Genomic DNA, 56,961 nt, shown 5'->3' with positions numbered 1-56,961 from the left:
CCGGGCATCGCGAGCGGGCGGAAGCGCGGAGTGGCCGGCGGCGCGACTGCGACACCTCGCCCGCTCGCGGGTGACGGGGCGGTGGCGCGGGTGACGAGGAGCGGGCGGACGGGTGCTGAGCGGGCGGAACGGCGGAGTGCGAGAGCGCGACACCGTGCAGAAACGCCCGCTCGGCGTGGGATGCGCACCGCCAGGCAGTCCGCCAGCGTCGGGGGAGCGAGTGGGACTACAGGCGCGCGGCAGCCATGGACGCGGCGATGCCGAGGATGATCATCGCGAGGATCGACCAGCCGTGCACCCTGTGGACGATCGGCAGCGCGGCCACGGTCGCCGGAGGCGGGCCGTCCTGCGCGGCCGCCACGGGGACCCGGGCGAGCACCTCAGCAGCCGCGGTGTCGACGGTTGCCGGCACCGAGCCTCCCGGCCGGTCGATCCGCAGCCGCGCCGTCGGACGCGGCGCGATCCAGGTGCGGCGGTCGGGTTCGGTGGACTGGACCTCGAGGCCGTACTTCGTCCGGACGCCGGCGACCCGCGGCCAGGCGTAGGACGAGGTCCGGCGGACGTCGACCACGACGAGGGCGTCGTGCGTGAGCTCGAGGCGCGGACGCCAGAGCACGGCCCAGGCGACGAACGCGATGCACGCACTCGGGACCGGGACGAGCCACGCGGACGTCTGACCGCGCACGACGAAGCCGAGCACCAGGAGTACGACGGCGACGACCCACAGTGCGACGGCGAGGGTCCGCATCCCGGGGGCGACGATCCGTGTGGTGTCGGGTCCGGGGGAGGCGCTCATCCTGCAATCGTAGGAGTACGGCAACCGGAGGAGCGCAGCACGGGCGAGTCCGGTTCGGGCGAGTGCCTCCCCGGGGACGCCTGCCGAGCGGACGTGAAACGCCTTGCGCGTACCAGCTGGCGACCCGATTCCCCGGGGAGACAAGCCCTTTCGGGACCTCTCGTACCCACGATGGTCCTGGACCCCAGTTCGGGTGTCAATACCTCAGATCGAGAAACTTGCCGGTACGACACGCCGAAGGGTCACGCGACCAGCTGCTCGATCTGTGCGCGGATCGCGGCGGCCTTCGGGAAGCGCAGACCCACGAGTCCGACGTGGCGCCAGCGGAGGATCCCGTCCGGCCCGATCACGAAGACGGATCGACGCAGACCGAGCCCTGGCACGTGGACGCCGTAGTCACGGACGACCGCGCTGGCGATGTCGCTGAGCAGCGGGAACGTGAGCGACGCGCCGCGGGCGAAGGTCTCGTGCGAGTCCAACGCCTGCGGGCTGATGCCCCACACGACGGCGCCCAGATCGTCGAAGTCGTCGAGCTCCTGCTGGTAGCTGCAGAGCTGGGCCGTGCACACCGGAGTCGCATCGCCGGGGTAGAACGCCAGCACGACGGTGCGGCCGTACTCGGACGCCAGGTCGTACTCGGCGTCCGAACGCACGCCGTCACGGATGATCATGCCCGGGAGGGTGAACGTCGGTGCCGGGTCACCGACCGCGGGGATGCTCATGGGCACACGGTAGGACCCGGGCATGTGCCCCGACCGACGGCGCGCTGCACGGCACCCGGGAACCGGGAGCCCGCACCGAGCACGACGGGGCCGGACGCGCGGTGCGTCCGACCCCGTGGTGTGCTGCTGGTGCTACTTGGTGAAGCCGACCTTGGTCCAGTCGATGTTCTGTGCTCCCGCGAAGGCGCCGTAGTTGGCGAGCTTCGGGTTCTGCGCGACGAGCGCGGGCTTGGCGGTGATCGGCATGGAGTGCCCGATCGCCCAGACCTGCTTGTCGATCTTGTTCCAGATGACGTTGGCCTTGTCCGAGTCGGGCTCGGAGAGGGCCTGCTTCGTCAGCGTGTCGATCGTGCTCGAGCTGACGCGGCCGTAGTTCTGGCCGACGTCACCCGACGTGTAGATCGTCGCGCTGCTGGAGTGGAAGCCGGTGCCACCCCAGACGAAGATCGTCATGTCGTAGTTGCCCGGCGTGACGTACTGGGTGAAGAAGTCGTCGGTGGCGACGGACTTCAGCGTGAGCTTCACGCCGATCTCCTTCAGCTGCTGCTGCATGACCTGCGCCAACTGCTGCGAGGTCGGGGCACCGGACGGGATCGTGATGGCGATCGCGAGCTGTTTGCCGTCCTTGGTGCGGTAGGTGCCGTCGGTCTTCCACCCGTCGTCGTCGAGGATCTTCTTCGCCTTCTCGACGTCGAAGGTGGCGTTCGGGTCGATGTTCGACTTGTAGCCCTTGTCCGTGGACAGGAACAGGTGGTTGTCGAGCGTGCCGAGCTTGTAGGGGAGTGTCCCGCCGATGACCTGCGCCAGGGCGTCGCGGTTCACCGCGTGCTGGATCGCCAGACGGAGTTCCTTGTCCTTGAGCAGACCGTTCGTCGAGAAGTCGACGTGGGTGTACTGCGCGGACGTCGAGGCGAGGATCTTCGTGTTCTTCGCGTTCTTGACGCGGTCGAAGCGCTCCGACGTCGTCGTGAGGACGGAGTCGATCTCCTTGTTCAGGTACGCGTCCACGTCGGCGTTGCCGTCGAGCGAGCGGAAGATGACCTGGTCGAGCTTGGGCTTGTCACCCCACCAGTTCTCGTCCGGCTTCATCGTGACGGTGCCGGCGGTCTCGTTGAGGTCCGTGATCTTGTACGGACCGGAGGAGACCGGGACCTTGCCCTTGTAGTTGTTGTTGAACTGGTCGGGCGTGCTGGTCTGGCTGGCCGGGTAGAGCGGGCTGAACAGCGACTTCCAGTCGGAGAACGGGGTGGCGAACTTCACCACGACGTCCTGCTCGGTGGCACCCTGGGTGACGGAGTCGATGTCCTCGTACCCGGTGGACCCTGCGATCAGGTAGTCCTTGTCGGTGCCGTTGGTGGTCTTCCACTCGTTCTCGAAGTCACGCCACGTGATCGGCGAACCGTCGTTCCACTTCGCCTTGTCGTTGATCGTGTACTCGATCGTGAGCGGGTCCTGGCTGGTGACCTCGGCTTTGGACACGTAGTCCGTGTCCAGCGTCGGGGCGCCCTTGCCGTCGATCGTGTAGATGAACGGCATCGTCGCCTGTTCGATCGTCGAGGCGTCGACCAGCGGTCCGTCGACCTGGTTGTAGTTCCACTGCGAGACCCACTGCGAGATCGGCAGACGGAGCGTGCCGCCGTCCTGCAGGTCCGAGACCGGCTGCGCGTTGATCTGCGCCGAGGTCGGCAGGGTCTTCTTGCCGGAGTCGCTCGAGCTGGAGCCACCGGAGCCGCCGGATCCGCCGGAGCAGCCCGTGACGGCGAGTGCGATCCCGGCGAGGGCCGCCGTCACCGCGAGGAATTTCCCGTGCTTCATTGTGTTCCCCTCGTGAAGTTGGGACTCACCTTATGACCCTCCCGCGGGGGTGAGAGAACATTTCGCGTTCGAACCATCAATCGTTACCCGGCCGGACGGTCCGCGTGATCTGCCGGAAACAATCGGGGTCGTAAGGTGTCGGAATGATCCGCTTCCTGGCGCGTCGATTCGTGTACTACGTCGTGCTCGTCTTCATCGCGACCTCGCTGACCTACTTCCTGGCGTCAGCCACGTTCAGTCCCCGCTCCGTGTACGCGCAGCGCAACCCGGCGCCCTCGGCACAGGTCATCGACGCCAAGCTCGACGACATCGGCGTCAACGACAAGACGCCGGTCGTCATCCGGTACACGCACTGGCTCGGGGACGTCGTGCACGGCGACCTCGGCCAGACGATCCAGGACCGTTCGGTGAACGAGCAGTTCTTCCCGCGGCTGGGGGTGAGTCTCCGGCTGCTCCTGGTGGGGTCGGTCGCCGGCATCCTGCTCGGGGTGCTGCTCGGCGTCTGGAACGCGATCCGGCAGTACAAGATCTCCGACCGGGTGAGTGCGGCGATCTCGATCATCCTGTTCTCCACACCCGTGTTCCTGACGGCGGTCTTCCTGAAGATCGGGGCGACGAAGCTCAACCAGGACGCGGGCAGCCAGATCATCAACTTCACGGGTGAGGCCACCCCGGGGCTCGACGGGTCGGCATGGACGCTCCTGCTCGACCGCGGCGCGCACCTGCTGTTGCCGACGATCTCGATCGCGGTGGGGTTGATCGCGATCTACAGCCGGTACCAACGCGCGACGATGCTCGACGTGCTCGGCTCGGACTTCCTGCGGACGGCACGGGCGAAGGGGCTCACCCGCGGTCGGGCCACCTTCAAGCACGGGCTCCGAACGGCGCTCATCCCGATGACGACACTGTTCGCCTACGGGTTCCTCGGGATCCTGACCGGCGCGACCCTGACCGAGAAGATCTTCGCGTGGAACGGGTTGGGGTCCTGGTTCATCGACGCGGTGAACAACAACGACGTCAACGTCGTGACGGCGTACACGCTGTTCGCGGCCGTGGTGGTGCTGATCGCCGGGTTCCTGGCCGACGTCGCCACCGCCGCACTCGACCCGCGCGTCCGGAGGGCCTGACATGACCGACACCCGCATCGAGCCCGTCGACCCGACGCTCGTCGCCCGGAGCGACACCCCGGCCCGCGCCGTCCGGCAGGGCAACCGCTTCACGCAGACCGCCCGACGCCTGTTCATGAACCGGGGCGCCGGCGTCGGCACGATCGTGGTGCTGCTGCTGTTCGCCTTCGCCTTCATCGGCCCGCTGGTCAGCCCGTGGCAGTACTCGCAGATCGACTACACGTCCTTCACCCGACCGCCGAGCGCCGCGCACTGGTTCGGGACGAACAACATCGGGCAGGACGTCTTCGCGCAGACCGCCCGCGGGATGCAGAAGAGCCTGCTCATCGGCCTGCTCGTCGCCGTGTTCTCGACCGCCATCGCCGCGATCACCGGCGCTGCCGCCGGGTACTTCGGCGGCTGGGTCGACCGGATCGTGATGTTCTTCGTCGACATGCTGCTCGTGCTGCCGTCGTTCCTCATCATCGCGATCATCAGCCCGCGCATCCAGAACGCCGGCTGGATCGTCCTCGTGGTGCTCATCACCGTGTTCGGCTGGATGATCACCGCGCGGGTGGTCCGGTCGATGACGCTGTCCGTCAAGGAGCGCGAGTTCGTCCGAGCCGCCCGCTACATGGGGATCGGCCCGTTCCGGATCATCTTCCGGCACGTGCTGCCGAACGTGGCCTCGTTCCTCATCATCGACGGCACGATCCAGGTCGCGACCGCGGTGCTCGGTGAGACCACCCTGAGCTACTTCGGCTTCGGCGTGCAGGCGCCCGACGTCTCGCTCGGCACCCTGATCGCCCAGAACCAGGACAACGCGCTGACCAGCCCGTGGCTGTTCTACTTCGCAGCGGGTGCCCTGGTGGTCTTCGCGATCGCCGCGAACCTGATCGGTGACGGTCTGCGGGACGCCCTCGACCCGACGTCCACGACCGGCAAGCGTCAGAAGCGGAACCGTCGTCGCGACCAGAACCAGGCGGCCGTCGACGTGGCCGCGTTGAACACCCAGGCCGGAGCGGGCGCATGACCGCCGCACCGGGAACCGGAGCGGGCGCATGAGCACCGAAGCAACGACACCGACCCGCTCGACGGGCACCGACACCGACACGATCCTGCGCGTCCGCGACCTGCACGTCCGCTTCCCGACGCCGCGGGGCGAGGTGCACGCCGTCCGCGGCGTCGACCTCGAACTGCGGCGCGGCGAGGTCCTCGGCATCGTGGGGGAGTCCGGCTCGGGCAAGTCCGTCACGAGCCTGGCCGTCCTCGGGCTGCTGCCGGACACCACGCGGGTGGACGGCTCGATCGAGCTCGACGGCGAGCAGCTGGTCGGCCGGAGCGACAAGCAGATGAGCCGACTGCGCGGCGCGAAGGTCGCGATGGTCTTCCAGGACCCGCTGTCCGCGTTCACGCCGGTGTACACGATCGGCGAGCAGATCGCCGAGACCGTCCGCATCCACCGCGGTGGCACGAAGCAGCAGGCCCGGGCCCGGGCGATCGAGCTGCTCCAGCTCGTCGGCATCCCCCAGGCCGACACCCGGGTCGACGCCTTCCCGCACGAGTTCTCCGGTGGCATGCGGCAGCGCGCGATGATCGCGATGGCGATGGCCAACGACCCCGAGGTCATCCTGGCCGACGAGCCGACGACGGCGCTCGACGTGACGATCCAGGCGCAGATCATCGACGTGCTGCGGACCGCGCAACGCGAGACCGGTGCCGCGCTCGTGTTCGTCAGCCACGACCTCGGCGTGATCGCCGGGATCGCGGACCGGATCGCGGTGATGTACGCCGGCCGGATCGTCGAGACCGCCAGCGCCGTGGATCTGTTCGCCCGTCCCCGCATGCCCTACACGATCGGTCTGATCGGGGCGCTGCCCCGGCTGGACGAGTCGACCGGAGGGCCGCTCGTGCCGATCCCGGGATCACCGCCGTCGCTGATCGGCCTGCCTGACGCCTGCCCGTTCGCCGACCGGTGCCCGCTGGTTGCCGACGTCTGCCGCGGGACCGAGCCAGCCCTCCGCGTGCTCGACGTCGCGACCGGCCGACCGGCCGAAACCACGAGCACCGGCACGAACGCAGCAACCGGGACGTCCCCAACAACCAGCACGAACGCAACAACCGGCACGAACGCAGCCACCGGTACCGGCACCGGCACGAACCCGAGCAACAGCGCCGGCACCGCGACCCCGCACGCCGCCGCCTGCCACCGCACCGACGAGGTCGCAGCGGCCCACGCCGACGCCGGCGCGATCTTCCACCTCCCGGAGATCGACGCCGTCCCGACCGCGCACGTCCCGCGCGCGGACCGGACCCCCGTCGTGCAGGTCGAGGGCCTGACGAAGACCTTCCCGCTCGTCAAGGGCGCCGTGTTCCGCCGCAAGGTCGGCGAGGTCTTCGCCGTCGACGGGGTCGACCTGGACATCCGGCAGGGCGAGACGCTCGGCCTGGTGGGGGAGTCCGGATCGGGCAAGTCCACGACGCTGCACCAGCTCATGGACCTCGAGGCGCCGGAGCACGGCTCGGTCGAGCTCTTCGGCGCCCCGGTGGACACGAGCAAGAGCGGGGCGCGGGCGCTGCGCAAGCGGATCTCGATGGTGTTCCAGGACCCGGCCGCCAGCCTCGACCCGCGCATGAGCATCCACGACGTGGTCGCCGAACCGCTCCGCGCGGTGGGCGCCAGTGCCGACCGGATCCAGGATCGCGTGCCCGAGCTGCTCGAACTCGTCGGACTGCGGCCGTCCGAGGCGGACCGCTACCCGCACGAGTTCTCCGGCGGCCAGCGGCAGCGCATCTCGATCGCCCGGGCGCTCGCGACCGAGCCCGAGCTCGTCGTCCTCGACGAACCGGTCTCGGCGCTCGACGTCTCGATCCAGGCCGGCGTGCTCAACCTGCTCGCCGACCTCAAGGCCCGACTGGGACTGTCGTACCTGTTCGTCTCGCACGACCTGTCCGTGATCCGGCACGTCGCGGACCGGGTCAGCGTGATGTACCTCGGCCGCACCGTCGAGGAAGGGGCGGTCGACGAGGTCTTCGAACGCCCGATGCACCCCTACACGGCAGCGCTCATGTCGGCCGTCCCGGTGCCGGACCCGGTCCTCGAGCGGAGCCGGACGACGATCCTGCTGCCCGGCGACCCGCCCAGCCCGACCGAGCGGCAGACCGGATGCCGCTTCCGGTCGCGGTGCCCGCTCTACGCGATGCTGCCGGACGCCGACAAACGCCGCTGCCAGCAGGAGGTCCCGGAGAAGGCCGCACACCGCGGCGGATCGGTGGACCACCGGGCCGCGTGCCACTACCCGGAGCGGGTCGCGACGCTCGTCGCGTAGCCGACGACAGACGGACGGGAGGCCCGGTGCCAGCTGGCACCGGGCCTCCCGTCCGTCATGTGGTCTCGGCAGACCGCGCACCGCGGCCTACGAGAACAGCTGCGGGAACGCGTGTGCCACGAACGGGTACCCGACGAACACGGCCGCGTCGAGCAGGCAGTGCGTGACGATGAGCGGCATCAGCCGTCCCCACTTCGTGTAGATCCAGCCGAACACGATGCCCATCACCGCGTTGCCGACGAACGCTCCGAAGCCCTGGTACAGGTGGTAGCTGCCGCGCAGCAGCGCCGTCGACAGGATGACCTGCCACCGCCCCCACCCGAGCTCGCCGAGCCGCCGGTACAGGTAGCCGATGACGATGACCTCCTCCTGCAGGCCGGACCGGATCGCCGACAGCAGCAGCACGGGGACGGTCCACCAGTACGAGCCGAGCGCCGCGGGGTCCACGTCCACCGTGAAGCCCATCGCCCGCCCGGTGAAGTAGAGGGCGAGCCCGGGGATCCCGATGCCGAGCGCGATGAGCACCGGCAGGCCCAGGTCGGTCCGCACCCGGAACCGGTCGATGCCGAGCGCGCCGAGGTGCGGGCGAGTCGTCCGCCAGAGGAGGTAGCAGACCAGCGCGACCGGAGCCAGGTCGACCGCGATGCCCACGAGCTGCCGCGCGAGGTCGACGTACTGCACGGTCGTGGTCGACGTGTTGAGCGCGGTGGACTGCTGCCCGAGCGGGGTCGTCTGCGACAGGTCGTCGATGATCTGCAGCACCGAGTACAGGGCGCTGCCACCGAGCGAGAGCAGCAGGACGATGGTGATCTCGACCCACGTTCGCCGTCGGCTCATCTGGTGGACTCCTGAGGGTTGCGGACTACCGGTAGACTGGTGTGTCGGGCGTTCTGCCCACGGGTGCGGTGCGGTCGAACCACTGTTCGACCACTGGCCCGACACTCTCCCAGAATCTGAAGGATGTCCTGTATGGCGCTCGCCACCCGGTCCGACCTGCGCAACGTCGCCATCGTGGCACACGTCGACCACGGCAAGACCACCCTCGTCGACGCGATGCTCACGCAGACCAACTCGTTCGACGCCCACTTCGAGGGCGAAGACCGCATGATGGACTCGAACGACCTCGAGCGCGAGAAGGGCATCACGATCCTCGCGAAGAACACGTCGGTGCTCTACAACGGCAAGCACGCGACCGAGTTCGGCGCGGACGGCCCCATCACGATCAACGTCATCGACACCCCCGGCCACGCCGACTTCGGTGGGGAAGTCGAGCGCGGCCTGTCCATGGTCGACGGTGTCGTCCTGCTCGTCGACGCGTCCGAGGGCCCGTTGCCCCAGACCCGCTTCGTGCTCCGCAAGGCGCTCGCCGCCAAGCTCCCGGTGATCCTGCTCGTCAACAAGACGGACCGCCCGGACTCCCGCATCGACGAGGTCGTCTCCGAGTCGCAGGACCTGCTGCTCGGCCTGGCCTCCGACCTGTCGGACGAGGTCGACGACCTCGACCTCGACGCGATCCTCGACGTGCCGGTGGTCTACGCCTCCGGCCGTGCCGGTGCCGCGTCGCGCAACAAGCCGGCCGACGGCTCACTGCCCGACAACGACGACCTCGAGCCGCTGTTCGAGGCGATCCTGCAGCACGTCCCGGCCCCGAAGTACGACGACGAGCACCCCCTGCAGGCGCACGTCACGAACCTCGACGCGTCGCCGTTCCTCGGTCGTCTGGCGCTCCTGCGCATCTTCCACGGCACCATGAAGAAGGGCCAGACGGTCGCGTGGGTCAAGCACGACGGCACCGTCGTCAACGCCCGCATCACCGAGCTCCTCATCACGAAGGCGCTCGACCGCTACCCGGCCGAGTCCGCGGGCCCCGGTGACATCGTCGCCGTCGCCGGCTTCGACACGATCACCATCGGTGAGACCCTGACCGACCCCGAGGACGTCCGGCCGCTGCCGACCATCACGGTCGACGACCCCGCGATCTCGATGACGATCGGCACGAACACCAGCCCGCTCGTGGGCAAGGTCAAGGGCCACAAGCTGACCGCCCGCATGGTCAAGGAGCGCCTCGACCGCGAGCTCGTCGGCAACGTCTCGCTCAAGGTCCTCGACATCGGCCGCCCCGACGCGTGGGAGGTCCAGGGCCGTGGTGAGCTCGCGCTCGCCATCCTGGTCGAGCAGATGCGTCGCGAGGGCTTCGAGCTCACCGTCGGCAAGCCGCAGGTCGTCACCAAGCGTGACGAGAACGGCAAGCTGCAGGAGCCGTACGAGCACATGACGATCGACACGCCAGAGGAGTACCTCGGCGCGATCACGCAGCTCATGGCCGCGCGCAAGGGCCGCATGGAGAACATGACGAACCACGGCACCGGCTGGGTGCGCATGGAGTTCATCGTCCCGTCGCGTGGCCTGATCGGCTTCCGCACCTCGTTCCTCACGGAGACCCGCGGCACCGGCATCGCCAACGCGATCTTCCACGGGTACGACGAGTGGGCCGGCGCGATCCAGACCCGCATCAACGGCTCGATCGTCTCCGACCGCTCGGGTGTGGTGACGCCCTTCGCGATCACCAACCTGCAGGAGCGCATGTCGTTCTTCGTCAACCCGACCGAAGAGGTCTACGAGGGCATGGTCATCGGCGAGAACTCGCGCGCCGACGACATGGACGTGAACATCACCAAGGAGAAGAAGCTCACCAACATGCGGTCGGCCAACGCCGACACCTTCGAGTCGATGACGCCGTCGCGTCAGCTCTCGTTGGAGGAGTGCCTCGAGTTCGCCCGCGAGGACGAGTGCGTCGAGGTCACCCCCGCCGCGGTGCGCATCCGCAAGGTCGAGCTCGACGCGTCGGCTCGCCAGCGCTCGTACGCCCGCCTGAAGCGCCAGGACGCGTAACACCCGCGCGGAGTTCGCGCTGAGGAGGTCGAGGGATACGGTGGATGCCGTGACTCTCGACCTCCTTGCGCTGTACCAGGACCTCCACGCCCACCCCGAGCTCGGCTTCCAGGAGCACCGGACCGCCGGGATCGTCGCCACCGAGCTCGAAGGGCTCGGGCTGGACGTCACGACGGGCATCGGCGGCACCGGTGTCGTCGGGGTCCTGACGAACGGCGCGGGGCCGGTCGTGTGGCTGCGCGCCGACATGGACGGTCTGCCGGTCGAGGAACAGACCGGACTGTCCTACGCCAGCACCCACCACGGCACCGACGAGACCGGCCACGAGGTCCCGACGATGCACGCCTGCGGGCACGACATCCACGTCACCTGGCTGCTCGGCACGCTCGAGCGCCTGGTCGCCACCCAGTCGGAGTGGCACGGCACCGTCGTCGCGGTGTTCCAGCCCGCCGAAGAGGTCATCTCCGGCGCCCGCGCGATGATCGACGACGGCCTGGTCGACCGCTTCCCGAAGCCCGACGTGGTCCTCGGCCAGCACTCGGCGCCCGCACCCGTCGGCATGGTCGCTGTGGGCTCCGGCCCCGTGATGGCGTCGAGCGACCGGCTGACGGTCACGTTCAACGGTCGCGGCGCGCACGGCTCCGCCCCGCAGGCCTCGCTCGACCCGGTCGTCACGGCAGCCTCGGCGGTCGTGCGGCTGCAGACGGTCGTCGCACGCGAGGTCGCCCCCAGCGACGCCGGGGTCGTCACGGTCGGCAGCTTCCACGCGGGCACCCGGGCGAACATCATCCCGGACAAGGCCGTCATCGAGATCTCCACGCGCGCCCGGAACGAGGACACGCGGGCCCGGATCATCGCGTCGATCGAGCGCATCGTGCACGCCGAGAGCGCCGCCGGCGGCCTGGACGCCCCGACCATCGAGCGTGCCCCGGGCGCGGACGTGCTCGTCAACGACTCGGCGAACGCGGCGAAGGTGCTCGACGCCGTCCGCCCCGTCGTGGCGAAGGCCGTCGACCTCGAGTCCGGGCTGGCCATGGCGTCCGAGGACGTCGGGCAGCTCGCCACCGCCGCGGGAGCTCCGATCGTGTACTGGTTCACCGGCATCACCGACCCCGAGCTCTTCCGCACCGGGGCGGACATCCCGAGCAACCACTCGCCGTTCTACGCGCCCCAGGCCGAGACGGCGATCCCGGTGGGCGTCGAGGCGCTCGTCGCGGCGGTCGGGGCCTACCTCCGGTGAGCACAGCCCTGCGCTGACGCGCGGACCGGACGGGAGGCCCTGGTCGCGCCCGGCAGGGACGTGACATTCCCAGGGAACTCAGGTCGGGCCTCCCGGCTGGTCGGTTACGGTCGCCGCATGCGTTCTTCCATCCGCACGCCACTCGTCGCCGCCGTCGCTGCCGGCATCGCCCTGGCCGGCCTGACCGGCTGCTCCAGTGAGTCGGTCAAGCAGGCCACGGACCTCGGGTCCTCGGTGGCCTCGAGCGTCAGCGAGGGCGTGCAGCACATCGACGGCAAGGCGATCGAGCAGGGCATGGCGAACGTCGCCGGCGGCATCGACGGCGCGCTCGACACGGCGCTCAAGGGCGCCGACGTGACCAGCGACGGCAAGGTGCCCGACGGCTTCCCGACCACGGCCGTGCCCCTGGTCGACGGGACCGTCCTGGGCGGTGGCACCGGTCCGAACGGCTCCGGGTGGGTCGTCCAGGTGCGGGCGTCCTCGGTCGACGACTTCGCGGGGGCGGCGCAGCAGCTCACCGACGCCGGGTTCACGGAGTCGGCCAAGCGTGCGGACGCCTCGAGCGCGTTCGGGATCTTCCGGAGCGACGACCACCGCGTCGTGCTGACGTTCTCGAAGGGGGACGGCGGCGCCACGGCGACGTACATCGTGACCCCGCGCTAGGCGAAGTACCCTGGGCGTGATGTCCAAGGCCTCCGCGACGCGCCCCGAGCGCGTGCTCCTCGTCCACGCCCACCCCGACGACGAGACCCTGTCGTCCGGCGGGACGATCGCGACCCTGCTCGAGCTCGGCGCCGAGGTGACGGTGCTGACGGCCACCCGCGGCGAACGCGGTGAGATGCTGACGCCCGCGCTGGCGCCGCTCGCGGGCAACGGGCCGCGGGTGGCCGCACACCGGGAGACCGAGATCCGTGCCGCACTCGCCGCGCTCGGCGGACCAGCGCACCTGTGGCTCGGGGGACCGGGCGCCCGCCCGACGGACCTGCCCGAACGGCGCTACTCCGACTCCGGCATGCAGTGGGGGCCCGACGGCCGCGCGGTCGCGGCCGACGACGCCCCGGCCGACTCGCTGACCGCCGCCGACCTGGGCGAGGTCGTGGACGACGTCCGTGCCGCGATCCGCTCGACGATGGCCGACGCCGTGGTGAGCTACGCCGACGACGGTGGCTACGGGCACCCCGACCACGTGCGCGTGCACCACGCGGCCCGGTACGCTGCCCGCGCCGAGGACGTCCCGTTCTCGATGATCGTCGACCCCGACTCGGCCGAGGGCACCGACCTGACGATCGACGTCCTGCCCGTGCGCGCGAAGGTCCGTGCGGCCGTCGAGCAGTACCGGTCGCAGGTCACCGTCGACCCGGTGGACCCCGCCGACCCGACCGCGCTGTCCTGGGTGATGCCGCACGGCGTCCGGCAGCACGCCCCCGCGGTGGAGGCCTTCCGCCACGACGCCCCACCCGTCGCGCCGGCGCCGGAGACCTACGCGGACATGTCCCCGGCGGGCAAGGTGACCTCGGTCGTCGTGGCGCTCGTGCTCGGGTTGCTCGCCGGTGGGCTCGGCACGATCACCCACCAGCAGACCCTCGGCGCCTTCCCGGTCGGCATGGTGCTGACGACCCTGATCGCCGCCGGGCTGACCGTCGGCGTGCGGTTGCTGTACCGCTCGCGTGCCATGGTCGCCGCGGTCGGGATCGGGATCATCGTCGCGACCCAGGTGCTCGTGTCCGTCGGCGGGCAGAGCTCACCCCTCGTGCTCGCGAACACCGCCGGGTACGTGTGGACCTTCGGGCCGGCCGTCATCGCGATGCTGGCGCTCGCGTGGCCCGACCTGTCCGGGATCCGGGCCGGTACAGGTGCAGGGGCGGGTGACGGCGCCAGCGCCGTCGGCAGCAAGGCGACGGGTGTCGCCGGGTCGTCACGCTCGTCCCAGCCGCACGAGTAGACTTCAGAGGCTCAGTTCGAAGGGAGCACCCCGACCGTGACCTACGTGATCGCCCAGCCCTGTGTCGACGTCAAGGACCGTGCGTGCATCGACGAGTGCCCCGTCGACTGCATCTACGAAGGCGACCGGTCGCTGTACATCCACCCGGACGAGTGCGTCGACTGCGGCGCCTGCGAACCGGTCTGCCCGGTCGAGGCCATCTACTACGAGGACGACCTGCCCGACCAGTGGGCGGACTACTACAAGGCGAACGTCGAGTTCTTCGACGAGGTCGGCTCCCCGGGCGGCGCCGCGAAGGTCGGCGTGATCCACAAGGACCACCCCGTCGTCCTGGCCGAGCCCCCGCGCGGCTGACCCGGTCCGTCCCGTGGCGCTCGACCTCCCCGACTTCCCCTGGGACCAGCTCGTCCCGTTCAAGCAGCGCGCTGCCGAGCACGAGGGTGGCATCGTCGACCTGAGCGTCGGTTCGCCGGTCGACCCGACCCCGTCGCTGGTCCGGACGGCCCTGGCCGAGGCCACCGATGCGCACGCCTACCCGCAGGTCGCCGGCACGCCTGCGCTGCGGCAGGCGATCGCCGACTGGTACGGCCGCCGCCACGGGGTCACGCTGACCGAGGACCAGACCCTGCCGACGATCGGCTCGAAGGAGTTCATCGCCGGGCTCGCGCTGTGGCTCGGCATCGGCCGTGGGGACACGGTCGTGTTCCCCGCCGCCGCGTACCCGACGTACGAACTCGGTGCGGCGCTCGTCGGTGCCACGGCCCTGGCGTCGGACGACCCGACCGCGTGGCCGTCGTCGACGCGGCTCGTGTGGCTGAACTCGCCGGGCAACCCCGACGGCCGGGTGCTCACGATCGAACAGCTCCGTGCGGCCGTGGCCCGGGCACGCGAACTCGGCGCGGTCGTCGTCGGTGACGAGTGCTACGCGGAGCTCGGCTGGGAACCGCCGTACGACACCGAGCCGACCCCGACGATCCTGGACCCGCGGGTCGTGGGCGACTCCGTCGACGGCGTGCTCAGCGTCTACTCGCTGTCGAAGCAGTCGAACCTGGCCGGGTACCGAGCCGCCTTCGTCGCCGGGGACGCGCGCCTGCTCGCCGAGGTCCTGGCGGTCCGCAAGCACACCGGCATGATGCCGCCGCTGCCCGTGCAGCAGGCGATGGTCGTCGCCCTGGCGGACACCGCCCATGTGCAGCAGCAGAAGGCGCGCTACCGTGCCCGTCGCGGCATGCTCCGCCGAGCGCTCGAGGGCGCCGGCTTCCGCATCGACCACAGCGAGGCCGGCCTGTACCTGTGGGCCACCCGCGGCGAACCGGCGCTCGACACCGTCGCCTGGTTGGCCGATCGGGGCATCCTGGTCGCGCCGGGCACCTTCTACGGCACGGCCGGCGGCGAACACGTCCGGGTCGCGCTCACCGCCACCGACGAACGGATCGCCGCCGCGGCTCAACGGCTGACGAGCGGTCGGCGGCTCGCCGGGGCGTGACGCGACGCCCGGACCGCACGGCCGCTAGTCGTGGTTCCCACCAACTCTTCATCCTCCGGGTGTGCACGAGCGACAGACGGCACGATTAGGCTGGGGTGGTGACTGACACTGCCAACGACGTCCAGAAGACGGCCACACCCCCCACGACGCCCGTCCCCGTGAGTCCGGCTGCCGACCAGGCGACCGAGACCGCCACGCTGACGTACCCGGGCGGCAGTGCAGAGTTCCCGATCCTGCCGAGTGTCGACGGCGCGTCCACGGTGGACATCTCGACGTTCAAGAAGCAGACCGGGATGAACACCCTCGACTACGGCTTCGTGAACACCGGCTCGACCAAGAGCGCGATCACCTACATCGACGGCGACCAGGGCATCCTGCGCTACCGCGGGTACCCGATCGACCAGATCGCGTCGAACTGCACGTTCCTCGAGGTCGCCTGGCTGCTCATCTACGGCGAGCTGCCCACCGCCGCCGAGCTCGAGGGCTTCGACGCGCGCATCCGCCGCCACACCCTGCTGCACGAGGACCTGCGTCGGCTGTTCGACGCGCTCCCGCACTCGGCGCACCCGATGTCCGTGCTCTCCAGTGCCGTCAGCGCGCTGTCCACGTACTACGAGGACGACATGGACGTCGACGACCCGGAGAAGGTCGAGCTGCAGACCGTGCGGCTGCTCGCCAAGCTCCCCGTCATCGCCGCGTACGCGCACAAGAAGGCGATCGGCCAGGCGTTCCTGTACCCGGACAACTCGCTGTCGTTCGTCGACAACTTCCTGCGCCTGAACTTCGGCACCATGGCCGAGACCTACCAGCCGAACCCGGTGCTCTCGCGGGCGCTCGAGCGGCTGCTGATCCTGCACGAGGACCACGAGCAGAACGCCTCGACCGCCACGGTGCGTCTGGTCGGGTCGACCAAGGCGAACATGTTCGCGTCGATCTCGGCCGGCATCAACGCGCTGTACGGTCCGCTGCACGGCGGGGCGAACGAGGCCGTGCTCGAGATGCTCCAGCAGATCAAGGACTCGGGCGAGCCGGTGCAGCGCTTCGTCGAGCGGGTGAAGAACAAGGAGCGCGGCGTGAAGCTCATGGGCTTCGGGCACCGCGTCTACAAGAACTACGACCCCCGCGCCAAGCTCGTCAAGGAGTCCGCACACGAGGTCCTCGACGCGCTCGGTGTGCAGGACGACCTGCTCGACATCGCCATGGAGCTGGAGCAGATCGCGCTCGAGGACGAGTACTTCGTCAGCCGCAAGCTCTACCCGAACGTCGACTTCTACACGGGCATCATCTACAAGGCGATGGGCTTCCCACCGCGGATGTTCACCGTGCTGTTCGCGATCGGGCGGCTGCCGGGGTGGATCGCCCAGTGGCGCGAGCTCAACAACGACCCGCTCAACAAGATCGGGCGCCCGCAGCAGCTCTACGTGGGAGCGCCCGAGCGCGACCTCCCCGCACGCTGAAGCATCGCACCCGCTCACGCACATCGCGCCCCGTCCCGACGGGGCGCGATGTGCGTCCGGGGGTGCGGAGCGCGCGGACGGGAGGCGCGGGGCCGGCTGGCACCGCGCCTCCCGTCCGTCCGACCTGCGCCGGGCGCGACCGGCTACGCGTGCAGCGCGGTGTTGAGCTGGATGCCCTCGCCCTGGCGCTGCAGCGCCTCCACCGCGCCGGAGAGGCTGTTGCGACGGAACAGGACGTTCGGCGTGCCGGAGAGCTCCGCTGCCTTCACCGTCTTCGGGGTGCCGTCCGGGTTCGGGGCCGCCCCGACGAGCACGACCTTGGTGCCGGCGGTGACGTAGAGGCCCGCCTCGATGACGGAGTCGTCGCCGAGCGAGATGCCGAGGCCGGCATTCGCCCCGAGCAGCGCGCGGTCGCCGAGCGACACCCGGTGCGTGCCGCCGCCGGAGAGCGTGCCCATGATCGACGCCCCGCCGCCGATGTCGGTGCCGGCGCCGACGACGACGCCCTGCGAGACCCGGCCCTCGATCATCGCGTCGCCGAGGGTGCCCGCGTTGAAGTTCACGAATCCCTCGTGCATCACGGTGGTGCCGGGGGCCAGGTGCGCTCCGAGGCGGACCCGGTTGGCGTCGCCGATGCGGACACGGTCCGGCACGACGTAGTCGAGCAGGCGCGGGAACTTGTCCACCGCGTGCACCGCGATCCCGGCTCGCTGAAGGGACGGTCGCAGCCGCGTCAGGTCGGCCGGGAGGACCGGGCCGGCGTTCGTCCACGCGACGATCGGCAGGTGCGCGAAGACCCCGTCCAGGTTGACGGTGTTCGGCTGCACGAGCAGGTGGCTGAGCAGGTGGAGGCGCAGGTACGCGTCCGGCGTGCTCGCTGGCGCGGCGTCGATCTCGATCTCGACCGTGACGGCCTCGATGCGGACGGCACGGCGGGCGTCCTCGCCGAGGTGCTCCTGCAGGTCGATCGGGAACGACGCGTCGGCGGGCAGCGCACCGAGGTGGGTCTCCGGGAACCAGGTGTCGAGCTCGGTGCCGTCCGCGGCGATCGTCGCGAGGCCGTGGCCCCATGCGTGTGTGGGGCGGTCGGTGGTGGCGGAGGTGTCGGTCACCGCACCAGGGTACCGACGGGGTGGACCCGGCCACCCGTCCGGCCGGACGGGTGATGCCGACGCGCACCATGCCTCCCGGCCGGCAGCCGGTCGCAAGCGGCTGCCGATAAGGTGACCGCATGCCGGAGCAGCTCGACCTCACCGCCTCGTCCATCGACATCACCCGTGCCATCTGCGACATCGAGTCCGTGTCCGGCAACGAGCGGTCCCTCGCAGATGCGATCGAGGCGGTGCTCGCTCCGCTGCCGCACCTCGAGGTGGTCCGTGACGGGGACGCCATCGTGGCGCGCACGAACCTCGGCCGTGACCGTCGGGTGGTCATCGCCGGTCACATCGACACCGTGCCGTTGAACGACAACCTCCCGACCGAGTTCCGGACGGCGGAGGACGGCACCGAGGTCCTCTGGGGCCGCGGCACCGTCGACATGAAGGCGGGGTGCGCGGTGCAGCTCAAGCTGGCGTCCGAGCTGACCACGCCGAACGTCGACGTGACCTGGGTCTGGTACGACCACGAAGAGGTGTCCGACGCGCTGAACGGCCTCGGTCGTCTGGCCCGCACCCGACCCGAGCTGCTGGCCGGGGACTTCGCCATCCTCGGGGAGCCCTCCGGCGCGCAGATCGAGGGCGGCTGCAACGGCAACCTGCGTGCCGAGGTCCGGGCGTACGGCAAGCGCTCGCACAGCGCGCGGAGCTGGATCGGCGACAACGCGATCCACAAGGCTGCATCGATCCTGGCGACCCTGGCCGCGTACGAGCCGCGCACGGTCACCGTGGACGGACTCGAGTACCGCGAGGGCCTGAACGCCGTGGGGATCACCGGCGGGATCGCGGGGAACGTCATCCCCGACGAGGTGATGGTCCACGTGAACTACCGGTTCGCCCCGTCGCGCTCGGCTGACGAAGCCGTGGCCCACATCCGCGAGCTCTTCGACGGGTACCAGGTGGACATCGTCGACCTGGCCGCGGGCGCCCGACCCGGGTTGGACGCCCCACTCGCGCAGGACTTCGTCGCGGCCGTCGGGGGACCGGCACCCCGACCGAAGTACGGTTGGACGGACGTCGCCCGGTTCTCGGCGCTCGGCGTGCCCGCGGTCAACTACGGCCCCGGCGAGCCCGTGTTCGCGCACCACGACGACGAGCAGGTACCCGTGGCCCAGATCACCGCGGTCGAGGACGGTCTGCGTCGGTGGCTGACGGCCTGACGACCGGTTCGCTGCCCACGCACCGCCCGCACGCCCGGGCGGTGTGGTGGCGCGCTCGCTACCGCGTGGTGCCGTGGTGGCTGCGCATCACCGTCGTCTACGTGCTGGCCCGGATCGTCACCGGCGTGCTGATGACGGGTTTCGCGAGCATCCAGGCCGCGAACTCCTTCACGCTGCAGCACCCGAAGTACCTGTCGTTCGCGTCGATCTGGGACGGTGCCTGGTACCGGGTGATCGCCACGAGCGGCTACCCGTCGACGCTGCCGGTCGACACGGCGGGCCACGTGACCGAGAACGCGTGGGCGTTCATGCCGGCGTACCCGTTCCTCGTGCGCGGGCTGATGGTGCTGACCGGTGGGTCGTTCGAGCTGATGGCCGTCTCGGTCTCGCTGCTGACCGGCTGGGGGGCGGCGCTGGTGTTCCGCCGGTTGATGGGCCGCTTCCTCGACCCGGCGCGGGCGACGTTCGCCACGGTGCTGTTCTGCGTCGCGCCGGTGTCGGTCATGTTCCAGGTCGCGTACGCCGAGGCGATGGGGCTGTTCCTGCTGCTGGTGGCGCTGCTGCTGCTGGTCGAACGACGCTTCTGGACGATGCTGCCCGTCGTGCTGCTGCTCGGGATGACCCGACCGACCGGGCTCGCCTTCGCACTGCTCATGGTGCTGTTCATCGGGGTGTGGGTCATACGTCCGGCCTGGCTGCGCGAGCGTTCGGCCCCGTCGGTGCGGCAGCTCGTCCCGGCCGCCGTGGTGGCCGTCGTGTCGGGGGTGGTGGGGCTGGCGTGGCCGGCGATCGCGTGGGCCGTCACGGGGGTGCCGCGGGCGTACACCGACACGGAGCTCGCCTGGCGCTCGTCGTACATCGGGTGGAAGGAGCTGGTGCCGTTCACCCCCTGGGTCCAGGGCTTCGGCTGGTGGTTCCGGCAGCCGGCCGGCTCCGTCCTGCTGGTGCTGGTGCTGGTCGGCTTCGCGGCCTTCGTGCTGATGCCGCCCGCCCGTCGCATCGGGCTGGAGCTGCGACTCTGGTCGGTCGCGTACCTGGTGTACCTGCTCGCGGTGTTCTTCCCGCAGTCGAGCACCTGGCGGATCCTGCTGCCGATCGCCCCGCTGCTGGGCATCGTCGCGCTGCCGCGGTCACGGGTGTACCGCGTGTCCGTCGTCGTGCTGTGTGTCGTGCTGCAGTGGGTGTGGCTCTCCTGGTGCTGGTGGGTCGATGGCTACGACTGGACCCCGCCGTGATCGGCGCCGTCCGACGTGTCAGCGGACGTGCCGTCCGCCGCTGACCCGACCGACAGGTCCGCGTCGTCGGGCTTCCAGGCAGCGGCCGCGGTCACCATCGCGTTCACCGTGGCGATGAACGGCACGGCGAAGAACGCCCCGACGACGCCCGCGATGGTCGTGCCCGCGGTGACGCCGAGCACGACGCCGAGCGGGTGGACCTTGACGGCGCTGCCGGTCAGGAACGGGTGCAGCACGTGGCTCTCGAGCTGCTGCACCAGGAGCACGATGCCGAGCATGAACAGCGCGGCCACCCAGCCGTTGAACACCAGCGCGATGAGCACCGCGACCGAGCCGGCGACGATGGCGCCGACGACGGGGACGAACGCGCCGAGGAACACGATCACGCCGATCGGGATCGCCAACGGCACCTGCAGGATCAGCGCGCCGATGACGATGCCGAGCGCGTCCGTGACCGCGACGACGAGCTGCACGCGGATGAAGCTCGTCAGGGTGTGCCACCCGGCCGCACCAGCGACCTCGATGCGGGGCCGAGCGCGCCGCGGGAAGATCCGGACGACCCATCCCCAGATGCGCGGGCCGTCGATGAGCACGAAGATCGTCGTGAACACGACGATGAACAGGCCCTCGAGTGCGTGCACGAAGCCGCTGCCTGCCTCTTGGAACCCGGAGGCGATCGACGACGCGTGTGACTGCAGGTAGGACGTGCCGGTCGAGATCCAGTGGTTCACGTCCTTGACCGTGATGCCGAACGGTTCGCTGTCGAGCAGTGCCTGGAACGACGTCGCGGTCTTGTGCAGCCGCTGTTCGAGTGACGGCAGCTCGTACCGGATCTGCGCGGTGACGATCAGTGCGAAGACCGCGATGACGAGCACGACGACGATCAGGCTGGACAGCACCGCCAACCACTTCGGCCAGCCGTGCCGCCGCAGGAACGCCGACAGTGGCGCGAGGAGGGCGCAGAGCAGCAGGGCGATGAGGAACGGGATGACGATGTCCTGCAGCACGATGACGAGTGCCACGACCACGGCCAGGGCGGCACCCACGATGAGCAGCCGCCACGCGAACGCCGCACCCGTGCGGAGTCCGGCTGGGACGGCTTCGACGGCGCGGTCCGGCTCGCTCGGACGGCGCTTGGAGGGAATGATCGGCATGCACACAGCGTAGGAACGTGAGCCGCGAAAAGGTCGCGATCCGGACCCCACAACCTGGGCGGTTTCGCAGTTCACCCCTCCGTACGGGATAATGGCGTTGCATGTACTGCGCGAAAGGGGACATCTGATGGCAGCAATGAAGCCGAGGACCGGTGACGGGCCGATGGAGGCTGTCAAGGAGGGTCGACTCATCATCGTGCGGGTTCCGCTCGAAGGTGGAGGCCGCCTGGTCGTCTCGGTCAATGACGCCGAGGCTCAGGAACTCCACGACGCACTTGCCGAGGTCGTCTCGGCCTAGTTCGTCGAAGCACCACCACGCACCACCACGAACACCCCCGGATCCCACGTGGACCGGGGGTGTTCGTGCGTCGTTCTGGCACGATGAGCGGATGCAGCCGCTCCTGCCGGTCCGCCGAATCGGGGAACACCCGCTCGCGCCGATGCCGCGCGACGTCTGGCCGGCGACCCTGGCGCCGGTGCGGCAGCTGCTCGACGACGGGCTCCAGCTCGGCGCCGTGACGGTCCTGGTGGGCGACAACGGTGTCGGCAAGTCGACGCTGGTCGAGGGCCTCGCGCTGGCCTACGGGCTCAACGCCGAGGGCGGCACCGTGAACGCGAGGCACCAGACGCGGCGCTCGGAGTCCGTCCTCGGCGACCACCTGCAGCTCGAACGCGGTGCCGGTGCCTCGAAACGCGGGTTCTTCCTGCGTGCAGAGACCATGCACGGGCTGTTCACCTACCTGGAGTCCATCGGCGACGTCGCCGCGTACCACGAGCGCTCACACGGGGAGTCGTTCATCGACGTCGTCATCTCGCGCAGCAGCGTGCGCGGGCTGTGGCTGCTCGACGAGCCGGAGTCGGCGCTGTCCCTGCAAGGGTGCCTCGCGCTGATCGGCCTGCTGCGGGACCTCGTCGAGCGGGGGTCGCAGGTCGTGCTCTCGACGCACTCGCCGATCCTCGCCGCGATGCCCGGAGCGGACCTGTACGAGGTGGGCGAGTGGGGCATCCGCGCGTGCGCGTACGACGACCTCGACCTCGTCCGGAACTGGCGCGCGTTCCTGGACGCGCCGGACCGGTACCTGCGCCACCTGGACTGACGGCGGCGGAGCTGGCGGCGAAGCCACCTCGGCTGACATTGCGCCAGCTGCTACGCGGTGACCTTCGTCATCTGCAGGAGCCCGTCACCCGCCGGCGACAGCGCGCTGGTGACGGCGCCCGAGGTCGACACCTCGGTCAGCAGCAGCCGGAAGTCCGTCGTCGCCCGGTCACGTCGCACCGGATCCGCGACCCGGCCCCGCCACAGCGCGTGCGGCACCAGCACGGTCCCGCCCAGACGCGCCAGCCGCAGGCCGTGCTCGACGTACTCGATGACGTGCTCAGGATCCGCGTCGACCAGGACCACGTCGTACGAGGCTTCGTTCATGCGGGGGAGCACCTGGTTCGCCCGGCCCGGGATCAGCCGGATGCGCGACGGCGCGGTGCCGGCCGCGATGAAGGCGTCACGGGCGTACTGCTGGTGGTCGACCTCGACGTCGATCGTGGTGAGCGTGGCGTTCGGAGCACCGCCGAGCAGGTACAGCCCGGAGACGCCCAGGCCCGTCCCGATCTCGATGATCGCAGTGGCCCGCGACGCGGCCGCGATGACGCTCAACTGCGCGCCGATGGCGGGCGAGATGGCTTCCACGCCGAGCTCCAGCGAGTGCTCACGCGCTCGGGAGACCACCTCGGACTCGGAGACGATGTCCTCCGCGAACTTCCAGTTCGACTCTTTCTCTGACACGCACACTCCTCGGTGGACAACTCTAGGTGAGCGCGCGGCCCGACACGTTACGCTCGGTGCGTGTCCATCGACTTCAACAAGATCCTGATCATCGGGATCATCGCGGTGCTGCTGCTGGGACCGCAGCGCCTGCCGATGTACGCACAGAAGCTCGCCGAGTTCGTCAAGGCGATCCGCCGGTTCGCGGACACCGCCAAGGACCGCATGCGGGACGAGATGGGTCCCGACTTCGACGAGGTCGACTGGCAGAAGCTGGACCCGAGGCAGTACGACCCGCGCCGCATCATCCGCGATGCGCTCATCGACTCCGCCACCGGCGCGAACACGGCGGACGCCGTCGCACCGCAGGTGACGGCGAGCAAGGTGCGCGCGCCCGCACCGATCGTGCCGCTCGCGGCGGGGGAGTCCGCACCCTTCGACGGCGAAGCGACCTGACGCCCCCCACGTGACCCCGTGACGGACGGAAGGCCCGGTGCCAGCTGGCGCCGGGCCTCCCGTCTGAGCATGGTTGCGCCCACAACGCCCGCGATGGAAAGCGGAATCGCGCGTAGGGGGTCGGGAGAACCAACCACCTGCGCGCGATTCGACCCGCTACCGCAGGTCGGCCAGGAACCGGTCGGTCCAGGCCAGGGCCGCCGTCCCCGTGACGGAGCTGCACGTGGCGGACGCGGTGCTGGTCGGGGTGGCGCAGGAGGTGTCACGGTCGAGCGACCACATGTGCACTCCGGCCAGGCCGTGCGACTTCGCGTACGACGACACCGTGTCGGCGTCGGCGAGCGTGAAGACCTCGTCCGACGCGTCGTTGACACCGAGCATCGGCGTGACCTCGATCTTCGACGACGCGATGCCGTACGTGTGCTGCAGGTTGGTGACGGCCTGGATCGTCGACTGCCCCATCTCGCAGGTCGACCCGACGATGACGCAGTTCGCCGCGGTGGCCCGAGCGAAGTCCATCGTCATGAGGTTGACGGTGTAGTTGGTCAGGGTGGAGGCCTTGATCGCCTTCACGGTGACGTCACCGGTGCTGTTCAGCCCGCCGTACGAGCCGTCCGACGCCGCGAGGGTCGCCAGCGTGAACGAGAACCGCAGGCCCGGGTACTTCGTCTGTGCCAGGGCCGCGGCGTTGACCAGGTTCTGCACGTCGGCCGCGGACTGCCCGCTCTCGATGTCGAAGTCGACGCCGATCATGTGCGGGGACGCGTACCGCGCGATGAAGCTCTGCAGCGCCGTGCCGGAGCACTTGAACGATCCGGCTGCTCCACCGGTGCTGACGATGTAGTTCACCCCGGCGGCGTCGAGCTTCGGGATGTTGGCGCTCGCGAAGGCGTCGGCAGCGACCCCACCCCAGTTCTCGCTGCCGCAGGTGCCGGTGGCGAAGGCGAGGGTGATCGCCTTGAGGCCCGGTTCACGGGTGGACACCAGGCTGTTGCTGGAACCGACGACCGGGATGCGCGTACCCGTGACCGCGGTGTTCATCACGTTCGTGTTCCAGTCGAGGTTGACCGTGACGTCCTTGTACGGGCTGAAGACCAACCCGCTCGCCGTGCCGGTGCTCCCGTTGCCCGGCGTGGTCGTGCCCCCGCCCGTGCCGGTCCCGCCCCCGCCCGGTGTGGTGGTGCCGCCCGTGCACGCGCCGTTCGACGTCCACGGGGCGCCGCTGCCCGTCGCGCCGCTGTGGGTCGCGGGGTCGTCGCCCTGTGTCCACCAGTTGGCGGTGTAGTTCGTCCCGTTCTCGCTCACGGTGGCGCCGCCGGTGTAGGCGGTGCCGGACGACCATGCGGTCGCGCACGTGGTGGCGGCCTGTGCTGCGCCGGGAGCGGCGACGATCGCGCCTCCGACGATGGCTGCGGCGACGGCGCCGACGGCACCGATCCGGATCCTGGTGTTCCTGGTCACGCGGTTCTCCTGTTCCTCGCTCGGCTCCGTTGCCGAGAGGGTGGAACTCCTGCGCCTGATTCCGCAGGAGCATTGCGTAATGCTCTTGCATAATTGCCCCGGGCACCGATCGAGCACCATGAGGAGACGCACAGGAAGGCGCCTACCGGATGGGTGGACCGTGCCGGGTCAGGTGGTGGACAGGCCGAGCTTGCGGCCGGCCAGGCCGCGCCCCATCGTGCTGATCCGGTCCGCGATGCCGGCGAGCGCCTGCGCCGCGGGATCGATCGGGTCGCCGACGACGATCGGGACGCCGGTGTCGCCACCTTCGCGGAGCGCGACGGACAACGGCACGCTGCCGAGGACCGGCACCGCCACGTCCTGCCCGCGGGAGAGCCGCCGGGCGGTCTCGTCGCCGCCGCCCTCGCCGAACAGGTGCAGCACGGAGCCGTCCGGCTGGACCAGGCCGGACATCGTCTCGACGACGCCGATCACCCGCTGCCCGGTCTGTCGGGCGACGACCCCGCTGCGTTCGGCGACCTCGGCCGCGGCTGCCTGCGGGGTGGTGACGACCAGGACCTCGGCGTGGGGGAGCAGCTGCCCGACCGAGATCGCCACGTCGCCGGTGCCGGGCGGCATGTCGAGCAACAGCACGTCGAGGTCGCCGAACCACACGTCGGACAGGAACTGGTTCACGGTGCGGTGGAGCATCGGCCCGCGCCAGGACACCGCGGTGCTGGGGTCGTCGACGAACATGCCGATCGAGATGACCTTCACGTCGTGAGCGACCGGCGGCAGGATCATCTGGTCGACCCGGGTCGGGCGGGGCGCGACGCCCTGCTCGTCCGTCAGGCCCATCAGCCCCGGGACGCTGAAGCCGTGCACGTCGACGTCCACGATCCCGACGCGCAGGCCCTTCCGCGCCATGGCGACGGCGAGGTTGACGGTGACGGTGGACTTGCCGACGCCGCCCTTGCCGCTCGTCACCGCGATGACGCGGGTCAGCGAGTCCGGGGTGAACTGGACACCCTGGGGTCGGCCCGCTCGCAGTCGGTCGGTCAGGGCCTTCCGCACCGCGGGGTCCATCACGGACACGTCGACGTCGACGGTGGCGACCCCGGCGACCGAGCCAGCGGCGACGCGGACGTCGCGCTCGATCGTGTCGGCGGCCGGGCACCCGACGATCGTGAGCTGCAGGTCGACGCGCACCGCGCCTCCTGGCTGGACGTCGACGCCACGGATCATGTCGAGCTCGGTGACGGGCCGACGGATCTCGGGGTCGATGACGCGGCCGAGCGCAGCGAGCACCGCGGTGCCCAGCTGTTCGGTGTCGAGACCCGGTGTGGCGTCAGCCACGGATGTCCGCGCGACGCTCCGGGTCGCCGTCGTCGATGGCGTCGCGCCGGTCGAGCTCCTCGAGCAGCGAGCGCAGCTCGGCGCGGATGAAGTCCTTCGACGCCATGTCGCGCATGGCCAGGCGCAGGGCCACGACCTCGCGTGCCAGGTACTCGGTGTCGGCGAGGTTCCGTTCCGCGCGCTGCCGGTCCTGCTCGAACTGCACCCGGTCACGGTCGTCCTGCCGGTTCTGCGCGAGCAGGATCAGCGGCGCCGCGTACGAGGCCTGCAGCGACAGCACCAGGGTCAGGGCCGTGAAGCCGATCGCGGCGGAGTCGAACTGCAACGCCTTGGGCAGGAGCGTGTTCCACCCCATCCAGACCGCGCAGAACAGCGTGAGCCCGATGAGGAACCAGGGCGTGCCCATGGCGCGTGCGATGCCTTCGGTGGCGCGGCCGAACGCGTCACCGCTGCCGTTGCGACGGCGGGTCGGCAGGACGCTCGTGCGCATGCCCTTGGGGGAGTCCAGCCGGGTGGTCTCATCCGTTCGTGCCACGGGTGGTCCTCCTTCCCGTGGTCGTCACGGGGGTCCTGCGAGCTCGGGAGCGGGGGCGTGGGGAGTCGTCGTCACCCTGACTCCGCCAGTCGTCGGGCAGGACGTGGTCGAGCACGTCGTCGATCGTCACCACCCCGACCAGGCGGTGGGCGTCGTCGACCACGGGCACGGACACCAGGTTGTAGGTCGCCATCACGCGCGTGACCTCGGCGGCACTCGCGTCGACCCGGACCGGTTCGGTCTGCTGGTCGATGAGCGTGCCGAGGCGTTCGTTCGGCGGGTAGCGGAGCATGCGTTGGAAGTGCACCAGCCCGAGGAACCGGCCGGTCGGCGGCTCGTAGGGCGGCAGCGTGACGCAGACGCTCGCGCCGAGGGCCGGCGCGAGTTCGTGGCGACGGATCAGCGCCAGGCCCTCGGCGACGGTGGCGTCGGCGGAGACGATCACGGGCTCGGTCGTCATGAGCCCGCCCGCGGTGTCCGGCTCGTACTCGAGCAGCATGCGGACGTCCTGCGCCTCTTCCGGCTCCATGAGCTGCAGGAGCGCCTCGCTCCGTTCGTCGGAGAGCTCGGCGAGCAGGTCGGCGGCGTCGTCGGGCTGCATCTGGTCGAGGACGTCGGCGGCGCGGGCGTCCTCGAGCGAGGACAGGATCTCGACGCGTTCGGTGTCGGGCATCTCCTCGAGCACGTCGGCGAGCCGGTCGTCGGGGAGTTCCTCGGCGACCTCGAGCCGACGCTCGACGGGCAGGTCGAGCAGCGTCGAGGCCAGGTCGGCCGGCACCAGGTCCGAGTACGCCGCGATGACGTGTTCGGCGGACTGCGACTCACCGGGGAGCTCGTCCTCGGTGACCTCGTTCCACGTGGCGAACGTCGTCGGGCCCTTGCCGAACGGCGACGGCGTCGTCTTGGGCTTGCGGAGGAAGAGCTGTGCGACCTCCCAGTCGCCCTGCCCGCGGTCCTCGATCGCGATGTCCTCGATCGTGGCGCGGATGCGGTCCCGGGTGATGAGGACCTTGCGCCCGAGCATCTCCGCGATGACCCGGACCTCGCCGCCGCGCTGCTCGAACCGCCGCATGTTGACCAGCCCGGTCGTGATGACCTGGCCGGCGCCGATCGAGGTGATCCGACCGATGCTGACGAAGATGCGCCGTTTGCCGGGGACCTCGACGATCAACCCCACGACGTGCGGGGGATCGGCCCGTCGGTAGACGACGAGGACGTCCCGGACCCTGCCGACGCGATCGCCAGCGGGGTCGAAGACGGAGCACCCGGCGAGGCGGGCGACGAATACCTTCGTGGCGCTCACCAGGCCAGCGTAGCCGGTCGCCCGGTCGGTTCCCTGGCGGCTCTCGAACGATTGCAAGGGGAACGGTGGATGATGACTGTGTGAGCACTCAGAGCCCCTTCCGCGGTCGTACGGCGCAGGTCTTCCCCACGCTGCCCCGCGGCGACGTCCTCGGCACCTTCGACAGCTACCCGGAAGCGCAGGCGGTGGTCGCCAAGCTCGCCGAGTCCGACTTCCCGGTGAACAAGCTCTCGATCGTCGGCAACGACCTGAAGACCGTCGAGCGTGTCACCGGAAAGATGACCTACGGCCGCGCCGCCATCGCGGGCGCCCTGTCCGGTCTCTGGCTCGGCATCTTCTTCGGCATCGTCCTGACGCTGTTCTCCCCGACCGCCGGCGGCCTGATCCTGGCCGCCGCGATCATCGGTGCGGCGTTCGGCATGCTGTACGGCATCGTCTCGTTCGCGATCACCAAGCGGCAGCGGGACTTCACGAGCGTGCACCAGGTGCTCGCCACGAACTACCAGATCATCGTCGACCCGCAGCTCGTCGGACAGGCGCAGCGGATCCTCGGCCAGTCCGGTGCCACCCCGCACGCGGCGTGGAACCACGGCCAGCAGCAGCCGTACCAGGGGCAGCAGCAGCCGTACCAGGGCCAGCAGCAGCAGCCGTGGCGTCCGGGTCCCGGTCCGTCGGGGCACGCGGGTCCGCAGCAGGGCTCGCCGTACGGCGGCCACTCGACCCCGCACCAGCAGGGCGCGCAGCCAGGAGGCCCGGGGTACGCCCGTCCGTCGGCTCCCGGTCCCGAGTCCACCGGTGGCCAGCCGCGGTACGGCACGAACGACGGGCCCCGCTACGGCACGAACGACGGGCCCCGCTACGGCGAGGTCGTGCAGCCGGGCCAGCAGGCGCCGACGCAGTCCGCGCCCGTGCAGCCTGCGCCCCACCAGTCCGGCCCGGTCGCGCCGCGCGCTGACGAGGCCCCGCGCTACGGCGAGCGGGTCGCCGGAGCTACGCCGCCGGCCCCGACGTCGTCCGATGCTCCGGCATCGTCATCGTCCTCGTCCGACGCTCCCGCGAAGGGCACCGACGAGTCGCAGTCGCGCTGACGCGTCGGGCGGGCGTCGTCTCCTCGCCGAGGTCGCACGACTCGCCGCTCACGTCCGTCGGGGTCGCACGTCGTCTCTCCGTCGAGGTCGCACGACTCGCTGCTCACGTCCGTCGAAGTCGCTCGATCCGCCGCCCAGCAGCTCGGCAGGCGGCACTTCGAGCGACTTCGACGAGCGGTACGCGGCAGGTCGTGCGACCTCGGACGGGCGCGGAGACGGGCGCGGAGAGGACCGCGCGACCGCGCGACCGCGCGTACGGTGCTCGACGTCGCGCTACAGGACCTTGGAGTAGCAGGCGGACAGGGGCGCGCCGGCGTAGGGGCCGAAGTTCGCGATGCGGGTGAACCCCTCGCGCTCGTAGAACCGGATGGCGCGGGTCTGCGCCGGGCCCGTCTCGAGCACGAGCGCCGGTGACCCGAGGTCGAGCGCTGCCTCTTCCAGCCGACGCAGGATCTCCGTCGCGACACCGGCACCCCGGGACTCACGACGGACGTACATCCGCTTGATCTCGGTGATGCCGTCCTCGACGATGCGCAGACCGCCGCAACCGAGGGGCGTGCCGTCCTGGTCCCGCGCGACGAAGAACACCGCGATGGAGTCCGCCGTGGGCTTCTCGCCGGGTTCGGTGTCGCCGCCGTAGGTGCTGTCGATCTCGATGCGCTGGGCAGCACGCAGCCGCATCGCATCCGGTGAGTCGAAGTGCTCGACGTCGATGACGATGCTGCGCGGCTCGGTCTGCTGCGTGTCCGTGTGCTGCGCAGCGGCGTCGGGTGTGCTCACCCGCTCAGGCTAGCGCCCGGTGCGGGCGATCCACCCCTCCACTTCCGAGGGGGTCCGGGGGATGCCGACCGACAGGTTCTCGGCGCCGTCGGCCGTCACCAGGATGTCGTCCTCGATCCGGACACCGATGCCGCGGAACTCCTCGGGCACGGTCAGGTCGTCCTGCTGGAAGTACAGGCCGGGCTCGATCGTGAACACCATGCCGGCCTCGACCACGCCGTCGATGTAGAGCTCGCGACGGGCCTTGGCGCAGTCGTGCACGTCGAGACCGAGGTGGTGGCTGGTGCCGTGCACCATGTAGCGACGGTGGAACTGGTTGTCGGGCTGCAGTGACTCGTCGGCAGACACCGGCAGGAAGCCCCACTCAGCGGTCTTGCGCGCGATGACCTCCATCGCGGTGGCGTGCACCTGGCGGAAGGTGATGCCCGGCTTGACGATGGCGAACGCGGCGTCGGCGGCTTCGAGGACGGCTTCGTAGACCATGCGCTGGACGTCGGTGAAGGTGCCGCTCACCGGCAGGGTGCGGGTGATGTCGGCCGTGTAGAACGAGTCGACCTCGACCCCGGCGTCGATGAGGATCAGGTCGCCGGGCTGCACGGCGCCGTCGTTGCGGGTCCAGTGCAGGATGCAGGCGTGGTGCCCCGAGGCCGCGATGGTGTCGTACCCGACCGTGTTGCCGTCGGCACGGGCGCGACGGTTGAAGGTGCCCTCGACGATACGCTCGCCGCGGGGGTGGGCCAGGACAGCGTCGAAGTCGGCGATCACGTCGTCGAAGCCGTTCTTCGTCGCGTCGACGGCCTTGCGGAGCTCGTTGACCTCGTACGGGTCCTTGACCAGGCGCAGCTCGGACAGGTCGCGCGCGAGGACGTCGTCGGACGCGGGGGCGTCGTCGGCCTCTGCGACACCACCGACGGGCGTGCCGAGCCGGGCATCGAGCGCGCGGGTCAGGTCCGTGTCGGCGTCGCGGACGACCAGTACCGAGGCGTCGACCCCGTCGAGCACGGCGTCGAGCTCGCCCAGGTCGGCGGTCGCCAGGCCGAGGTCGGCGGCGACTTCGTCGAGCGAGGGACGCGGTCCGACCCAGAACTCCCCGATCTCGGGGTTGGCGTAGAACTCCTCGGAGTCGCGGCCCGCGGTCGCGCGGAAGTAGAGGGTGGCGTCGTGACCGTCGCCGTTCGGGGTCATCACGAGGACGGAGCCGACGACCGTGTCGGTGCCCCAGCCGGTCAGGTGCGCGAACGCGGAGTGCGGACGGAACGGGTAGTCACAGTCGTTCGACCGGACCTTGGCGGTGCCGGCCGGCACGACGACGGTGCGACCGGTGTGCTTCGCCGAGAGGGCCGCACGGCGGTCGGCCGCGAACGGCGCCTGCTCGCGCTGCGCGGGGACGGTGCGGTCACGCTCGGCCCACTGGGACCCGATGAAGTCCTTGAAGGTCGAGGAGCCAGGGGTCGTGGAGCGGTTGCTCGTCGCGCGGGGAGTCGTGTCGGCCATGCCTCCATCATCGCACCGCACCGGACCGGCCGTCTGTGCGTCCCCACACCTGTGGATAGGATTCATCGGTGCCTGATCCGTTCATCGACCTGCACACGCACTCGAGTGTCTCCGACGGCACCGAACCCCCTGCCGCACTCGTGCGGGCAGCGGCAGCCGCCGGACTCGACGGCGTGGCCCTGACCGACCACGACACCACGTCCGGGTGGTCGGACGCGGTGGCCGCGGCGCGCGACCTGCCGCTCACGCTCGTCCCCGGGCTCGAGCTGAGCACCCGCGTGGGCCCCCGCAGTGTGCACGTCCTCGGCTACCTGGTCGACCCCGAGGACCCGGGTCTCGTGGCCGAGACTGAGCGCATCCGCGACGGACGGCTCTCCCGCGCCCGCCGCATCGTCGAGCGGATCAGCGCAGACCACCCGATCACGTGGGACGACGTCCTGGCCCAGGCCCGCCCCGACGCCACGATCGGTCGGCCGCACATCGCCGACGCGCTGGTCGCACGCGGGCTCGAGTCGGACCGCAGTGCAGCGTTCCGGGGGATCCTGCACCCGGCCTCGGGCTACTACGAACCCCACGAAGCGCCGACCCCGCTCCGGGGCGTCGAACTCATCCGTGCCGCGGGCGGCGTCCCCGTGATCGCGCACCCGGCCGCGACCTCGCGGGGCATCGTCATCGACGAACCCGCTCTCCGGCAGCTGGTCGACGCGGGCCTCGGCGGCCTCGAGGTCGACCACCGCGAGAACCTGGCCCACGGCAAGCGCACCCTGCTCGAGTGGGCCGACCGCTACGGCCTGTTCGTCACCGGCTCGAGCGACTACCACGGCACCGGCAAGCCGAACCGACTCGGCGAGCACCGCACCGCGCGGGCGTCCTTCGACGCGATCGTCGCGCAGGCGACCGGCTCCGTCCCGGTCGTCGGCCCGGGTTCCCGCCTGGCCTGACCGCCCGCCGTACGCTCTGTCGGCATCGCCAAAGCGACAGATCGCGTGCGGTGCGCCCGGTTGTCTGCGCCGAAGCGACAGATCGCCGCGAACGCCAGGGGGTGATCTGTCGCTTTGGCGAGATCGGGGACGCCGCCACACGACGTAGGCCCGCCACCTGAGGTGACGGGCCTTCGACCGGACTGCCGGGAGGCGCTACTCGCCGTCCGACGCCTGCTGGGGTGCCGAGGCGGTCGCCTCGCCCCCCGTGCCGGCTCCGCGACGACGGCGGCGGCGACGCCGCTTGGGCGCCGAACCGTCACCGGTCTCGCTGTCCGGACCGGTGCTCTGGACCTGGGGTGCGGCTTCCGCAGCGGTCGCGGCGGGCCGCTCAGAGCCTCCGCTGCGGGTGCGACGACGCGGACGCGAGTCGCTGCTGGACTCGCGCGGCGGACGCGAACTGGCGCGCTCGGGCGCGCCGGCGGACGCGGCGTGCTGCGACGACCCGGGCAGCCGGCCCTTGGTGCCGGCGGGGATGTCGAGGTCCTCGAACAGGTGCGGCGACGACGAGTAGGTCTCCATCGGCTGGGGGATGCCGAACTCGAGGGCCTTGTCGATCAGCGTCCACTTGTGCAGGTCGTCCCAGTCGACGAACGTGACCGCGATGCCGGTCTTGCCCGCACGGCCGGTGCGGCCGGCGCGGTGCAGGTACGTGTCCGGGTCGTCCGGGATCGTGTGGTTGATGACGTGCGTGACGTCGTCCACGTCGATGCCGCGGGCGGCGACGTCGGTCGCGATCAGCACGTCGCGCTTGCCGGCCTTGAACGCCGCCATCGCGCGCTCGCGCTGCTCCTGGTTGAGGTCACCGTGGACCGCTGCGGCGTTGAAGCCACGGTCCTTCAGCTCTTCGACCAGCTTGGCCGCTGCACGCTTGGTGCGGGTGAAGATCACGGTCTTGCCGCGGCCCTCGGCCTGCAGGATGCGGGCGATGACCTCGTCCTTGTCGAGCGAGTGCGCCCGGTAGATGAGGTGCTTGATGTTGGCCTGCATGAGGCCCTCGTCCGGGTCCGTCGCGCGGATGTGCACCGGGCGCGTCATGAACCGACGGGCGAGCGCGACGATCGGCGCGGGCATCGTGGCCGAGAACAGCATGGTGTGCCGGACGGCGGGCACGGCCTGGAAGATCCGCTCGATGTCCGAGAGGAACCCGAGGTCGAGCATGCGGTCGGCTTCGTCGAGCACCACCTCTTGCACGTGCGACAGGTCGAGCAGGCGCTGGCGGTGCAGGTCGATCAGGCGCCCGGGGGTGCCCACCACGATCTGCGCGCCCGCCTTGAGCTGTTCGACCTGGCCCTCGTACGCCTTGCCGCCGTAGATCGAGACGACCGTGGTCGGGCGATTCGACGCCGCGAGCTCGAGGTCCTCGGTCACCTGCACCGCGAGTTCACGGGTCGGCACGACGACGAGCGCCTTGACACCGTGTGCGGGGTCGGCGCCGAGCCGCTGGATGAGCGGCAGGCCGAAGCCGAGGGTCTTGCCCGTTCCGGTCTTGGCCTGGCCGATGATGTCTTGGCCGGTGAGGCCGAGGGGGATGGTCTGTTCCTGGATCGGGAAGGGCTCGATGATGCCCTTGCCGGCCAGTGCATCGACGATGTCCTGGTCGATGTTGAGGTCTGAGAAAGTCAAGAAGGTCACCCTGTCCTATCGGGGAGTCCGCACCAGTCTACCGGCGTGCGAGGAGCGTGCCGTCGCGGCCCCTATGCTGGTCGCGTGGTGTCGTGGTGGAACCGGAAGCGCGCGGCGCAGCTCGCAGCACAGTGGCTCGCGTCGCGGAACCCGAAGAACGCCGCCCAGACGGAACGTCTACAGCTCGACGACGTCAGTCCCGAGCTCGACGTGTACCTCGGGCAGGCCGCCTACCTGCAGCTCTCGCTGTACGAGACGATGGGGCGTGCGGGTGCCTCGGCGCCGACGCTGTCCGGTCGGCTGGTCACCGGGGTGCTCGCGACGACCGCACTCGAGCGACACCGGTCGATCGTCGCCGAGATCGAACGCACCGGCGCCGACCCGGCCGAGCTGATGGCGCCGCACCGCGAGGCGATCGACCGCTTCGTCGAGCGCACGAGCGGTGCCGACTGGTACGAGTCGATGTTGACCGGGTACGTCACCGCAGGCATCCTCAACGACCTGTTCGCGAACCTGCTGCGCTCGTTGCCGGCCGACGTGCAGCAGCGCCTGAAGACCGTGTTCGACCCGCGTGAGGAAGCCGCGGTGGTCGAGGAACTGAGCGCCCGCATCGACGAGGAGCCCCTCGTGTCGTCCCGTCTGGCGATGTGGGGCCGTCGGCTCGTCGGGGACACGTTGCTCGTCGCCCGCTCGGCGCTGGCGTCGCACGCGCGTGAGGACCAGTCGCGGCTGGAGCCGGTCTGGACCGAACTGATCGCGGCGCACACCCGACGTATGGACGCACTCGGCCTCACCGCCTGAGCCGGGGTCCGTGCGGCTCGTCGTTCCTGTTGGTCAGGCCGTGCGGTTGCCGCTGGCCTTGACCGCCGCGTACCAGGCGTCGTCGGCCGCGGTGCGTCGGCGTCCGAGCAGCCACCCGACGGCGAGTGCGACGACGCCGGAGCCGACCAACGTGACGACCCAGATCCAGGTCGCGTCGTAGCGCCAACCGGCCCACGTCAGGGCCTCCCACAGGAGCGCCGCCGTGGCCCCGCCGACGCTCGCGCCGAGGAACTGGCCGCGCGTCGAACGCCACGGCAGCACCAGGTGGGCGACCGCGCCGCAGATCAGGCCGCCGAGGACGGCGAACAGGAGTTCCACGCCGGTGTTACGCGACGAAGCCGATGCGGCGGGCTTCCTCGGCGCCGAACTCGACGTAGGCGAGGGCTGCGGCCGCGACCACGTACTTGCGGCCCTTCTCGTCCTGCAGCGACAGGTGGGTCTGGGAGGTCAGCGCCTCGGAGACGGCCTGCTCGATGTCCTCGGCCGACTGCTTCGTCTCGAAGGCGAGCTCGCGCGGGCTGTTGATGATGCCGATCTTGATGTCCACGTGCTCACCTTATCCGAGGGGGTCCGGGCGGTCCTCGGCGTTCGCCGCGGGCGCACGCGGCTGTGGCCTCGTTCGTCCCCGCGGTGGGGCGCCCGTCGATGTCGGCTGCGCTCGGTACCGTGGCCACGTGCCATCGACCACCCTGACGCCCGCTCCCGCGCCGACGGGGGTGTCGCGCGCGCTGGTCGCCGACCCGGCGCAGCAGGCCGTGCTCGACCTGGCCGACGGCGTGCACGCCGCGGTGATCGGGGCGCCCGGCACCGGCAAGACGTCGACGCTCGCACGGCTCGTCGCCCAGCGGATGGGGCGGCCCGGTGCGATCAGCCCTGACGGACACGCGACCGTCCTGGCACTGACGTCATCGCGCACCGCTGCCACCGCCCTCCGTGACCAGCTGGCGGCCACCGTCGGGCGGGTCGTCCCCGGCGCCCTCGCCCGGACCGTCAACTCGCTCGCCTTCCAGGTCGTCGCGCACGCCGCCGCGGTCCAGGGGCAGCCGGCGCCGACCCTGCTGACCGGCGGCGAACAGGACCGCATCCTCGCCGACCTGCTGGCCGGACACGAACTCGACGGCACGGGCCCTGCCTGGCCGGAACCGATCACCGCGGTCGTCCGCGAACGGGCCGGGTTCCGGACCGCGTTGCGTGACGTGATGATGCGCTCCGTGGCCGCGGGGGTCGAGCCGGACGACATGCGTGAGCTCGCCGACGACCACGGTCGGCCCGAGTGGCGTGCGGTCGGGGACCTGGTCGACGAGTACCGGGCCACCCTGACCGCGTTCCGCACCACGAGCCTCGACGCCGCCGAACTCGTCGCCTTCGCCACCGCCGCCGTCCTCCGTGGCGAACTGCCCCCTGCGGTCGCGGCCCTGCGCCTGGTGGTCGTCGACGACACGCAGGAACTCGTCGAGGGGGAGATCGCGCTGCTCGGCGCCCTGGCCCGGTCGGGCGTGCAGGTCGTCGCGTTCGGCGACCCCGACATCGCGGCCTCGGCGTTCCGGGGCGCCGAACCCGACGTGCTCGGTCGCCTGGCCGTGCGGCTCGGGGTCGGCCGCGTGCAGGACGTCGTCCTCGGCACCGTGCACCGGCACCCGGCGGCGATCCGGACGCTCGTGTCCGCCGTCACCGCTCGGGTCGGCACCGCGGCTGCCGGGCGACATCGCACCGCGGTCGCTGCCGACACCGACGGGCGGCCCGACTCGGTGCTGCACCTGGAAGCGGGGAGCCGTTCGGCGCTGGTCGTCGCCGTGGCCCGACGGCTGCGCGAGCACCACCTGCTCGACGGCGTGCCCTGGCACCGGATGGTGGTCGTCACCCGGAGCGGCGCGGCCATCCCCGAGCTGGTGCGGGCGCTCTCCGTCGCCGAGGTCCCCGCCACGGCGGGCGCGGCCCCGACCAGACCGCGCGACGACAGCGCGTCGCGATCGCTCATCGACGCCGCAGCCGTCGCCCTCGGGGTCTTGCCGCTCGACGCCACGCTCGCCACGGCGTTCGCCACCGGGCCGCTCGGCGGACTCGACACCCTCGCGATGCGGCGGTTGCGCCTGGCGCTCCGCCGGGAAGAGCTCGCGGGGGACGGGTCCCGGACCGCGGACGAGCTGTTGGTCGAGGCGCTCGGCGCACCGGAACGCCTGGCGACGATCGACGCCGCGTTCGCCCGCCGAGCGACCCGGCTCGCACGCAGCCTGGTGCTGGCCCGCGCGGACGCCGAGTCCGGTGCGAGCATCGAGGAACTGCTCTGGGGCTTGTGGGAGCGCAGCGGACTGGCCGGCATCTGGGGTGGGCAGTCGGCGGACGGCGGCGTGGGTGCCGGTGAGGCCGACCGGCACCTCGACGCCGTCGTGGGGCTCTTCACGGCCGCCAAGCGCTTCGTCGAACGGACCCCGGACGCGCCGGCACGGGTGTTCGTCGACGACCTGCTCGGGGCCGACCTGCCCGAGGACAGCATCGGGCCCGACCGCACCGCCGGCCGCGTCCGTGTGCTCACCCCTTCGGCGACGATCGGGCTCGAAGCCGACGTGGTCGTCGTGCTCGGGCTGCAGGACGGCGTCTGGCCGAACACCCGCGTGCGCGGCAGTCTGCTCGACCCCGACGGTCTGGTGCGGGCCGCGCAGGGCATCGCCCACGTGGCCGTCGACGACCGCGCGGCCGTCGTGGCCGACGAACTCCGGCTGTTCGCCCGCGCCGTCTCCCGCGCCACGACGCAGGTCGTCATCGGCACGATCGCGAACGACGACGAAGCCCCGTCCCCGTTCGTCCGGCTCGTGCCCGTGCCGCCCGACCGGCAGCCCTCGGTGCACCCGCTGTCGCTCCGCGGCCTCGCCGGGTCGCTGCGTCGCCGGGTGGTGACGAGCGGCGACCACGAGGCCGCGTCGGCCCTCGCCCGGCTCGCCCAGGCGGACGTCCCCGGTGCGTCCCCGGACGACTGGTACGGCACCGCCGAACCGACGACCGAGGACCCGCTCGTCGACCTCGCGGGCGACCCCGTGGACGACCCGGTCACCGGCGAACCGACGGCCCCGACGGTCGCGGTGTCGCCGTCCCGCATCGGCACCTTCGAGACCTGCCCGGTGCACTGGTTCGTGCAGACCTTCGGCGGCGGCGCACCGAGCCCGGCGATGGGCATCGGCACGATCGTGCACGAGGCGATGGAGCACGCGACCGCGATCGACGTCGAGTCCCTGTGGGCCAGCGTCGACGCCCGCTGGGGGGAGCTCACCTTCGAGTCGCCCTGGATCGCCGATCGCGAACGCGCTCGTACCCGCCGGATGGTCGAGGGCCTGAGCGACTACCTGCGGACCTTCGCCAGCGCCGGCCGCCGGGTCCTCGGCGCCGAGACCTCGTTCGCGCTGGTGACCGGTCCCGCCCGGGTCCGGGGCAGCATCGACCGCATCGAGGTCGACCCCGAGGGACGCGTGAGCGTGGTCGACCTGAAGACCGGTCGGTCGATGCCGAGCGAGAAGAACGACATGCCCGACCACCCCCAGCTCGGCGCGTACCAGCTCGCGGTCGAGGACGGCGTGGTCGAGGGCGTGCCCGCCGGAGCGCCGATGACCGACGCCCGCCTGGTGTTCGTGCAGATGCCGAAGGGCGCGCACGCCTACTCCGAGCGCACCCAGCACGCGTTCGACCCCGAGGCGCGTGAGGCCTACCGCGAGCGGCTGCACACCGTCGCGCACGGCATGGCCGGCCGGACCTTCGTCGCGAACGTCGACGACCACTGCGAGAAGGCCCGGACCGGCGTGGAGTGCCGCATCCACGTCGTGGGCGAGGTGACCTGGTGACCGACGAACTCCTGACGACCCCGGCCGACACCGCCGCCACGACCAGTGTCGCGGGCACGCCTGTCGCGACCGGCACCGCTGCCCGGGGCGCCGACGCGATCGCCGACGCCCTCGGCCGCCCCCGACCCACCGAGCAGCAGCGCGCCGTCATCGAGTCGCCCCTCGCGCCGGCCCTGGTCGTCGCCGGCGCCGGCAGCGGCAAGACCGAGACCATGGCGTCCCGCGTCGTGTGGCTGCTGGCGAACGGGTTCGTCCGTCCGGACCAGGTGCTCGGCCTGACCTTCACCCGCAAGGCCGCGGGCGAGCTGTCAGTCCGCATCAACGACCGCATCCGGGCGCTCGAGGACGCCGGCCTGATCACCCCGGGCGACGCGTTCGAGGCGCCGACCGTCTCGACCTACAACGCCTTCGCGAACAGCGTCTTCCGCGAGAACGCGCTGCTGGTCGGTCGCGACGGCGAGTCCCAGGTACTCACTGAACCGTCCGCCTGGCAGCTCGCACGACGGGTCGTCGTCGCCGCCCGGGACGACCGCCTGGCCGGGCTCGACCGCAACGTCGACACCGTCACGGCGGCGGTCGTCGCACTCGCCGGGGCCGCGTCCGAGCACCTCGTCGAGCCGGCGCGGCTCCGACGGTTCGCGATCGAGTTCACCGGACTGCTGGAGCTGCCGGGCAACCGTGGCAAGCCCTACGCCGCGATCACGCAGGCGGTGGCCGCGATCGGTGCGCTCGAGCCCCTGACCGACCTGGTCGAGGAGTTCCGTCGCCAGAAGGTCGACCGCGGGTTCGTCGAGTTCTCCGACCAGATCGCCCTCGCGCTCGCCGCGGCCCAGGCGGCACCCCGGGTGGTCGAGGACCTGCGAGCGCGGTTCCGCGTGGTGCTGCTCGACGAGTACCAGGACACCTCGGTCGTGCAGACCCGGTTCCTCGCGCGGCTGTTCCGCGACCACCCGGTGATGGCGGTCGGTGACCCGCACCAGTCGATCTACGGCTTCCGCGGGGCCAGCGCGGCGAACCTGGCCCGGTTCCCCCGGGACTTCGCTGGTGGGCGGGACGGAGACGGCGAGCGGGATGGCGCCACCACACCACGCACCTTCGCGCTGTCGACCAGCTGGCGGAACCCGGTGGACGTCCTCGCCGGGGCGAACGCCGTCGTCGCTCCGCTGTCCGAGGCGTCCGAGGTCGACGTCGAACGCCTCGCGCCCCGGCCCGGTGCCGACGCCGGGGTGGTCGACGCGGTGTTCACCGAGACCCTGCCCGAGGAAGCGGCGGCCGTCGCCGCCTGGTTCGCCGACCACCGCCGGCGGAACCCGTCCGGCTCGATGGCGCTCCTGCTCCGTGCCCGGAAGGACCTCGCCGCCTTCACGGGCGCGTTCACCCACCTCGGCGTGCCGTTCCATGTGCTCGGCACCGGCGGGCTCCTGCAGCGTCCGGAGATCGTCGACCTCGTCGCGTGCCTGCGGGTGCTGCACGACCCGGCGGCGGGCAACGACCTGATCCGCCTGCTCGCCGGTGCACGGTGGCGGGTCGGTGCCGCCGACGTCGCCGCGCTGCACGCGCTGGCGTCATGGCTGTTCAAACGGGACCACACGCAGCAGCGGCTCGACGACGACGTGACCGCCGCGTTCCGGGCGTCGGTCGCGGCCGGCGAGCACGGCTCGGTCGTCGACGCGCTCGACTTCGTCGCCGTCGCCCCGGACGACCACGGTGCGCTCGCGGGCATCACCCCGGCTGGCCGTGACCGGATGCGGCGACTCGGCCAGCAGCTCGCCGCCCTGCGGTCCCGAGCCGCAGGGGACCTCGTCGACTTCGTGACGCTCGTCGTGCAGGAGATGCACCTCGACATCGAGGTCGCCGCGCACGAGCAGGGCAGCGCCGCCTACCTCGACGCCTTCGTCGACGAGCTCGCCGGGTTCGTCGCGACCGACGACCGCGCGGACCTCGGGGCGTTCCTCGGCTGGATCGACGCCGCTGCCCGCCGAGACGACATGGGCCCCCGGTCCGAGGAGCCCGAGGCCGGCACCGTGCAGATCCTGACGATCCACGGTTCCAAGGGCCTGGAGTGGGACGCGGTCGCCGTGCCCCGACTGGTCGAGGGCGCGCTGCCGGCCCGTCCACAGGAGGGCTCGTCCGGGTGGCTCGGCTTCGGCCGCCTGCCGTACGAGTTCCGCGGCGACGCCGACGAGCTGCCGCGGCTCGACTGGCGCGGGCACGACACGCAGAAGGACGTCACCCTCGCGATCGAGGCGTACAAGGACGAGGTCAAGGCCCGGAACGAGGACGAGGAACGTCGGCTGACCTACGTCGCGCTGACCCGGTCACGGCACGAGCTGCTGGTCTCCGGGTCGTTCTGGGCAGGTGGCGTGAAGCCGATGCAGCCGAGCCGGTACCTCCGCGACCTGGTCGACGCCGGCGTGGTCGAGGGGTCCGCGGTGCCGGAGACCACCGGGCACGAGACGAACCCGCTCGGTGACGCCGGCGCGACCCAGACCTGGCCGCACGTCCCCTACGGCGAGCGTGCTCCGCGCGTGCTGGCCGCCGCCGACCGGGTCAGGAACGCCAACCCGGGCGCCGCGGGACGGTTCGCCGCCGACATCGACCTGCTGCTCGCGGAGCGCCAGGCCACCCGGTCGGCGAAGCACCGCGTGGTCGTGCCCCACCGTGTCCCGGCGTCGGGCTTCAAGGACTACCTGAGCCGGCCCGACGCGGTCGCCGAACGGCTCCGCCGGCCGATGCCCGAGCGTCCCTACCGTGCGACGCGCCTGGGCACCCTGTTCCACCAGTGGGTCGAGCAGCGTGGTCGTTCCGGGGGAGCGCTCGAGACGCTCGACGTGTGGGACGGGGAACTCGACCTCGACCCTGACGAGGAGACGGCTGCGGCACCGGACGCCGTGGTGAGCGACGACGACGCGCGCCGCCTCGGTGAGTTCCAGGCGACCTTCGCCCGTTCACGATGGGCGGAGCGCACCCCGGTCGAGGTCGAGCGCGAGATCCACATCCCGTTCCTCGGCCACAGTGTGGTCTGCAAGCTCGACGCCGTCTACGAGATCGACGGGCGGATCGAGGTCGTCGACTGGAAGACCGGCAAGGCCCCGTCGAGCGCCGAGGACCTGGAACAGCGCCAGCTGCAGCTCGCGCTCTACCGGGTCGCCTACGCCGAGTTCACCGGCCGTCCGGTCGAGGACGTCGACGCGGTGTTCTACTTCGTGGCCGACGACCTCGAGGTCCGGCCCGTCAGCCTGCTCGACCGAGCCGGTCTCGAGCAGGCGTGGACGGCAGCGGTCGGCTGACCCGACCGCCGCATCGCGTGCGACGGAGCCGCACCGAGCCTCCAGACCGGAACGACCGGAACGACCGGAACGCCCGGAACGCCCGGAACGACCGAGCCGGGCCAGGCCGATCGGCCGGCTCAGCCGTGCTTGCGCTCGGTCGACGACAGCAGCTGCTCGACCTCGCCGATCTCCATCGTGTCTGGCGACACCGACTGCAGCGGGGCCGCGGTCGGCGCGTGCACCGCGTCCACCAGCCGGTGCATCATCGCGACCGCGTCGTCGACGACCTCGGTGCTCTTCGCCTGCACGCCGTGCAGCAGCCACTGCGCGGTCTCGAGCTCGTGGTAGACCCGGGCACGCTGGGCGAGCTGGCGGTCGCGTCCGCCGCCGTTCGCCTCGTAGGCGCTGAGGACGGTGGGGAAGGCCTCGCGCGGGCCGGCCAGCACCCAGGCCAGGTCCTTCGCCGGGTCGCCGAGCCGCAGCTCGCCCCACCCGAGCATGCCGGTGACGGTGTCGCCCTCGACGAGCAGCGCGTCCGTGCCGACGGCGCCGTGCACGACGGTCGGGGTGAACTGCCAGAGCTGCTGGTCACGGGCTGCGCCCTCCCATCGCTCCTGCAATGCAGCCGGCACGAGCTTGGTCGCGACCGCGCGGTCCATCGTGGAGACGGCGGAGCGCAGGACCTCGAACGGCGTGAGCGAGGGCAGCCCGGCATCGGTGACGAAGCTGGTCGGCAGCTGGTGGACCGCCGCGAGGGCGCGGCCGACGCTGGTGGCGAGCTCGGGACGCTCGCCGAGCGCCCGCAGGGTCGGGTGTGCGCCCGGCACGTGGCTGGTCACGATGGCGCGGGTCGAGCCGATCGGCGCCTGTCCGCGGTACTCGGCGACGGCGAACGGGAGGCGCGACCGGATCCCGGCGCTCAGCGCCCGGATCGCGACGAGGTCGGCCGACTGCCGTGCCTCGGCCCGCTGGTTGCGCGGCCGTCGGATGGTCGAGAGGACGCCGTCGGCGTGTCGCACGAGCGCCGACTCGTAGTCGCCGGACGCGACGGAGCCGAGGGTGCGCGTGCCCGTGACGACGAGTCCTGGGACGGCCGTCGTCGCCAACGCCGCTAGAGTGAACTGGGATCCCGCCATGCCCTCAGGGTAGGTCCGCCGAGGACCCAGACGGTGCGCGCCACACCGTGGCACCCGGCTCGACCGCCTCGGTCGGCTCGGTCCTGCAACGACACCGACATGAGGAGTCCCACGTGACCGTGGAGTTCGCCGCCCGCCTGCCGCTCGCCCGCAACGAACTCGACCGCGACGCCGAGTTCCGCACCGTCCCCGACGTCGGGCGTGTCCTGCGCGACGACGTCGACACCCGGTTCCTGCCCGTGCACCGGGCCGCGATGCTGCGGAACGCCGACGGCACGCTGCGCTTCGTGGCCGCCGCGGACGTCCCCGAGTCGGCGCCGCTGGTCTACCTCGGCCGCTCGCTCGCCGACGCCGCGGACGCGCCCGCCGGCACCCGGTTCGCGGCCGCGCTGGTCGACGACGAGACCGCGCGACAGATCGAGCCGGAGGACGCCGCGTGGGAGAACCTGCGCATGTTCGGCACCGAGCTCTCCGCGCGAGACCAGGGGCTGGCGGTCGAGGCCGTCGCGATGGCGAACTGGCACGCCGTGCACGGGTTCTCGCCGCGGACCGGCTCCGACACCGAGGTCGTGACCGGCGGCTGGGTGCGCCGCGACGACCAGGGGCACGAGCTCTTCCCGCGCACCGACGCCGCCGTGATCGTCGGCGTGGTGGACCGCGACGACCGCATCCTGCTCGGCTCGAACGCCGCGTGGGACCAGGACCGCTACTCGTTGCTCGCCGGGTTCGTCGAGCCGGGGGAGTCGCTCGAGGACGCCGTCCGACGCGAGGTCTTCGAGGAGTCCGGCGTGCACGTCGAGGAACCGGAGTACCTCGGCTCGCAGCCGTGGCCGTTCCCCGCCTCGCTCATGGTGGGCTTCCGCGCCCGGGCGCTCGACGGCGACCCCTCGACCGTCCGCCCCGACGGGGTCGAGATCCTCGACGTGCAGTGGTTCTCGCGCGAGGACATCCGCGAGCGCGCCGGTGACACGCTGCACCTGCCCGGTCGGACGTCGATCGCGCGGGCGATCATCGAGGAGTGGTACGGCGGCCCGCTGGACCTGCCGTGACGGTTCCCGAGGGGCGTGAGCCCGACGGGCGTCGCGCCGCCGCGCCGCCGCGTGCCGAGGGGCGCCGCCCGGTCGCGCCGCCGAGCCCCGAGGCGCTGCTGGCCGCGCTCGACGCCGAACAGCGGGGAGTCGCGACGACGCTCCTCGGTCCGGTCGCCGTGCTGGCGGGCGCCGGGACCGGCAAGACCCGGGCGATCACGCACCGGATCGCGTACGGGGTGGCCACCGGCACGTACTCGCCGGCCCACGTCCTCGCGCTGACGTTCACGACCCGAGCGGCCGGGGAGCTGCGGAGTCGCCTGCGCGCACTCGGCGCCGGGACCGTGCAGGCCCGGACCTTCCACGCGGCGGCGATGAGCCAGCTGAGCTACTTCTGGCCGGACACCGTCGGCGGGCACGCTCCGAAGATCGTCGAGTCCAAGGCCCGGATCATCGCGCACGCGGCGGACTCGGTCGGCATCCACGTCGACAAGCCCGTGCTGCGGGACCTGGCGGCCGAGGTCGAGTGGCGCAAGGTGCAGCGGCTGACGTACGACGAGTACGAGTCCGCGGCCGCCGACCGGGTGATGCCCCGCGACACCGCGCCCACGAAGGTCATCGACCTGATGCGTGCCTACGAACGGCTCAAGGACGACCGTCGGCAGATCGACTTCGAGGACGTCCTGCTCGCGACGCTCGGGATGGTCGAGTCGGAGCCGCGCGTGGCCAGCTACGTCCGGCAGCAGTACCGCTTCTTCGTGGTCGACGAGTACCAGGACGTCTCGCCCGTGCAGCACGACCTGCTCAAGGCGTGGCTCGGCGACCGGCAGGACCTCTGCGTGGTCGGTGACGCCAGCCAGACGATCTACTCGTTCGCCGGGGCGTCCAGCCGGTACCTGCTCGGGTTCGGGTCGGAGTTCCCCCGCGGCTCCGTCCTTCGGCTCGAGCGGAACTACCGGTCCACGCCACAGGTGGTGCACGCCGCGAACGCCCTGATGCGCGGGCAGCCGGGCGCGCTCGACCTCGCCGCGCAGAGCACCGAGCCCGGCCCGGAGCCCGTCGTGGTGCCGTGCGTGCACGACGGTGACGAGGCGCAGACGATCGCGCGCCGCATCACCGAGCTCGTCGGCGGCGGGGCGGCGTTCGGCGACTGTGCGGTGCTGTTCCGGGTCGGTGCGCAGTCCGCGGCGCTCGAAGCGGCACTCGGTCGCAACGGGATCCCGTACCGCGTGCAGGGCGGCACCCGGTTCTTCGACCGACCCGAGGTCAAGCTCGCGGTGCACCACATGCGCGGCGAGGCGATCCGGCAGACCGACGACGAGCTGACCCGACGCGTCGGCCTCGTGCTGCAGATCAGCGGGTGGACGCCGACCGCTCCCGAGGGCACCGGAGCGGTCCGCGAGCAGTGGGAGGCGCTCCAGGCGATCATGGGCCTGGCGGAGGACGCCCCCGCCGGCACCACGATGCAGGAGTTCACGCAGGACCTGGTCGACCGCGCGGCCACCCACCACGAGCCCGACCTGGACGCCGTGACCCTGGCGACGCTGCACTCGTCGAAGGGGCTCGAGTGGCCGAACGTGGTGATCGCCGGCGCCGCCGAGGGACTGCTGCCGATCTCGCACGCCACCACCGACGACGAGGTCGACGAGGAACGCCGCCTGTTCTACGTCGGCCTGACCCGAGCACGCCGGACCGTCACCGTCACGTGGTCACGCCAGGGCTCCATGCGCGGGGGGTCCCGGGGGCCGAGTCGGTTCCTGGCAGCGCTCGACACGCACACCGCGGGTGCGGGGCCGTCGACCGTCGGGTGACCGACAGGTCGTCGCGCTCGAACACGAGCTGCTCCACCCCCGGTGCCGTCGAGGTGCGGGGCAGGAGCTCGACGACGAGCCGGGTGACCGCGGCGGCGACGGCTGCGGTCCGGTAGGGGGAGAGCGGCGCGGCCGGCCGGCCCCACACCTGCGCCGCGATGGCCGGCCACGCGGGGTCATCGTCGACGCGGGCGTACTCCAGGCACTGCAGGCACGGGCCGACGCCGGGCACGATCACCGGACCGACCCGGACACGCCCGTCGCTCACGACCACGGGCAGGTGCGGCAGGCCGCGCCGGGTCCAGGCGGCTCGGAGCGCGGGGTCGACGACGTGGTCGGCGACCACCACGCCGAACTTCGGGGTCGGTGTGGGCAGCGTGACCGGACCACCGCGGGGTGCGCTGGTCCGGACGACGGTGACACCTTCGCCGGTGAGGAAGGTGTCGAGCGTGTCGGCGACCGCGCCGGACCCGTGCACCTGGGTGCGGACGAGCGGCTCAGGGAGCATGTCGAGCACCGCGGGCGAGGCCGCTCCCAGCACGTGCGCGGCGACCTCTGGGCGGCAGCCGACGCTCGCCGCCACCCCGGCCAGGGCGTCCCGACCGGTCTCCGCGCGCAGGGCGAGCAGGAAGCGTTCCTGGTTGGTGGTCGGGACGGCGACCACAGCGCGCGGGGGGTCGACCCCGAGCTGCACCGTCGACGGGTCACGCCAGACGAACTCGAGGTCCGGATCGATGCGGATGCCCATGCAGCAACCGTGTCGGACCCGGCCCGCGCGCGGGGACCCGGCGTCAGATCTGTGGAGAACCCTTCGGCCCGGAGCCAGGCCCGGACCCGGCGTCCGACCCGTCGTCCGGCCCGGAGCCGTCGTCCGGCCCGGACTCGTCCTCGACCCCGCCGGACTCGTCCTCGTGCGGACGTGCACCCGTGGTGTCGTTGAGCAGGTCCTCGAGCGCCCGGTCGAACTCGTCGTCCGCGGGCGTCTGCCCGGGGTCCCGCAGCCGGGCCACCAGGGACTCCGGCGCGTCGATGTCGTCGCTGCCGGGCACCAGGTCGAACGCGGCCCACAGGGCGTCGCGCTGCTCGGCCCCGAGCTCGTCGGTGACGCGTTGCCACATCGCAGCGGCCTCACGCAGTCGACGCGGCCGGAGCTCCAGCCCGACGAGGGTCGCGAACGCGGACTCGGCCGGGCCACCCGACGCGCGACGACGGCGGACCGTCTCGGCGATCGCACCCGAGCGGGGCAGGCGTGCCGTGGCCGCGGCGGTGACGGTGTCGACCCAGCCCTCGACCAGCGCGAGCATCGTCTCGAGCCGGGCGAGTGCGGCGTCCTGCTCGGGGGAGCGCGGCGGGATCAGCGCGCCGGAGGCCAGGGCGTCCCGCAGCTGTTCCTGGTCGGTGGGGTCGATGTCCGCGGCGAGTTCCTCGACCCGGTCGAACGGGATGTGGATGCCGCGGGCGTACTCGGTGATCGAGGAGATGATGTGCAGCCGGAGCCACCGAGCCGAGCGGAACAACCGCGCGTGGGCGAGCTCGCGGACGGCCAGGTAGATCCGGACCTCGTCCACGGGGACGTCGAGCCCCTCGGCGAACTCGGCCACGTTCTGGGGCAGCAGCGCCGCGACCTGCTCGTCCAGCAGCGGCACGCCGACGTCGCCGCCGGACACCACCTCCTTGGAGAGTTGCCCGACGACCTGGCCGAGCTGGATCGCGAAGAGCGCCCCGCCCACGCCGCGCATCGCCTTCGAGACGTCGCCCAGCATGGCCTTCAGCTCTTCCGGTGCACGCTGGTCGATCGCCTCGGTCAGGGCGTCCGCGATGCTGGCCGCCACCGGTTCGGCGATCTGCGTCCACACCGGCGCCGTTGCCTTCGCCCACTGTTCCCGCGTGTACAGACTCGGCGTCGCGGTGAGCTCGGCGACGGTGGTGACCTCGTCGAGCCAGAGCGCGGCGACCTGGAAGGCCTGGTCGCTCGCCTGGCTGGTCGCGGGGTCCACCCCGTGCGAGCCCTCCTTCGCGATCGCGACGGCCCGCTCCGAGGTCACCGAGAAGTCGATGCCGTCCCCGCCGTTCTGCGCGGCCTGCTGCAACTGGCTCATCAGGTTCGCGACGAACGCCGGGTCGTTCGGCAGTCCGGCGGCACCGGCCAGTTGCGAGGGGTCGATCTGCCCCTCGCCGGCGAGGAGCTTGCGGAGCATCTCCTGGAAGTCGTCGTCCGGACCCGGCTGCGGTTCATCAGGCATGCGCACTACGCTAATCCCCGCTCGTGGAGCCGCACCTGGGACGGCCCCGCGGGAGTGCCCATCCGGCTGCGCCGAGGGCGAACACCCGGGCCGCGTCCGCCGGCCGACACCTCGCAAAGGACCTGTCGTTGAGCCTCTTCGCCCCCGAGCCCCGTCGTCGCTCCCGTTCCCGCACCGTCGGCTGGGTGCTGGTCGTCGGCGCCGTCGTCCTGGCGATCGTGGCGAGCGTGCTGCCGAGCCCGTACGTCATCGAGCTCCCCGGACCGGTGTTCAACACGATCGGCACGCAGCAGCAGGGGACCGGCAAGGACGCGAAGGACGTCAAGCTCATCCAGGTCGAGGGGCGGCAGACCTACCCGACGTCGGGCGCGCTCGACATGCTCACCGTCAGCGTCGAGGGCAACGCCGACCAGCGTCCGTCGTGGACGAGCGTCATCCGGGCACTGTTCACGAAGTCGCAGGCGGTCGTGCCGGCGTCGGAGCTCTTCCCGCCCGGCGTGACGACCGAGCAGGTGAACCAGCAGGACGCCGCCGACATGTCGAACTCGCAGCAGTCCGCCGTGGCCGCCGCGATGATCCAGCAGGGCATCGCGGTCCCGACGAAGCTCGAGGTCGGCACCGTCGGCACGGGCACCGCGGCCGAGGGCACCATCCGCAAGGGCGACGTCATCACGGCGTTCGACGGCACGTCGCTGACGACCGACGCGGATGCCTCGACTCTGCGCGACCTCGTCGCGAAGCACGGCACGTCCTCGCCTGCCACGGTCACGATCACCCGTGACGGCGCTTCGCGCGACGTGCAGGTCACGCCCCGCGAGCAGAGCGGCACCGCACTGCTGGGTGTCGGCGTGGTCGAGCGGTACGACTTCCCCTTCGACGTGTCGATCAAGCTGCAGGACGTCGGCGGCCCCTCGGCGGGCATGATGTTCGCGCTCGGGATCATCGACGAGATCACCCCCGGCAAGCTCAACGGCGGCAAGCACGTGGCCGGCACCGGCACGATCACCGCGGACGGCGAGGTCGGCCCGATCGGCGGCATCCGCCAGAAGCTCTACGGTGCGAAGGACGCCGGGGCGACGGTCTTCCTCGCTCCCGCCGACAACTGCAACGAGGTCGTCGGGCACGTCCCCGACGGCCTGGACGTCTACGCCGTGAAGACACTGGACCAGGCGGTCACCGACCTGCAGACGGTGGCGAGCGGGAAGAGCACGGCTGGTCTGGCGACCTGCGGGTCCTGACCCGCGCCCTGCGGTCCCCACCTGCGCGACGCACGGTGCGATGCGGGGTCTCCCGTGCCTCCCGTCCGGACGGGAGGATCGGGGTGCGTTCCTGAGTCCGGGTACAGCTTCGCTGTCGGTGACGTCCCATAGGATCGTGGGACTGACGGCCCGGTGCGCCGGGCCGGCCGGTCCGACACGTCTGGAGCACATCACGTGACGACACCCTCGTCCACCTCGTCCACCGCGGGACGGCGTTCGCCGCGTGTCCCGATCGTGGTCACGATCATCGTGCTCGCAGCACTGGTGATCGCCTTCTTCGTCTTCGCCAGCCTGTACACGGACTACGCGTGGTTCGCGCAGCTCGGGTTCCAGCAGGTCCTCACCACCAGGTGGCTCGCAGGTTCGGCGATGTTCGCTGCCGGCTTCCTGGGCATGGCGGTCCCGGTCTACGTCAGCATCCTGCTGGCCTTCCGGCTCCGACCCGTCTACGCCAAGCTCGGCTCGCAGCTCGACCGCTACCAGCAGGTCATCGAGCCGCTCCGTCGCGTGGTCATGATCGGCATCCCGGTCGTGCTCGGCATCTTCGCTGGCCTGGCCACCGCACCGCGCTGGAGCATGGTGCTGGAGTACTTCAACCGGACGCCGTTCGGCAAGACCGACCCGCAGTTCGGGCTCGACATCGGCTTCTACGTGTTCGAGCTGCCCTTCTGGCGCTCCGTCGTCGCCTACGCGTCGGCCGTCGTCCTGATCGCCGGGCTCGCCGCGCTCGCCGCCTGCTACCTGTACGGCGCCATGCGCTTCGGTGGCCGCGAGGTCCGCATCTCCCGCGCCGCGCGCGTCCAGCTCTCCGTCACCGCAGCCGTCTACATCGCGCTGCAGGCCGTCAGCCTGTGGCTCGACCAGTACGCGGCCCTGACCAAGAGCAACTCGCTCATCACCGGTGCGCAGTACACCGAGGTCAACGCGACGATCCCCGGCCGCGAGATCATGGCCGGGATCGCGGCGATCGTCGCGATCCTGTTCATCGTCACCGCTGTGATCGGCCGCTGGCGGATCTCGGTCGTCGGCACCGGGCTGCTGCTCGTCTCCGCGATCGTCATCGGCGGCATCTACCCGTGGATCGTGCAGCGGCTGCAGGTCGCCCCGTCGGAGCGCTCGTACGAGTCGGCGTACATCCAGCGGAACATCGACGCCACCCGCGACGCCTACGACGTGGCCGGCGTGAAGGAGTCCGACTACGACGCCACCACCGAGACCGCTTCGGGTGCGCTCGCGCAGGACGCCCAGACCACCACGAACATCCGCCTGATCGACCCGAAGATCGTCTCGGACACGTTCAGCCAACTGCAGCAGTCGCGCCAGTACTACCAGTTCCCGAACGAGCTCGACGTCGACCGGTACGACATCAAGGGTCAGACCGAGGACACCGTCATCGCGGTGCGCGACATCGACCTCGACGGCCTGAGCAGCGCCGCCAACACGCAGTACAACCGCACGTTCGTGTACACCCACGGCTTCGGTGTCGCCGCTGCCTACGGCAACCAGCGTGCGAGCGACGGCAAGCCGGTGTTCCTCGAGTCGGGCATCCCGTCCTCCGGAGCGCTCGGTGACTACCAGCAGCGGGTGTACTTCGGCGAGACCTCGCCGCCGTACTCGATCGTCGGCGCGCCGAAGGGCACCAAGAACGTCGAGCTGGACTACCCGTCCGGGTCCGACGACTCGAACGACGCCAACGGCGGCAACGCCACGACGACGTACCAGGGCGACGGCGGCCCGAGCATCGGCAACTTCTTCAACCGCCTGGTCTACGCGGCGAAGTTCCAGTCGGAGCAGATCCTGCTCTCGAACGCCGTCAACCCGGACTCGCAGATCCTCTACGACCGCGACCCGATCACCCGCGTGCAGAAGGTCGCGCCGTACCTGACGCTGGACAGCGACGCCTACCCGGCGATCGTCGACCACCGTCTGCAGTGGATCGTCGACGGGTACACGACGTCGGACGCCTACCCGTACAGCCAGAGCCAGAGCCTGGCGGACAGCATCAACGGGACCGAGTCCTCGACGTTCCGCACCGACCAGGTGAACTACATCCGGAACTCGGTGAAGGCCACGGTCGACGCCTACACGGGGAAGGTCACGCTCTACACCTGGGACACCAAGGACCCGGTGCTGAAGACGTGGCAGAAGATCTTCCCGACGGCGACCGAGCCGGTGTCGCAGATGAGCGCCGAACTGCTCGACCACGTCCGGTACCCCACCGACCTGTTCAAGGTGCAGCGCTCGATCCTCGGCACCTACCACGTCACCAACGCGAACTCGTTCTACTCCGGTGACGACGCGTGGACGACCCCGTCCGACCCGACCGCCACCTCGAACGACAGCGAGTCGACCGCGGTGACGAACACCACGACGACGAACGCGCTGGGCACCCAGACGACGGCGACGCGGGCCGACCAGCAGGACCCGTACTACCTGACCATGAAGGTGCCCGGGCAGGGGACGGCGTACACGCTCTACACGACGTACATCCCGCAACAGACGGGGTCGAACGCGCGGAACGTGCTGACGGGGTACCTGGCCGTGGACTCGGACGCCGGAGGGGCCGGCAAGGGCAAACGAGCCTCCGGGTACGGCAAGCTCACGCTGTTGACGATCCCGAAGACGGACAACATCCCCGGTCCGCTCCAGGTGCAGAACCTGTTCAACTCCGACACCACGGTGTCCCAGGAGCTGAACATCCTGAAGCGCGGGAACAGCACCGTGAAGCAGGGCAACCTGCTCACGCTGCCCGTCGGTGGTGGCTTCCTCTACGTGCAGCCCGTCTACGTGCAGTCCACGTCGAGTGGCTCCTACCCGCTGCTGCAGAAGGTCCTCGTGGCCTTCGGCGACAAGATCGCGTTCGAGGACACCCTCGACGAGGCGCTGAACCAGCTCTTCGGTGGCGACTCCGGGGCCTCCGCCGGGGACTCGGGCGCTGCGAGTGGCTCAGGATCCTCGGCCGGGACCGGTTCGGACGCCGGCACGGGGTCGTCGGACGGCTCGGGTGCGGCCGGATCCGGGTCGGGTTCGTCCGGCGCCGGGACCGGCACTGGTTCGGGGACGCAGAGTCCCGCGCTGCGCCAGGCCCTCGCGGACGCGAGTGCTGCGCTGCAGGACCGCCAGCAGGCCTACGCCGACAACGACCTGGTCGCGGCGGCCGAGGCGGACAAGCGTCTGCAAGAGGCGATCAGCGCCGCGGTCGAGGCCGAGAACGACACCAGTTCGGGCAACTGACACTCGGGCGGGGCGCTCGATTTGGCGCCCCGCTCGAACCCGTGTAGTGTTACAGACGTGCCGCGGGGTGGAGCAGTTCGGTAGCTCGCTGGGCTCATAACCCAGAGGTCGTAGGTTCAAATCCTGCCCCCGCAACCAACGCGTCACAAGAAGCCCCGGTCCTTTCGGACCGGGGCTTCTTCGCGTGCCCGGGGTCTTTGTGTGCGCGGGGCTGTCGCGTGCCCGGGGAGCTCCTTCGTGCGCCCCGGGCTTCCTCATGTGCCCCGGTCTTGTGTGCGCGAGTTTCTTGTTGCCGGGGCACTCCTCCGTGCGGCCGTCCGACGAGCGCGCGTCCGTGCGTCTTCTCGCGAGCGGGCGAAACACCCGGGTGCCCGCTGTCACGACCGCGCGTTCGTGCCCGCTCAGCGTCCGGGGTGACGGGCCCGCCCGTCCGTGAGTCAGTGGCGTGCGCGCCCCTCGATCGCGCGAGCGGGCGGAATGTCAGCGTGCGTCCTGCCCCGACCCCACGGGTCCGCCCGCTCGGCGCGTTCGGGTCGGGCATGCGCGGGCGGGTATGCGCGGGCAGGCATGCGTGCGCGGGCATCAGGGAGCGGGCGAAATGCGAGCGTGCGCCGGATGCCGACCCCGCGGATCCGCCCGTTCGGCGCGCTCGGGACGGGCATGCGCGGGCAGGCACGCGTGCGCGGGCATCAGGGAGCGGGCGAAATGCAAGCGTGCGCCGGGCGCCGACCCCGCGGATCCGCCCGTTCGGTGTTCGGCGGAGTGGGATCCTGGCCCAGGATGCACGAGCGGGCGCATTGGCTGGGTGCGTTCGACAATCACCCCGAGGTTCCGCCCGCTCGGCATCGGGTGGACTTCGGGGAGCGGGCTGGCGGGCGCGAGCGGGCGGATCGGCGTTGTGCGTCCGGCGCTGACCCCGACATTCCGCCCGCTCGGCGCATGGAGGAGAGGGCGACGCCGCGAGCGGGCGGATCGGTCGGGTGTGATCGGCGTGGACCACGGCATTCCGCCCGCTCAGGGTGAGGGAGGACGGGCGAGGGCGACGGGCGAGGGGGACGGGTAAGGGGGACGGGAGCGCGGGCGCGGGCGAGGGCGGGTGCCACGGGGGAGTCGGTAGGGTCGGGGCATGTCAGCCCTCACGATCGCGGCGGCGCAGTTCGCCCCAGTGGACGATCCGGACGTGAACCTCGAGACCGTCCGGTCCGACGCGCGGGATGCGGCAGCACGGGGCGCGGACGTGCTCGTCACCCCCGAGTACACCTCGTACTTCACGCCGGACATCGACGACCGCTTCGTCGGGGCAGCGCAGCCGCTCGACGGACCCTTCGTCACCGGCCTCCGAGCGATCGCCCGCGAGCACGGCCTGGCACTCGTCGTCGGCGTGGCGGAGACGGCCGACGATCCTGATCGGTTCCGGAACACCCTCGTCGCCGTCGATCGCTCCGGCGAGATCGTCTGCACCTACCGGAAGGTGCACCTCTACGACGCGTTCGGCTCTCGGGAGTCCGACCGCATCGACGCCGGCGACCCCGAGCAGCTCCCGGTGTTCGACCTCGACGGCGTCCGCATCGGCCTCGAGACCTGCTACGACCTGCGGTTCCCCGAGGTCACCCGACGCCTGGCCGCCACCGAGACCGGTGCCGCGGACGTCGTGGTCCTCCCGGCGGAGTGGGTGCGCGGTCCCGGCAAGGAACACCACTGGCGCACGCTGCTCACGGCTCGTGCGATCGAGAACACGGTCTGGGTACTGGGGGCCGGACAGGCGCCGCCCATCGGCATCGGTGGGTCCGTCCTGCTCGACCCGTCTGGAGTGGCGACTGCTGCGCTGGGAGCCGAGCCGGGCCTCCTGGTCGGTGCAGTCGACACCGACGTGACGGACGCGGTCCGGCGCGTCAACCCCTCGCTGTCACTCCGCCGGTACGACGTGACGACGCGCGCGTCGTGACGAGCCACTAGGAAGAGCGCAGCCCGGCCAGGCGCGCCGCCGCGTCCTCGAGCACACTCCGCCGCTTGCAGAACGCGAACCGGACGAGCGAGCGGTACCCTGCGGCGTGGTCGGGCCGCACGAACGCCGACACCGGGACGCCGACGACGCCTGCCAGGGCCGGGAGCTCGAGGCAGAACGCCCGAGCGTCCGCGAAGCCGAGCGGTGCGACGTCGGCGATGACGAAGTAGCCACCGTCCGGCGTCATGACGTCGAGGCCGGCGGCGACGAGCCCGCCGGACAGCAGCGCGTGCTTGCTGCGGAGGTCCGCGGCGATCCCGGCGAAGACGGCGTCCGGGAGTCGGAGTCCGGCGGCCACCGCGGGCTGGAACGGTGCGCCGTTGACGTACGTGAGGAACTGCTTGACCGACACGATCGCGTCGACGAGCGCTGCGGGTGCCGTCAGCCAGCCGATCTTCCACCCGGTCGTGCTGAAGGTCTTGCCAGCGCTCGAGATGGTGACGGTGCGGTCGCGGGCACCCGGGAGCGTCGCGATGGGGACGTGTCGGCGGTCGAACACCAGGTGCTCGTACACCTCGTCGGTGACGATCACCGCGTCGTGCTGCTCGACGAGCTCGACGACCGTCCGGAGGACCTCCGTCGGCAGGACCCGGCCCGTCGGGTTGTGCGGGGTGTTCACGAGGACGGCACGCGTGCGGTCGGTGAACGCCGCGCGCAGGGTGGCCTCGTCGGGTAGGAAGTCCGGCGAGGCGAGCGGCACCGTCACGTGGTGCCCGCCGGCGAGGCCGATCAGGGCGCCGTACGCGTCGTAGAACGGCTCGAAGGTGATGACCTCGTCCCCGGGCTCGACGAGCGCCAGCAGTGTCGCGGCCAGGGCCTCGGTCGCGCCTGCGGTGACGAGGACCTCGCGGTCCGGGTCGACGTGCAGCCCGTACCAGCGCTCCTGGTGCTCGGCGATCGCGAGCCGCAGGTCCGGCGTGCCACGACCGGGCGGGTACTGGTTGACGCCGTCGCGGATCGCCCGGACAGCGGCTTCGAGGACCTCGGCCGGGCCGTCCTCGTCCGGGAAGCCCTGCCCGAGGTTGATCGCTCCGGTGCTGGCGGCGAGGGCGCTCATCTCGGCGAAGACGGTCGGTGCGGGGACGCCGTCCGGACCGAGGAGCATCGCCCCGGCCGCCGCACGGGTCCAGGGTCCGGACTGCCGCATGTGGTTCCCTCCGAGAGCGTTCACGCCGATCGGACCCCAACCTAGTGCGTGCCCGGGAACGCGCCGGGAGGGCATCCACAGCCGACGCATAAGATCGCCATAGGGCTCTCGCAGCGCCACCAGGACCATCGCCCAGGTGCGTCCGACAGACTGCACGGGCTTGGAAGGAGCACGTTCAGCATGACCGACACCACGCCCCACGGCCACGGCGACGACCACCGTCCGGACGACACGACCCCCGAGGTCGCGCCCGACGGTGCCGCGCAGCAGGCGGGCGACGCCGGAGCGTCGACGCCGAGCGACTCCCACACACCCGACGCGGACCACATGGCTGCGTCCGCCGACGCGGACCACAGCGACGACCACCGCAGCGACGCCGACCACACCGACGCAGACCACACCGACGTGATCGAGCCAGCGCAGGCGAACGCGACCGAGCCGTTCGGCAGCGACCAGCACACGGACCAGTACACAGCGCCGTACCCCACCACCGAGTACGGCCAGGCCCAGTACGGGCAGGAGGCCCAGTACGGTCAGCAGACCGGCTCCGGCCAGCAGGACCAGTACGGCCAGAGCCCGTACGGCCAGTCCGAGTCCGGCCAGTCCCAGTACGGGCAGTACGGCCAGAGCCAGTACGGCCAGTCCGAGTCCGGCCAGTCCCAGTACGGGCAGACCGGCCAGCACGGCCAGGGCAGCCAGTACGGACAGGGCTCCCAGAACGGGCAGTACGGCCAGAGCAGCCAGTACGGCGAGAACGCGCAGTACGGCCAGACCGGTCAGTACGGCCAGACCAGCCAGTACGGGCAGACCGGTCAGTACGGTCAGGCGCCCCAGTACGGCGAGAACGCGCAGTACGGCCAGACGTCGCA

At 71.2% G+C, this 56,961-nt stretch carries 45 protein-coding genes, 1 tRNA gene and 1 pseudogene; 27 read left to right on the top strand and 20 right to left on the bottom strand.

Going from position 1 to position 56,961, the window contains the following annotated elements; genetic code table 11:
• Window positions 1-226 precede the first annotated feature (226 nt).
• The 3 genes from BIU90_RS00305 to BIU90_RS00295 all read right to left on the bottom strand — a co-directional run bounded on the left by BIU90_RS00305 (window position 227) and on the right by BIU90_RS00295 (window position 3,333).
• Complete coding sequence (locus BIU90_RS00305) at window positions 227-796, bottom strand: PH domain-containing protein (RefSeq protein WP_071298246.1); 570 nt, start codon at window positions 794-796, stop codon at window positions 227-229.
• A 242-nt stretch (window positions 797-1,038) separates the two neighbouring features.
• A complete protein-coding gene (locus BIU90_RS00300; RefSeq protein ID WP_071298245.1) occupies window positions 1,039-1,518 on the bottom strand; it encodes a peroxiredoxin in 480 nt (159 codons plus the stop codon).
• Between the two features lie 132 nt (window positions 1,519-1,650).
• Window positions 1,651-3,333, bottom strand: a complete 1,683-nt coding sequence (locus BIU90_RS00295) for an ABC transporter family substrate-binding protein (RefSeq protein WP_071298244.1) — start codon at window positions 3,331-3,333, stop codon at window positions 1,651-1,653.
• Window positions 3,334-3,476: 143 nt separating this feature from the next.
• On the opposite strand from BIU90_RS00295, the gene BIU90_RS00290 reads away from it, so the two are divergent.
• From BIU90_RS00290 to BIU90_RS00280, 3 genes are read left to right on the top strand one after another with little or no spacing between them, the layout of a single operon-like run.
• On the top strand, window positions 3,477-4,460 hold the full coding sequence (locus BIU90_RS00290; RefSeq protein WP_071298243.1) for an ABC transporter permease: 984 nt from the start codon (window positions 3,477-3,479) through the stop codon (window positions 4,458-4,460).
• 1 nt (window position 4,461) lies between these two features.
• The gene (locus BIU90_RS00285) at window positions 4,462-5,472 is read left to right on the top strand and encodes an ABC transporter permease (protein WP_083403558.1); all 1,011 of its coding nucleotides are present in this window, start codon (window positions 4,462-4,464) and stop codon (window positions 5,470-5,472) included.
• Window positions 5,473-5,500: 28 nt separating this feature from the next.
• A complete protein-coding gene (locus BIU90_RS00280) occupies window positions 5,501-7,768 on the top strand; it encodes an ABC transporter ATP-binding protein (protein ID WP_071298242.1) in 2,268 nt (755 codons plus the stop codon).
• 87 nt (window positions 7,769-7,855) lie between these two features.
• On the opposite strand, the gene BIU90_RS00275 is transcribed toward BIU90_RS00280, so the two are convergent.
• A complete protein-coding gene (locus tag BIU90_RS00275) occupies window positions 7,856-8,605 on the bottom strand; it encodes a CPBP family intramembrane glutamic endopeptidase (RefSeq protein WP_071298241.1) in 750 nt (249 codons plus the stop codon).
• Between the two features lie 132 nt (window positions 8,606-8,737).
• On the opposite strand from BIU90_RS00275, the gene typA reads away from it, so the two are divergent.
• The 7 genes from typA (at window position 8,738) to BIU90_RS00240 (ending at window position 16,785) form a co-directional block, all read left to right on the top strand.
• Window positions 8,738-10,660: a translational GTPase TypA gene (gene typA, locus BIU90_RS00270; RefSeq protein WP_071298240.1), complete on the top strand. Its 1,923-nt coding sequence runs from the start codon at window positions 8,738-8,740 to the stop codon at window positions 10,658-10,660.
• Between the two features lie 49 nt (window positions 10,661-10,709).
• On the top strand, window positions 10,710-11,900 hold the full coding sequence (locus BIU90_RS00265; RefSeq protein ID WP_071298310.1) for an amidohydrolase: 1,191 nt from the start codon (window positions 10,710-10,712) through the stop codon (window positions 11,898-11,900).
• Between the two features lie 117 nt (window positions 11,901-12,017).
• Window positions 12,018-12,563: a hypothetical protein gene (locus tag BIU90_RS00260; protein WP_071298239.1), complete on the top strand. Its 546-nt coding sequence runs from the start codon at window positions 12,018-12,020 to the stop codon at window positions 12,561-12,563.
• Between the two features lie 19 nt (window positions 12,564-12,582).
• Window positions 12,583-13,842, top strand: coding sequence for a PIG-L family deacetylase (locus tag BIU90_RS00255; RefSeq protein WP_071298238.1), 1,260 nt, complete (start codon window positions 12,583-12,585; stop codon window positions 13,840-13,842).
• 36 nt (window positions 13,843-13,878) lie between these two features.
• On the top strand, window positions 13,879-14,196 hold the full coding sequence (gene fdxA, locus BIU90_RS00250) for a ferredoxin (protein ID WP_065959672.1): 318 nt from the start codon (window positions 13,879-13,881) through the stop codon (window positions 14,194-14,196).
• 13 nt (window positions 14,197-14,209) lie between these two features.
• The gene (gene dapC, locus BIU90_RS00245; protein ID WP_071298237.1) at window positions 14,210-15,328 is read left to right on the top strand and encodes a succinyldiaminopimelate transaminase; all 1,119 of its coding nucleotides are present in this window, start codon (window positions 14,210-14,212) and stop codon (window positions 15,326-15,328) included.
• Between the two features lie 158 nt (window positions 15,329-15,486).
• Window positions 15,487-16,785, top strand: coding sequence for a citrate synthase (locus BIU90_RS00240; protein WP_083403568.1), 1,299 nt, complete (start codon window positions 15,487-15,489; stop codon window positions 16,783-16,785).
• 143 nt (window positions 16,786-16,928) lie between these two features.
• Here the strand turns inward: BIU90_RS00240 and dapD are convergent, their stop codons facing one another.
• Window positions 16,929-17,897, bottom strand: coding sequence for a 2,3,4,5-tetrahydropyridine-2,6-dicarboxylate N-succinyltransferase (gene dapD, locus BIU90_RS00235; protein ID WP_071298236.1), 969 nt, complete (start codon window positions 17,895-17,897; stop codon window positions 16,929-16,931).
• A 119-nt stretch (window positions 17,898-18,016) separates the two neighbouring features.
• On the opposite strand from dapD, the gene dapE reads away from it, so the two are divergent.
• Window positions 18,017-19,099: a succinyl-diaminopimelate desuccinylase gene (gene dapE, locus BIU90_RS00230; protein ID WP_071298235.1), complete on the top strand. Its 1,083-nt coding sequence runs from the start codon at window positions 18,017-18,019 to the stop codon at window positions 19,097-19,099.
• Window positions 19,084-20,334: a hypothetical protein gene (locus tag BIU90_RS00225; RefSeq protein ID WP_083403557.1), complete on the top strand. Its 1,251-nt coding sequence runs from the start codon at window positions 19,084-19,086 to the stop codon at window positions 20,332-20,334. Before dapE ends, BIU90_RS00225 begins: the two co-directional genes overlap by 16 nt.
• Here the strand turns inward: BIU90_RS00225 and BIU90_RS00220 are convergent.
• On the bottom strand, window positions 20,313-21,488 hold the full coding sequence (locus BIU90_RS00220; RefSeq protein ID WP_071298234.1) for an AI-2E family transporter: 1,176 nt from the start codon (window positions 21,486-21,488) through the stop codon (window positions 20,313-20,315). The two genes, BIU90_RS00225 and BIU90_RS00220, sit on opposite strands and share 22 nt — an antisense overlap.
• 127 nt (window positions 21,489-21,615) lie before the next feature.
• Between BIU90_RS00220 and BIU90_RS00215 the strand changes: the two genes are divergently transcribed.
• Both BIU90_RS00215 and BIU90_RS00210 read left to right on the top strand, forming a co-directional pair.
• On the top strand, window positions 21,616-21,786 hold the full coding sequence (locus tag BIU90_RS00215) for a DUF3117 domain-containing protein (protein WP_071298233.1): 171 nt from the start codon (window positions 21,616-21,618) through the stop codon (window positions 21,784-21,786).
• A 91-nt stretch (window positions 21,787-21,877) separates the two neighbouring features.
• Entirely contained in the window at window positions 21,878-22,585 is a 708-nt protein-coding gene (locus BIU90_RS00210; RefSeq protein WP_071298232.1) for an ATP-binding cassette domain-containing protein, read from the top strand.
• Window positions 22,586-22,635: 50 nt separating this feature from the next.
• On the opposite strand, the gene BIU90_RS00205 is transcribed toward BIU90_RS00210, so the two are convergent.
• Window positions 22,636-23,268 carry an O-methyltransferase gene (locus BIU90_RS00205; RefSeq protein WP_071298231.1) on the bottom strand — a complete coding sequence of 211 codons (633 nt, stop codon included), beginning with the start codon at window positions 23,266-23,268 and terminating at the stop codon, window positions 22,636-22,638.
• A 60-nt stretch (window positions 23,269-23,328) separates the two neighbouring features.
• Here BIU90_RS00205 and BIU90_RS00200 point away from each other — a divergent pair, with 60 nt between their 5' ends.
• Window positions 23,329-23,703, top strand: a complete 375-nt coding sequence (locus BIU90_RS00200; RefSeq protein ID WP_071298230.1) for a twin-arginine translocase TatA/TatE family subunit — start codon at window positions 23,329-23,331, stop codon at window positions 23,701-23,703.
• 156 nt (window positions 23,704-23,859) lie between these two features.
• Here BIU90_RS00200 and BIU90_RS19125 read toward each other — a convergent pair whose 3' ends face one another.
• The 4 genes from BIU90_RS19125 to BIU90_RS00180 form a co-directional block, all read right to left on the bottom strand.
• Window positions 23,860-25,164: a carbohydrate-binding protein gene (locus BIU90_RS19125; RefSeq protein WP_217640877.1), complete on the bottom strand. Its 1,305-nt coding sequence runs from the start codon at window positions 25,162-25,164 to the stop codon at window positions 23,860-23,862.
• Window positions 25,165-25,332: 168 nt separating this feature from the next.
• Window positions 25,333-26,499 carry an Mrp/NBP35 family ATP-binding protein gene (locus BIU90_RS00190; protein ID WP_071298229.1) on the bottom strand — a complete coding sequence of 389 codons (1,167 nt, stop codon included), beginning with the start codon at window positions 26,497-26,499 and terminating at the stop codon, window positions 25,333-25,335.
• Window positions 26,492-27,034 carry a DUF1003 domain-containing protein gene (locus tag BIU90_RS00185; RefSeq protein WP_071298228.1) on the bottom strand — a complete coding sequence of 181 codons (543 nt, stop codon included), beginning with the start codon at window positions 27,032-27,034 and terminating at the stop codon, window positions 26,492-26,494. Before BIU90_RS00185 ends, BIU90_RS00190 begins: the two co-directional genes overlap by 8 nt.
• A complete protein-coding gene (locus BIU90_RS00180) occupies window positions 27,018-28,337 on the bottom strand; it encodes a CBS domain-containing protein (protein ID WP_071298227.1) in 1,320 nt (439 codons plus the stop codon). Before BIU90_RS00180 ends, BIU90_RS00185 begins: the two co-directional genes overlap by 17 nt.
• Before the next feature lie 80 nt (window positions 28,338-28,417).
• On the opposite strand from BIU90_RS00180, the gene BIU90_RS00175 reads away from it, so the two are divergent.
• Window positions 28,418-29,425, top strand: coding sequence for a general stress protein (locus tag BIU90_RS00175; RefSeq protein WP_071298226.1), 1,008 nt, complete (start codon window positions 28,418-28,420; stop codon window positions 29,423-29,425).
• 273 nt (window positions 29,426-29,698) lie between these two features.
• Here the strand turns inward: BIU90_RS00175 and BIU90_RS00170 are convergent, their stop codons facing one another.
• Window positions 29,699-30,205, bottom strand: coding sequence for a GNAT family N-acetyltransferase (locus BIU90_RS00170; protein WP_368086263.1), 507 nt, complete (start codon window positions 30,203-30,205; stop codon window positions 29,699-29,701).
• 9 nt (window positions 30,206-30,214) lie between these two features.
• On the bottom strand, window positions 30,215-31,699 hold the full coding sequence (locus BIU90_RS00165; protein ID WP_071298225.1) for an aminopeptidase P family protein: 1,485 nt from the start codon (window positions 31,697-31,699) through the stop codon (window positions 30,215-30,217).
• Window positions 31,700-31,767: 68 nt separating this feature from the next.
• Here BIU90_RS00165 and BIU90_RS00160 point away from each other — a divergent pair, with 68 nt between their 5' ends.
• Complete coding sequence (locus BIU90_RS00160; protein WP_071298224.1) at window positions 31,768-32,640, top strand: PHP domain-containing protein; 873 nt, start codon at window positions 31,768-31,770, stop codon at window positions 32,638-32,640.
• Between the two features lie 195 nt (window positions 32,641-32,835).
• Here BIU90_RS00160 and BIU90_RS00155 read toward each other — a convergent pair whose 3' ends face one another.
• Window positions 32,836-34,305, bottom strand: a complete 1,470-nt coding sequence (locus tag BIU90_RS00155; protein ID WP_071298305.1) for a DEAD/DEAH box helicase — start codon at window positions 34,303-34,305, stop codon at window positions 32,836-32,838.
• A gap of 84 nt (window positions 34,306-34,389) precedes the next feature.
• Between BIU90_RS00155 and BIU90_RS00150 the strand changes: the two genes are divergently transcribed.
• Window positions 34,390-35,106 (top strand): ferritin-like fold-containing protein, encoded by a 717-nt coding sequence (locus BIU90_RS00150; protein ID WP_071298223.1) that lies wholly within the window; start codon window positions 34,390-34,392, stop codon window positions 35,104-35,106.
• 33 nt (window positions 35,107-35,139) lie between these two features.
• On the opposite strand, the gene BIU90_RS00145 is transcribed toward BIU90_RS00150, so the two are convergent.
• Together BIU90_RS00145 and BIU90_RS00140 are read right to left on the bottom strand one after the other, a co-directional pair.
• Window positions 35,140-35,445 carry a hypothetical protein gene (locus BIU90_RS00145; RefSeq protein ID WP_071298222.1) on the bottom strand — a complete coding sequence of 102 codons (306 nt, stop codon included), beginning with the start codon at window positions 35,443-35,445 and terminating at the stop codon, window positions 35,140-35,142.
• A gap of 7 nt (window positions 35,446-35,452) precedes the next feature.
• Entirely contained in the window at window positions 35,453-35,674 is a 222-nt protein-coding gene (locus tag BIU90_RS00140; protein ID WP_071298221.1) for a DUF3107 domain-containing protein, read from the bottom strand.
• 127 nt (window positions 35,675-35,801) lie between these two features.
• Between BIU90_RS00140 and BIU90_RS00135 the strand changes: the two genes are divergently transcribed.
• Both BIU90_RS00135 and BIU90_RS00130 read left to right on the top strand, forming a co-directional pair.
• Window positions 35,802-38,957: a UrvD/REP family ATP-dependent DNA helicase gene (locus tag BIU90_RS00135; protein ID WP_175470093.1), complete on the top strand. Its 3,156-nt coding sequence runs from the start codon at window positions 35,802-35,804 to the stop codon at window positions 38,955-38,957.
• Window positions 38,954-42,247, top strand: coding sequence for an ATP-dependent DNA helicase (locus tag BIU90_RS00130; RefSeq protein WP_254786892.1), 3,294 nt, complete (start codon window positions 38,954-38,956; stop codon window positions 42,245-42,247). Before BIU90_RS00135 ends, BIU90_RS00130 begins: the two co-directional genes overlap by 4 nt.
• A 119-nt stretch (window positions 42,248-42,366) precedes the next feature.
• On the opposite strand, the gene BIU90_RS00125 is transcribed toward BIU90_RS00130, so the two are convergent.
• Window positions 42,367-43,365, bottom strand: a complete 999-nt coding sequence (locus tag BIU90_RS00125; RefSeq protein ID WP_071298219.1) for a phosphotransferase — start codon at window positions 43,363-43,365, stop codon at window positions 42,367-42,369.
• A 113-nt stretch (window positions 43,366-43,478) separates the two neighbouring features.
• Between BIU90_RS00125 and nudC the strand changes: the two genes are divergently transcribed.
• The gene (nudC, locus tag BIU90_RS00120; RefSeq protein ID WP_071298303.1) at window positions 43,479-44,414 is read left to right on the top strand and encodes an NAD(+) diphosphatase; all 936 of its coding nucleotides are present in this window, start codon (window positions 43,479-43,481) and stop codon (window positions 44,412-44,414) included.
• Entirely contained in the window at window positions 44,411-46,204 is a 1,794-nt protein-coding gene (locus tag BIU90_RS00115) for an ATP-dependent helicase (protein WP_139195031.1), read from the top strand. Before nudC ends, BIU90_RS00115 begins: the two co-directional genes overlap by 4 nt.
• On the opposite strand, the gene BIU90_RS00110 is transcribed toward BIU90_RS00115, so the two are convergent.
• Together BIU90_RS00110 and BIU90_RS00105 are read right to left on the bottom strand one after the other, a co-directional pair.
• On the bottom strand, window positions 46,095-46,952 hold the full coding sequence (locus tag BIU90_RS00110) for a TOMM precursor leader peptide-binding protein (protein ID WP_071298218.1): 858 nt from the start codon (window positions 46,950-46,952) through the stop codon (window positions 46,095-46,097). The genes BIU90_RS00115 and BIU90_RS00110 overlap by 110 nt on opposite strands.
• A 43-nt stretch (window positions 46,953-46,995) precedes the next feature.
• Window positions 46,996-48,447 (bottom strand): zinc-dependent metalloprotease, encoded by a 1,452-nt coding sequence (locus BIU90_RS00105; protein ID WP_071298217.1) that lies wholly within the window; start codon window positions 48,445-48,447, stop codon window positions 46,996-46,998.
• A gap of 128 nt (window positions 48,448-48,575) precedes the next feature.
• Between BIU90_RS00105 and BIU90_RS00100 the strand changes: the two genes are divergently transcribed.
• From BIU90_RS00100 to BIU90_RS00085, 4 genes are all read left to right on the top strand, one after another.
• Entirely contained in the window at window positions 48,576-49,685 is a 1,110-nt protein-coding gene (locus BIU90_RS00100; RefSeq protein ID WP_071298216.1) for a PDZ domain-containing protein, read from the top strand.
• A gap of 255 nt (window positions 49,686-49,940) precedes the next feature.
• Window positions 49,941-52,940, top strand: a complete 3,000-nt coding sequence (locus BIU90_RS00095) for a UPF0182 family protein (RefSeq protein ID WP_175470096.1) — start codon at window positions 49,941-49,943, stop codon at window positions 52,938-52,940.
• Window positions 52,941-53,001: 61 nt separating this feature from the next.
• A tRNA-Met gene (locus BIU90_RS00090) sits at window positions 53,002-53,078 on the top strand.
• Window positions 53,079-54,066: 988 nt separating this feature from the next.
• The gene (locus tag BIU90_RS00085) at window positions 54,067-54,885 is read left to right on the top strand and encodes a carbon-nitrogen hydrolase family protein (RefSeq protein ID WP_071298215.1); all 819 of its coding nucleotides are present in this window, start codon (window positions 54,067-54,069) and stop codon (window positions 54,883-54,885) included.
• Between the two features lie 7 nt (window positions 54,886-54,892).
• On the opposite strand, the gene BIU90_RS00080 is transcribed toward BIU90_RS00085, so the two are convergent.
• Window positions 54,893-56,092, bottom strand: a complete 1,200-nt coding sequence (locus tag BIU90_RS00080; protein ID WP_071298214.1) for an aminotransferase class I/II-fold pyridoxal phosphate-dependent enzyme — start codon at window positions 56,090-56,092, stop codon at window positions 54,893-54,895.
• Between the two features lie 180 nt (window positions 56,093-56,272).
• On the opposite strand from BIU90_RS00080, the pseudogene BIU90_RS00075 reads away from it, so the two are divergent.
• Window positions 56,273-56,961, top strand: a pseudogene (locus BIU90_RS00075) (hypothetical protein); the annotation flags it as partial.

The sequence above is a fragment of the Curtobacterium sp. MCBA15_001 genome, from assembly GCF_001864835.1.
Taxonomy (GTDB): domain Bacteria; phylum Actinomycetota; class Actinomycetes; order Actinomycetales; family Microbacteriaceae; genus Curtobacterium.
This window is presented reverse-complemented; position numbering and strand designations above follow the sequence as displayed.

Bases quoted from the DNA above. Each gene is read 5' to 3' on its own strand.
- BIU90_RS00210 (WP_071298232.1), top strand. From the start codon at position 21,878: ATGCAGCCGCTCCTGCCGGTCCGCCGAATCGGGGAACACCCGCTCGCG.
- BIU90_RS00275 (WP_071298241.1), bottom strand. From the start codon at position 8,605: ATGAGCCGACGGCGAACGTGGGTCGAGATCACCATCGTCCTGCTGCTC.
- typA (WP_071298240.1), top strand. From the start codon at position 8,738: ATGGCGCTCGCCACCCGGTCCGACCTGCGCAACGTCGCCATCGTGGCA.
- BIU90_RS00165 (WP_071298225.1), bottom strand. From the start codon at position 31,699: ATGGCCGACACGACTCCCCGCGCGACGAGCAACCGCTCCACGACCCCT.
- BIU90_RS00125 (WP_071298219.1), bottom strand. From the start codon at position 43,365: ATGGCGGGATCCCAGTTCACTCTAGCGGCGTTGGCGACGACGGCCGTC.
- BIU90_RS00305 (WP_071298246.1), bottom strand. From the start codon at position 796: ATGAGCGCCTCCCCCGGACCCGACACCACACGGATCGTCGCCCCCGGG.
- BIU90_RS00280 (WP_071298242.1), top strand. From the start codon at position 5,501: ATGAGCACCGAAGCAACGACACCGACCCGCTCGACGGGCACCGACACC.
- BIU90_RS00110 (WP_071298218.1), bottom strand. From the start codon at position 46,952: ATGGGCATCCGCATCGATCCGGACCTCGAGTTCGTCTGGCGTGACCCG.
- BIU90_RS00105 (WP_071298217.1), bottom strand. From the start codon at position 48,447: ATGCCTGATGAACCGCAGCCGGGTCCGGACGACGACTTCCAGGAGATG.
- BIU90_RS00295 (WP_071298244.1), bottom strand. From the start codon at position 3,333: ATGAAGCACGGGAAATTCCTCGCGGTGACGGCGGCCCTCGCCGGGATC.
- BIU90_RS00080 (WP_071298214.1), bottom strand. From the start codon at position 56,092: ATGCGGCAGTCCGGACCCTGGACCCGTGCGGCGGCCGGGGCGATGCTC.
- BIU90_RS00285 (WP_083403558.1), top strand. From the start codon at position 4,462: ATGACCGACACCCGCATCGAGCCCGTCGACCCGACGCTCGTCGCCCGG.
- BIU90_RS00290 (WP_071298243.1), top strand. From the start codon at position 3,477: ATGATCCGCTTCCTGGCGCGTCGATTCGTGTACTACGTCGTGCTCGTC.
- BIU90_RS00220 (WP_071298234.1), bottom strand. From the start codon at position 21,488: ATGCCGATCATTCCCTCCAAGCGCCGTCCGAGCGAGCCGGACCGCGCC.
- BIU90_RS00255 (WP_071298238.1), top strand. From the start codon at position 12,583: ATGTCCAAGGCCTCCGCGACGCGCCCCGAGCGCGTGCTCCTCGTCCAC.
- dapE (WP_071298235.1), top strand. From the start codon at position 18,017: ATGCCGGAGCAGCTCGACCTCACCGCCTCGTCCATCGACATCACCCGT.
- BIU90_RS00260 (WP_071298239.1), top strand. From the start codon at position 12,018: ATGCGTTCTTCCATCCGCACGCCACTCGTCGCCGCCGTCGCTGCCGGC.
- BIU90_RS00215 (WP_071298233.1), top strand. From the start codon at position 21,616: ATGGCAGCAATGAAGCCGAGGACCGGTGACGGGCCGATGGAGGCTGTC.
- BIU90_RS00300 (WP_071298245.1), bottom strand. From the start codon at position 1,518: ATGAGCATCCCCGCGGTCGGTGACCCGGCACCGACGTTCACCCTCCCG.
- BIU90_RS00085 (WP_071298215.1), top strand. From the start codon at position 54,067: ATGTCAGCCCTCACGATCGCGGCGGCGCAGTTCGCCCCAGTGGACGAT.